Annotated in this window: 43 protein-coding genes and 1 pseudogene; 19 read left to right on the forward strand and 25 right to left on the reverse strand. The window is 70.6% G+C overall.

Features of this window, described 5'->3' with window-relative positions; all coding sequences use genetic code 11:
• Window positions 1-57 precede the first annotated feature (57 nt).
• The 5 genes from ACWDEW_RS17565 to ACWDEW_RS17585 all read right to left on the reverse strand — a co-directional run bounded on the left by ACWDEW_RS17565 (window position 58) and on the right by ACWDEW_RS17585 (window position 4,358).
• Complete coding sequence (locus ACWDEW_RS17565) at window positions 58-1,200, reverse strand: LLM class flavin-dependent oxidoreductase (RefSeq protein ID WP_450513812.1); 1,143 nt, start codon at window positions 1,198-1,200, stop codon at window positions 58-60.
• 35 nt (window positions 1,201-1,235) lie between these two features.
• Window positions 1,236-2,444: an SfnB family sulfur acquisition oxidoreductase gene (locus ACWDEW_RS17570; protein WP_450513814.1), complete on the reverse strand. Its 1,209-nt coding sequence runs from the start codon at window positions 2,442-2,444 to the stop codon at window positions 1,236-1,238.
• A 5-nt stretch (window positions 2,445-2,449) separates the two neighbouring features.
• Entirely contained in the window at window positions 2,450-3,004 is a 555-nt protein-coding gene (ssuE, locus tag ACWDEW_RS17575) for an NADPH-dependent FMN reductase (protein ID WP_450513816.1), read from the reverse strand.
• A 31-nt stretch (window positions 3,005-3,035) separates the two neighbouring features.
• On the reverse strand, window positions 3,036-4,157 hold the full coding sequence (sfnG, locus tag ACWDEW_RS17580) for a dimethylsulfone monooxygenase SfnG (protein WP_450513817.1): 1,122 nt from the start codon (window positions 4,155-4,157) through the stop codon (window positions 3,036-3,038).
• A gap of 117 nt (window positions 4,158-4,274) precedes the next feature.
• Window positions 4,275-4,358 carry a putative leader peptide gene (locus ACWDEW_RS17585; RefSeq protein WP_350966533.1) on the reverse strand — a complete coding sequence of 28 codons (84 nt, stop codon included), beginning with the start codon at window positions 4,356-4,358 and terminating at the stop codon, window positions 4,275-4,277.
• A gap of 137 nt (window positions 4,359-4,495) precedes the next feature.
• On the opposite strand from ACWDEW_RS17585, the gene ACWDEW_RS17590 reads away from it, so the two are divergent.
• Window positions 4,496-5,407 (forward strand): LysR family transcriptional regulator, encoded by a 912-nt coding sequence (locus ACWDEW_RS17590; protein WP_450513819.1) that lies wholly within the window; start codon window positions 4,496-4,498, stop codon window positions 5,405-5,407.
• Between the two features lie 18 nt (window positions 5,408-5,425).
• Here ACWDEW_RS17590 and ACWDEW_RS17595 read toward each other — a convergent pair whose 3' ends face one another.
• A complete protein-coding gene (locus ACWDEW_RS17595) occupies window positions 5,426-5,614 on the reverse strand; it encodes a hypothetical protein (RefSeq protein ID WP_026178612.1) in 189 nt (62 codons plus the stop codon).
• A 272-nt stretch (window positions 5,615-5,886) separates the two neighbouring features.
• On the opposite strand from ACWDEW_RS17595, the gene ACWDEW_RS17600 reads away from it, so the two are divergent.
• On the forward strand, window positions 5,887-7,416 hold the full coding sequence (locus ACWDEW_RS17600) for an SDR family oxidoreductase (protein WP_450513821.1): 1,530 nt from the start codon (window positions 5,887-5,889) through the stop codon (window positions 7,414-7,416).
• Between the two features lie 74 nt (window positions 7,417-7,490).
• Window positions 7,491-8,864: a cryptochrome/photolyase family protein gene (locus ACWDEW_RS17605; protein WP_450513823.1), complete on the forward strand. Its 1,374-nt coding sequence runs from the start codon at window positions 7,491-7,493 to the stop codon at window positions 8,862-8,864.
• Between the two features lie 24 nt (window positions 8,865-8,888).
• On the opposite strand, the gene ACWDEW_RS17610 is transcribed toward ACWDEW_RS17605, so the two are convergent.
• Window positions 8,889-9,932 carry a MerR family transcriptional regulator gene (locus ACWDEW_RS17610; RefSeq protein WP_450513825.1) on the reverse strand — a complete coding sequence of 348 codons (1,044 nt, stop codon included), beginning with the start codon at window positions 9,930-9,932 and terminating at the stop codon, window positions 8,889-8,891.
• Window positions 9,933-10,105: 173 nt separating this feature from the next.
• On the opposite strand from ACWDEW_RS17610, the gene ACWDEW_RS17615 reads away from it, so the two are divergent.
• Both ACWDEW_RS17615 and ACWDEW_RS17620 read left to right on the forward strand, forming a co-directional pair.
• The gene (locus tag ACWDEW_RS17615) at window positions 10,106-10,672 is read left to right on the forward strand and encodes a sigma-70 family RNA polymerase sigma factor (RefSeq protein WP_450513827.1); all 567 of its coding nucleotides are present in this window, start codon (window positions 10,106-10,108) and stop codon (window positions 10,670-10,672) included.
• Between the two features lie 181 nt (window positions 10,673-10,853).
• Window positions 10,854-11,294, forward strand: a complete 441-nt coding sequence (locus ACWDEW_RS17620) for an SPW repeat protein (protein ID WP_450513828.1) — start codon at window positions 10,854-10,856, stop codon at window positions 11,292-11,294.
• A 42-nt stretch (window positions 11,295-11,336) separates the two neighbouring features.
• On the opposite strand, the gene ACWDEW_RS17625 is transcribed toward ACWDEW_RS17620, so the two are convergent.
• Window positions 11,337-12,107, reverse strand: coding sequence for an ArsR/SmtB family transcription factor (locus tag ACWDEW_RS17625; RefSeq protein ID WP_450513830.1), 771 nt, complete (start codon window positions 12,105-12,107; stop codon window positions 11,337-11,339).
• A gap of 93 nt (window positions 12,108-12,200) precedes the next feature.
• Complete coding sequence (locus ACWDEW_RS17630) at window positions 12,201-13,013, reverse strand: phosphotransferase (protein ID WP_450513832.1); 813 nt, start codon at window positions 13,011-13,013, stop codon at window positions 12,201-12,203.
• Between ACWDEW_RS17630 and ACWDEW_RS17635 the strand changes: the two are divergent.
• Window positions 12,988-13,421 (forward strand): annotated as a pseudogene (locus ACWDEW_RS17635) (hypothetical protein); the annotation flags it as partial. The gene ACWDEW_RS17630 and the pseudogene ACWDEW_RS17635 overlap by 26 nt on opposite strands.
• Window positions 13,422-13,429: 8 nt before the next feature.
• Here the strand turns inward: ACWDEW_RS17635 and ACWDEW_RS17640 are convergent.
• Entirely contained in the window at window positions 13,430-14,878 is a 1,449-nt protein-coding gene (locus ACWDEW_RS17640; RefSeq protein ID WP_450513834.1) for an APC family permease, read from the reverse strand.
• Between the two features lie 141 nt (window positions 14,879-15,019).
• Between ACWDEW_RS17640 and ACWDEW_RS17645 the strand changes: the two genes are divergently transcribed.
• On the forward strand, window positions 15,020-16,204 hold the full coding sequence (locus tag ACWDEW_RS17645; protein WP_450513835.1) for an ROK family protein: 1,185 nt from the start codon (window positions 15,020-15,022) through the stop codon (window positions 16,202-16,204).
• A 137-nt stretch (window positions 16,205-16,341) separates the two neighbouring features.
• Complete coding sequence (locus tag ACWDEW_RS17650; protein ID WP_450514101.1) at window positions 16,342-19,062, forward strand: glycoside hydrolase family 2 protein; 2,721 nt, start codon at window positions 16,342-16,344, stop codon at window positions 19,060-19,062.
• 51 nt (window positions 19,063-19,113) lie between these two features.
• On the opposite strand, the gene ACWDEW_RS17655 is transcribed toward ACWDEW_RS17650, so the two are convergent.
• Entirely contained in the window at window positions 19,114-20,541 is a 1,428-nt protein-coding gene (locus ACWDEW_RS17655) for a hydrolase (protein ID WP_450513837.1), read from the reverse strand.
• 228 nt (window positions 20,542-20,769) lie between these two features.
• On the opposite strand from ACWDEW_RS17655, the gene ACWDEW_RS17660 reads away from it, so the two are divergent.
• A complete protein-coding gene (locus tag ACWDEW_RS17660) occupies window positions 20,770-21,033 on the forward strand; it encodes a GlsB/YeaQ/YmgE family stress response membrane protein (RefSeq protein WP_262060379.1) in 264 nt (87 codons plus the stop codon).
• Window positions 21,034-21,134: 101 nt separating this feature from the next.
• A complete protein-coding gene (locus ACWDEW_RS17665; RefSeq protein WP_450513839.1) occupies window positions 21,135-22,016 on the forward strand; it encodes a GNAT family N-acetyltransferase in 882 nt (293 codons plus the stop codon).
• A gap of 181 nt (window positions 22,017-22,197) precedes the next feature.
• On the opposite strand, the gene ACWDEW_RS17670 is transcribed toward ACWDEW_RS17665, so the two are convergent.
• A complete protein-coding gene (locus tag ACWDEW_RS17670) occupies window positions 22,198-22,974 on the reverse strand; it encodes a GNAT family N-acetyltransferase (RefSeq protein WP_450513842.1) in 777 nt (258 codons plus the stop codon).
• 121 nt (window positions 22,975-23,095) lie between these two features.
• Window positions 23,096-23,995: an SDR family oxidoreductase gene (locus ACWDEW_RS17675; protein ID WP_450513844.1), complete on the reverse strand. Its 900-nt coding sequence runs from the start codon at window positions 23,993-23,995 to the stop codon at window positions 23,096-23,098.
• Between the two features lie 177 nt (window positions 23,996-24,172).
• Between ACWDEW_RS17675 and ACWDEW_RS17680 the strand changes: the two genes are divergently transcribed.
• Window positions 24,173-25,102: a LysR family transcriptional regulator gene (locus ACWDEW_RS17680; RefSeq protein ID WP_450513846.1), complete on the forward strand. Its 930-nt coding sequence runs from the start codon at window positions 24,173-24,175 to the stop codon at window positions 25,100-25,102.
• A 25-nt stretch (window positions 25,103-25,127) separates the two neighbouring features.
• Window positions 25,128-25,646, forward strand: a complete 519-nt coding sequence (locus ACWDEW_RS17685; RefSeq protein ID WP_450513848.1) for a GNAT family N-acetyltransferase — start codon at window positions 25,128-25,130, stop codon at window positions 25,644-25,646.
• 81 nt (window positions 25,647-25,727) lie between these two features.
• Here ACWDEW_RS17685 and ACWDEW_RS17690 read toward each other — a convergent pair whose 3' ends face one another.
• The gene (locus ACWDEW_RS17690) at window positions 25,728-26,378 is read right to left on the reverse strand and encodes a chaplin (RefSeq protein WP_450513850.1); all 651 of its coding nucleotides are present in this window, start codon (window positions 26,376-26,378) and stop codon (window positions 25,728-25,730) included.
• Between the two features lie 332 nt (window positions 26,379-26,710).
• Between ACWDEW_RS17690 and ACWDEW_RS17695 the strand changes: the two genes are divergently transcribed.
• On the forward strand, window positions 26,711-28,321 hold the full coding sequence (locus ACWDEW_RS17695) for an alpha/beta hydrolase (RefSeq protein ID WP_450513852.1): 1,611 nt from the start codon (window positions 26,711-26,713) through the stop codon (window positions 28,319-28,321).
• Here the strand turns inward: ACWDEW_RS17695 and asnB are convergent.
• From asnB to ACWDEW_RS17710, 3 genes are all read right to left on the reverse strand, one after another.
• On the reverse strand, window positions 28,310-30,151 hold the full coding sequence (gene asnB / locus ACWDEW_RS17700) for an asparagine synthase (glutamine-hydrolyzing) (protein WP_450513854.1): 1,842 nt from the start codon (window positions 30,149-30,151) through the stop codon (window positions 28,310-28,312). The genes ACWDEW_RS17695 and asnB overlap by 12 nt on opposite strands.
• Before the next feature lie 288 nt (window positions 30,152-30,439).
• Window positions 30,440-31,702: an arginine deiminase gene (locus ACWDEW_RS17705; RefSeq protein WP_450513856.1), complete on the reverse strand. Its 1,263-nt coding sequence runs from the start codon at window positions 31,700-31,702 to the stop codon at window positions 30,440-30,442.
• A 33-nt stretch (window positions 31,703-31,735) separates the two neighbouring features.
• Entirely contained in the window at window positions 31,736-33,163 is a 1,428-nt protein-coding gene (locus ACWDEW_RS17710; RefSeq protein ID WP_450513858.1) for a basic amino acid/polyamine antiporter, read from the reverse strand.
• Between the two features lie 87 nt (window positions 33,164-33,250).
• Between ACWDEW_RS17710 and ACWDEW_RS17715 the strand changes: the two genes are divergently transcribed.
• Window positions 33,251-34,351 (forward strand): baeRF3 domain-containing protein, encoded by a 1,101-nt coding sequence (locus tag ACWDEW_RS17715; RefSeq protein WP_450513860.1) that lies wholly within the window; start codon window positions 33,251-33,253, stop codon window positions 34,349-34,351.
• Window positions 34,352-34,445: 94 nt separating this feature from the next.
• Window positions 34,446-35,471: a Gfo/Idh/MocA family protein gene (locus ACWDEW_RS17720; protein WP_450513862.1), complete on the forward strand. Its 1,026-nt coding sequence runs from the start codon at window positions 34,446-34,448 to the stop codon at window positions 35,469-35,471.
• Here the strand turns inward: ACWDEW_RS17720 and ACWDEW_RS17725 are convergent.
• From ACWDEW_RS17725 to ACWDEW_RS17735, 3 genes are all read right to left on the reverse strand, one after another.
• The gene (locus ACWDEW_RS17725; RefSeq protein ID WP_450513864.1) at window positions 35,461-37,485 is read right to left on the reverse strand and encodes a phosphocholine-specific phospholipase C; all 2,025 of its coding nucleotides are present in this window, start codon (window positions 37,483-37,485) and stop codon (window positions 35,461-35,463) included. The two genes, ACWDEW_RS17720 and ACWDEW_RS17725, sit on opposite strands and share 11 nt — an antisense overlap.
• 161 nt (window positions 37,486-37,646) lie before the next feature.
• Complete coding sequence (locus tag ACWDEW_RS17730) at window positions 37,647-38,060, reverse strand: SsgA family sporulation/cell division regulator (protein ID WP_450513865.1); 414 nt, start codon at window positions 38,058-38,060, stop codon at window positions 37,647-37,649.
• Between the two features lie 110 nt (window positions 38,061-38,170).
• Window positions 38,171-39,121, reverse strand: coding sequence for a LysR family transcriptional regulator (locus tag ACWDEW_RS17735; RefSeq protein ID WP_450513867.1), 951 nt, complete (start codon window positions 39,119-39,121; stop codon window positions 38,171-38,173).
• Window positions 39,122-39,192: 71 nt separating this feature from the next.
• On the opposite strand from ACWDEW_RS17735, the gene ACWDEW_RS17740 reads away from it, so the two are divergent.
• On the forward strand, window positions 39,193-40,080 hold the full coding sequence (locus ACWDEW_RS17740; RefSeq protein WP_450513869.1) for an SDR family NAD(P)-dependent oxidoreductase: 888 nt from the start codon (window positions 39,193-39,195) through the stop codon (window positions 40,078-40,080).
• 83 nt (window positions 40,081-40,163) lie between these two features.
• Here ACWDEW_RS17740 and murJ read toward each other — a convergent pair whose 3' ends face one another.
• The gene (murJ, locus tag ACWDEW_RS17745; protein WP_450513871.1) at window positions 40,164-41,843 is read right to left on the reverse strand and encodes a murein biosynthesis integral membrane protein MurJ; all 1,680 of its coding nucleotides are present in this window, start codon (window positions 41,841-41,843) and stop codon (window positions 40,164-40,166) included.
• Between the two features lie 112 nt (window positions 41,844-41,955).
• Window positions 41,956-44,235 carry a M4 family metallopeptidase gene (locus ACWDEW_RS17750; protein WP_450513873.1) on the reverse strand — a complete coding sequence of 760 codons (2,280 nt, stop codon included), beginning with the start codon at window positions 44,233-44,235 and terminating at the stop codon, window positions 41,956-41,958.
• A 538-nt stretch (window positions 44,236-44,773) separates the two neighbouring features.
• On the opposite strand from ACWDEW_RS17750, the gene ACWDEW_RS17755 reads away from it, so the two are divergent.
• A complete protein-coding gene (locus tag ACWDEW_RS17755) occupies window positions 44,774-46,201 on the forward strand; it encodes a PP2C family protein-serine/threonine phosphatase (RefSeq protein ID WP_450513874.1) in 1,428 nt (475 codons plus the stop codon).
• 24 nt (window positions 46,202-46,225) lie between these two features.
• Here ACWDEW_RS17755 and ACWDEW_RS17760 read toward each other — a convergent pair whose 3' ends face one another.
• Window positions 46,226-47,734: a DNA-binding protein NsdB gene (locus ACWDEW_RS17760; RefSeq protein ID WP_381239624.1), complete on the reverse strand. Its 1,509-nt coding sequence runs from the start codon at window positions 47,732-47,734 to the stop codon at window positions 46,226-46,228.
• A gap of 243 nt (window positions 47,735-47,977) precedes the next feature.
• On the opposite strand from ACWDEW_RS17760, the gene ACWDEW_RS17765 reads away from it, so the two are divergent.
• Together ACWDEW_RS17765 and ACWDEW_RS17770 are read left to right on the forward strand one after the other, a co-directional pair.
• Window positions 47,978-49,120, forward strand: a complete 1,143-nt coding sequence (locus ACWDEW_RS17765) for an aminoglycoside phosphotransferase family protein (RefSeq protein WP_450513877.1) — start codon at window positions 47,978-47,980, stop codon at window positions 49,118-49,120.
• Window positions 49,121-49,398: 278 nt separating this feature from the next.
• Window positions 49,399-51,369: an N-acetylmuramoyl-L-alanine amidase gene (locus tag ACWDEW_RS17770; protein ID WP_450513879.1), complete on the forward strand. Its 1,971-nt coding sequence runs from the start codon at window positions 49,399-49,401 to the stop codon at window positions 51,367-51,369.
• A gap of 7 nt (window positions 51,370-51,376) precedes the next feature.
• On the opposite strand, the gene ACWDEW_RS17775 is transcribed toward ACWDEW_RS17770, so the two are convergent.
• Together ACWDEW_RS17775 and ACWDEW_RS17780 are read right to left on the reverse strand one after the other, a co-directional pair.
• Window positions 51,377-51,874, reverse strand: coding sequence for a hypothetical protein (locus ACWDEW_RS17775; protein ID WP_362978298.1), 498 nt, complete (start codon window positions 51,872-51,874; stop codon window positions 51,377-51,379).
• A 104-nt stretch (window positions 51,875-51,978) separates the two neighbouring features.
• The gene (locus ACWDEW_RS17780) at window positions 51,979-54,891 is read right to left on the reverse strand and encodes an ATP-binding protein (protein ID WP_450513881.1); all 2,913 of its coding nucleotides are present in this window, start codon (window positions 54,889-54,891) and stop codon (window positions 51,979-51,981) included.
• Between the last annotated feature and the right edge of the window lie 213 nt (window positions 54,892-55,104).

Here is a 55,104-nt window from a genome sequence, read left to right on the forward strand (position 1 = left end):
GGCTCACCCGGCTCACCCGGCTCACCCGGCTCACCCGGCTCACCCGGCTCACCCGGCTCACCCGGCGAACGGTACCTGTGCCCCGGCGGGCTGCCGGCCGCCGACCGGGTGTCGCCAGATTCCCTCCGCCGCCAGCCTCGGCAGCACGCCTTCGCCGAACCAGTACGCCTCCTCCAGATGCGGATACCCGGACAGCACGAACTCCTCGATCCCCAGCGCGGCGTACTCCTTGATCCGCTCGGCGACCTCCTCGTGGCTGCCGACCAACGCCGTCCCGGCCCCGCCCCGGACCAGCCCGATCCCGGCCCACAGGTTGGGATGGATCTCCAGCCCGGCCCGACTGCCCCCGTGCAGCGCCAGCATCCGCTGCTGCCCCTCGGACTCGCTCCGGGCCAGCCCGGCCTGTACGGACTTCACAGTCTCGGAGTCGAACCCGTCGAGCAGCCGGTTCGCCTCGGCCCAGGCCTCCGCCGAGGTGTCACGGGTGATCACGTGCAGCCGGATACCGAAGCGCAGCGTCCGCCCCTCCTTCGCCGCCAGCCCCCTGATCCACGCGATCTTCTCGGCGACCTGGGCCGGCGGCTCGCCCCAAGTGAGGTACACGTCCACGTACTTGGCCGCGATCTCGCCCGCGATCGGCGACGATCCCCCGAAGTACACCTCGGGCACCGGCTCCGGCAAACGCGCCAGCTTCGCGTCCTCGACGCGCAGGTGCTCCCCGGCCAGATCGACGGACTTGCCGTCCCACAACTCCCTTACGATCTTGAGGAATTCGCCGGTACGGCGGTAGCGGTCGTCCTTGTCGAGGAAGTCCCCGTAGGCCCGCTGCTCGTGGCTCTCGCCGCCGGTGACGACGTTGAGCAACAGCCGTCCGCCGGTCTGCCGTTGGAACGTGGACGCCATCTGCGCGGCGAGCGTCGGGGAGACGAAGCCGGGCCGGAAGGCGACCAGGAACTTCAAGCGTTCGGTGTGCTGGCTGACCATGGCGGTGGTCAGCCACGCGTCCTCGCACCAGGCACCGGTGGGCGTGAGGGCGCCCACGAATCCCAGGTCCTCGGCCGCGCGGGCGATCTGGCTCAGATAGGCGACCGTCGGCGGCCGGTCCCGTCCGGAGGAGGTGGCGGGGGTGCCGTGACCGCCGCCGACGACATGGCGGCTGTCCCCGTTGGTGGGGAGGAACCAGTGGAAGGTGAGGGACACGTGGGGTTCTCCGATCCGGACTGTCCTGAAGGGGGTTAGAGGAGGCCGTGGCGGGGTGGCCTGGTGCCGTTGAGCACGTACCTGCCGATGTGCTGGATCTTCCAGCGCGCCGGGTCGTGCAGCGTGTGGGTGCGGGCGTCCCGCCAATGGCGGTGCAGGTTCAGCGAGTTGAGGGCCGAGCGGGTGCCCGACACCTCGAAGAGGGCGCCCGCCACCTCCACGGCCGTCCGTGCCGCGTGCACCTTGGCCGCCGCCACCGCGACGGAGGCCTCCGCCGCCGAGTCGTCTGTCAGGTTGGCGCGCGCCGCGTCCACGGCCCGGGCCGCCTGGATCAGCAGGGCCTCGGACGCCCTTACCTGGATGGCGAGTTCACCGAACCGCTGGATCAGCAGCGGGTCCTCGGCGGCGGTCTCCAGCCCGCTCTCGAACCACGGGCGGCTCTTCGTCCGGACGAACTCGGCCGCTTCCGCCAGCGCTCCGCCGGCGATTCCGGTGTCGATGGCCGCGTGCAGCAACTGGGCGACGGCGCCGTGGAGTTGGGGGCCTTCGAAGGTGAGGTGGTGGGGCAGGACCCGGTCCGCCGGGACGGAGACCGCCTCCAGGCGGACCGTGCCGCTGGCCGTCGTGCGCTGTCCCATGCCGTCCCAGTCGTCGACGACCGTGACGCCCTCGGCGTCCCTCGGGACGTAGGCGACATGCAGGTTGTCGTCCGCGGTGCGGGCCAGGACGGGGATCCAGTCGGCGAAGAGGGCGCCGGTGGAGTAGTGCTTGACGCCGGTCAGCTCGTACGAACCGTCGGGCCGGAGTGTCAGCCGGGTGCGGATGTCCTGGACGTGTTTGGTGCCGGCCTCCGACTGGGCGTTGCCGAAGCGGCGGCCGGCGAGCAGTTCGGCGAAGAAGAACTTCCGCTGGTCCGGGGTGCCCTGACGGCGGATCACATTGACGTAGGCGAAGTGGCTCTGCGGGATCTGGGCGAGGCTGCCGTCGGCGGAGCCGAGCAGCCGGAAGATCTCGGCGAGGGTTTCCGAGCTCACGTCGGCGCCGCCGTACTCCGTAGGCACGGTGACGGCGAGCAGCCCGGAGTCGGAGAGCCGGTCCAACTCGGCGCGCGGGAGCCTGCGTTCGCTGTCGCGGGCGGAGGCTCCGGCGCGGAACTCGTCGGCGAGCGCGGCGGCGAGGACGAGGGCCTCGGCGTCGTCGGCAATCACGTGAGCGGTCCCGCGCGTGCTCTCGGGGTCGGTCATGGTGGTCAGCTCGCCGCCGCCAGGAGCGGGGTGCGGCCGAGGGCCGCCGAGAACTGGTCCACCACCTGGGTGAGGGCCTCGGTGGTCGCCGGGGCGACGGTCAGCGAGCCGTCCTCGTGGGCGGTGATGTCCTTGTCGAGGGTGAACCAGCCCTGGACTATGTGGGCCGCGCCCATGGAGTTCAGTACCGGGCGGAGCGCGTAGTCGATGGCCAGCACATGTGCGGTGGACCCGCCCGTGGCGAGCGGCAGCACGGTCTTGCCGGTGAGGGCGTACTGCGGGAGCAGGTCGAGCAGCGCCTTGAGGACTCCGGAGTAGGAGGCCTTGTAGACGGGCGTGCCGACGACCACTCCGTCGGCGAGGGCGAAGAGTTCGGTCGCCTCGACGATCGCCGGGTGGCGGAAGTCCGCGCCGAGCAGGGCCTCGGCGGGGATGGTGCGCACATCGAGCGGGATCACCTCGTGCCCCTGGGCGATCAGCCGCTGGTCCAGGTGGCGCAGGAGCCGGTTGGTGCGGGAGGAGACGGAGGGGCTGCCGGAGACGGACAGGACGGTGGCCATGGGTCCTCTTTCTGGTCTGCTGCGGGGGCGATCAGGCGTGCGCGGAGACGGACTCGGCCTCGGTGGCGGGGAGTTGGGCCTCCAGTTCGCGCACGAGGGGCAACACCCGCTTGCCGAAGTACTCGACCTCCTCGTGGTAGTGCACGAAGCCCAGCAGGAGAAGGTCGACGCCCAGCTTCCGGTAGGCGACGATCCGTTCGGCGATCTGCTCCGGCGTGCCGATGAGCCCCGTACGGAAGCCGTCGTTGTACTGCACCAGGTCCTCGAAGGTGGAGTCCTGCCACATGCCCTTGCCGTCGGCCGAGGACTGTCCGGCCTGCTTCACCGCGGCGCCGAACCCTTCCACGGCCTCGCGGTCGGCCTTGGCGACGATCTCGCGGAGCGTGTCACGGGCCTCGGCCTCGGTGTCACGGGCGACGAGGAAGCCGTTGAGGCCGAACTTCGGTGCGGTCCGGCCGACTTGGGCCGCCGAGTGGCGTACGTCGGCGATCTGCTCGGAGACGTCGTCGAAGTCCTTGCCGTTGGAGAAGTACCAGTCGGAGACCCGGCCGGCCATCGCGCGGGCCGCGGTGGAGTTGCCGCCCTGGAAGATCTCGGGGTGCGGTCGTTCGGGGGTGTTGAGGGGCTTGGGCTTGAGGGAGAAGTCGCGCAACCGGTAGAAGTCTCCGGCGAGTTCGGTGTGGTCCTCGGTCCAGATCTGGCGCAGCGCCCGGATGAACTCCTCGGAGCGGCGGTAGCGCTCGTCGTGCTCCAGCCAGGGTTCGCCGAGCGCGGTGAACTCGCCCTTGAACCAGCCGGAGACGACGTTGACGGCGAAGCGGCCGTTGGACAAGTGGTCGGCGGTGGCGCCGAGTTTGGCGAGGACGCCCGGGTGCCAGAGGCCGGGGTGAACAGCGGCGATGACCTTCAGGCGCTGGGTGGCGAGAAGGAGGGCGAGACTGAAGCTGGTCGACTCGTGCTGGAACTCGGCGCCGTAGCTGGCCATGTAGCGGACCTGGCTGAGCGCGTACTCGAAGCCGTTGTTCTCGGCGAGGACGGCGAGTTCGCGGTTGTACTCGTAACCCCAGTCGGTGCGTTGCTCGATCTTGCTGGTGACGAGTCCCCCGCTGACATTGGGGACCCAATAGGCGAATTTCACGGGCTCTGCGGGCATGGCGAACTCCTGTTGCGGAATGCGATTCCGGGCACGCCTGATCCGGCCGGAGCGATATCCGGCGAATGTCGGGCGGAGGCGGAAAGAGGGCGGCGGATCGGGAGGAGAAGAGGGAGATCAGGCCGCGGTGCAACAGGAGGCGCTGGAGACGCGCGCGAGGTCGACGTGGCGTCGCCGCGTGAGGTCCAGTCGCATCTTCATGCCGTCGATCGTGGCAGCCGTGCGCGAGGAGCGTCAAGGAAAACCCGACCGGTCTCGTATCGCGGACCATTGAATTTCACGAAGGTGTGACAGGGAAACCCTTGAACGGGCCGGGAAATGGGCCGCATTCTGCGGGCATGCGGACCGAACAGCTGGAATACATCGCGGCCGTGACCCGGCTCGGCTCGCTGCGCCGGGCCGCCGAGGAACTCCGCCTGTCGCAGCCCGCGTTGAGCGAGACCGTGCGGAATCTCGAACGCGAACTCGGGGTCGACCTCCTGGAGCGCAAACGGACGGGCGCGACGATGAGCGCGGAGGGACGCGAACTGCTGCCGAGGATCGTCGACGTGCTGGACGCGGTGGACCGGTTGCGGGCGGCGGCGGGAGAGCAGCACCGGATCAGCCGCATGGTGCGGGTGGGCACGGTGAACGCGGCGACCGTGCCGCTGCTGCTCCCCGTCGTCCGCGAGTTCCGTGCCTCGCATCCGCTCACCCAGGTCGAGGTGGTCGGCGCGCAGCAGACGGACATTCACCGGGCGCTGGCGGAGGGCGGTTTCGATCTGGGGCTGGTCAATCACCTCGACGGTGACGACATGCCGGCCGACTTCGAGTCCACCGAGCTGCTGTCCGGGCTGCCGGTGGTGTGTGCGCGTCCCGACAGCCCGCTGACGGCCCGGCCGACCGTCACGGTGGAGGACCTGCTCACCGAGCCGCTGATCGGTATGCGCTCCGGCTATGTGATGCACCGCTATGTCCACCGGCTGCTCAATGGGCGGGGACCGGCCTTCGCCTACTCGACCGATGGCGCCGAGATGGGCAAGCTCATGGTCGCGGAAGGACTGGGGGTGACGGTCCTGCCCGACTTCAGCGTGATCGGGGATCCGCTGGAGCGGCTCGGCGCCATCACCTACCGGCCGATCGCCGGCGACACCGCCCGGGTGCTGCTGATGCTGCGCCGACGCCGCGCGGAGTCCGTGCCGCAGGCGGCCGGGGATCTGTACGAGGCGTTCGTGCGCCGGGCGCGCGAGCTGGGCGGAACACGGCCCTGAGGCCGGTGTGCCTTGTGGTCAGTCCTCGTCGCCCACTGGGACCACCACGAGAAACGCGTCGGACTTCAGGTCCATGACGACCCTGGCGGGCTGACCCTCGGCGCGGCGCCGGGCCGCGAACTCCTCGGCGGGCCATGATCCGCGCGGGGCTCCCGCCGGAAACCGCTCCAACACCTTCGCGCCCATGTCCGCAGACACCTCCAGCATCGACCCTCGGTTCCCCACGGGGACCGTCGTACCTGTTCGCCTGCCCGCGATCGACGCTGACATGCCCACTTACTCCGTAGGACCTGACAGGTCTCGGGTCCGGGGGCATGAGGAGCCCTTGACAGCACGCACCCCTTGGAACGGGCGCGTGTTCCGGCCTCGGCGCCATGTGCGCGGCGAACGCGTGATCGTCCGTCGAACCGTGCATCCGCTTCGGCCCCGCACGGGGAAGTGATCACAGGGGGTACACCGACACGAAGGGCCGTGGACCGATGCACGCTGACGAGGCCGTACCGGGTCTGCGCTGTCTGGTGACCGGAGCGACGGGCTACGTGGGCGGCCGGCTGGTTCCGGAACTGCTCGCGGAGGGCCACCGGGTGCGCTGTCTGGCCCGGACGCCCGCCAAGCTGCGCGACCACCCGTGGGCGGCCGACGTGGAGGTGGTGAGCGGCGACGTCACGGATGCCGCGTCGGTCGCCGCCGCCCTGCGGGACGTCGACGTCGCCTACTACCTCGTGCACGCGCTGGACACGGGTGACCGCTTCGAGGAGACCGACCGGAAGGCGGCACGGATCTTCGGCGAGCAGGCCAGGGCCGCAGGAGTGCGGCGCCTCGTCTACCTGGGCGGTCTGACCCCGTCGGGCGTACCGGAACGGGAGCTCTCGCCGCACCTGCGGTCGAGAAGCGAAGTCGGCCGGATCCTCCTCGACTCGGGCGTGCCCACCACGGTCCTGCGCGCGGCCGTGGTCATCGGCTCGGGCTCGGCCTCCTTCGAGATGCTGCGCTACCTCACCGAGCGGCTGCCGGTGATGATCACCCCGAACTGGGTGCGCACGCGGATCCAGCCGGTGGCGGTGCGGGACGTGCTGCGCGCGCTCGTCGGCAGCGCGCGCATGCCGGCCGACGTCAGCCGCGCCTTCGACATCGGCGGTCCGGACGTGCTCACCTACCGCGACATGATGACCAGGTACGCGGCCGTCGCGGGCCTCCCCCGCAGGCTGATCCTCCCCGTCCCCGTGCTCACCCCCCGTCTGTCCAGTCACTGGGTCGGCCTGGTGACGCCCGTACCGGCGTCCATCGCACGGCCGTTGACCGAGTCGCTGCGCCACGAGGTCGTCTGCCGCGAGCACGACATCGCACGGTACGTGCCCGACCTGCCCGGGCATCCGCTCGGTTTCGACGAGGCGGTACGGCTGGCGCTGCAACGTATCCGCGAGGCCAAGGTCACCACCCGCTGGTCGTCGGCCTCGGTGCCCGGCGCGCCCAGCGATCCCCTGCCCACCGACCCCGACTGGGCCGGCGGCAGCCTCTACACGGACCTGCGGGAGCTGCCTGTGGACGCCTCGCGCGAGGCCCTGTGGCGGGTGATCGAGGGGATCGGCGGCGTGAACGGCTGGTACTCGTTCCCGCTGGCCTGGGCGGTACGAGGTCAACTGGACCGGCTGGTGGGCGGTGTCGGTCTGCGGCGGGGCCGACGGGACGCGGCGCGGCTGCGCGTCGGTGACTCGCTGGACTTCTGGCGCGTCGAGGAGATCCGCCCCGGGCGCCTCCTGCGGTTGCGGGCCGAGATGCGGCTGCCGGGCCTGGCCTGGCTGGAGATGTGCGCGGAGACCGACGACGCCGGCCGCACCCGCTACCGGCAGCGGGCCCTGTTCCATCCGCACGGGCTGGCGGGCCACGCCTACTGGTGGAGCGTCTCGCCCTTCCACGCCGTCGTGTTCGGCGGCATGGCACGCAACATCGCGGCGGCCGCGGCCCGGACGCCGACGAGACCGGCGGGGGAACCCACTCCGATCGGTTGACGACCGCATCCGCCGGGTCCTCCGCGCCGGAAACACCTCACCGGCCACTCTTCCCGTCTCCCGGAGTCCGCATCATGAACGTCTCGGTCGTCCTGTTCACCTCCGACCTGCGTCTGCACGACCATCCCGCGCTGCGGGCCGCCACCGAGGCCCGCCAGGTGGTCCCCCTGTTCGTCCGCGACCGCGGTGTGGCGGACGCCGGGTTCGCGGCACCCAACCGGCTGGCCTTCCTCGCCGACTGCCTGCGCGACCTCGACGCCGGTCTGCGCGAGCGGGGCGGCCGGCTGGTGGTCCGCTCCGGCGACGTCGTCGACGAGGTGTGCAAGGTGGCCGCCGAGACGGACGCCGACGAGGTCCACCTGGCGGCCGACGTCAGCGGCTACGCCCGGCTGCGCGAGCGGCGGCTGCGCCACGCCCTGGAGGCGGAGGGTCGCAGGCTGCACGTCCACGAGACGGTGACCACGGCCGTCGCTCCCGGCGCGGTGACCCCGGCGTCCTCGGACCACTTCGCCGTCTTCACCCCGTACTTCCGCCACTGGTCCGGGCTGTCGCTGCGCGATCCACTCGCCGCCCCGCGTACGGTGCGGGTCCCGGACGGCGTCGGCTCCGAGGAACTCCCCACCCGCGCCGGTGTTCCGGGCCTGTCGCCGGACCTGGCGACCGGCGGGGAGAACACCGGCCGCAAGCAGCTCGCCCGCTGGCTGCGCGACGGTGTCGCCGCCTACGAGGACCGCCACGACGACCTGGCCGGGGACGCCACCTCACGCCTCTCGCCCCACCTGCACTTCGGCACCCTGTCCCCCGTGGAACTCGTCCACCGGGCACGGCGAGCGGGCGGACCGGGCGCCGAGGCCTTCGTACGGCAGCTCGCCTGGCGGGACTTCCACCGCCAGGTGCTGGCGGACCGGCCCGCGGCCGCCACCGCCGACTACCGCACGAAACACGACCGTTGGCGCTCCGAGCGCACGGCCAAGGAGGACATCGCGGCCTGGAAGGAAGGCCGTACCGGCTATCCGCTGATCGACGCGGCGATGCGTCAACTGCGCCAGGAGGGCTGGATGCACAACCGGGGACGGCTGCTGACGGCGAGCTTCCTCACCAAGACGCTGTACGTCGACTGGCGTGTCGGCGCCCGGCACTTCCTCGACCTGCTGGTCGACGGCGACGTGGCCAACAACCAGCTGAACTGGCAGTGGATGGCGGGCACCGGCACCGACACCCGCCCCAACCGGGTCCTCAACCCCGTCACGCAGGCCAAGCGGCACGATCCCGACGGCGCGTACGTCCGCCGCTGGGTTCCCGAACTCGCCGGGCTGGAAGGGCCGGCGGTGCACGAGCCGTGGAAACTGCGCGGGCTGGACCGGGCCGTGCTCGACGACTACCCGGACCCGATCGTCGACCTCGCCGAGGGCCTCGCGCGTTTCAGGAAGGGCCGTGCGGGCGAGTGAGGTGTGCTCCGCGGGGCCGGGAGGTCAGGGCCGTTCCCCGGACGCCTCGGCCCCGTACACACCGGACAGGATCTCGACGGCTTCGTCGAGGGTCGCCGGCCGGGGCATGCCCCGCGCCGAGGAACCGGACCAGCCGGGTCCGCCCAGCACCACCAGGGGCTGCCGGCGTGCGCCCTTCACACCCCACCGGGTGCCGGCGACATGCCGGGCCAGCACCAGGCTCGCCGTGGAGCGCGCCTGCGCCCACAGGACGACGGCCGACGGCCCCAGCCGCCGTACCGCGGCGGTCAGCGCCTCGGCGGGCACGGCGGCACCGAACATCCTTGTGGGCAGGCCGACTTCGGCCAGTCCGGCGTTGAGTGCCTCGATCGGCAGGGTGTGCTGCTCACCCGGTACGCAGGCCAGGACGACGGGCCCGGCGGGCGAGACGTCCGTCCGCCGATCCGGAGGCGGGGTGTACCGGCGCAGGGTGGTGGAGACGTGCCAGGAGAGCAGGTGCTCCACCTCGACGTAGCGGTCCCCGGACGACTCCCACTTGCGTCCCACCGCGTGCAGGGTCGGCACCATCACCTCCTGCCAGGCGACGGCGACGCCGTACCGCTCGACGGACAGGGCCAGTTGCTCCGCCACGGCCGGCGCGTCCAGCCGTACGGCGGCGCGGGCCAGGCCGCGGCACTCCTGCCGCACGTCTCCCAGCGGGAGCGGGCCGGCCGCCCGTGAACCGCCGCGCGCCCGCGCTCCGTCCGACCGTACGGCCGCGCCAGCACTCCGCGCGGGTGACCCGGCGGTCTCCTTCGCGGCGCGGGCCGCCTCGGCGGGCGGTACTCCGGACGAGGTGAGCCGGCACATGGCCTCCAGCACGGCCACGTCCTCGGGGGTCCAGCGCCGGTGCCGTCCGTCGGCGCGGACCGCGGGTCCGATGCCGTAGCGGCGGTCCCAGGAGCGCAGGGTGGTGGGCGACACCCCCAGCCGACGGGCCAGCGCTCCGGTCGTCAGGGGCAGCGCGGTCGGCTCGGAGGGCCGGCCGGGCCGGTCGTCCGTGCCTCCGTCGGCGTACGGCTCACTCACACATCGACTATACGACGCAGAATCGACGCAAGTTGAGCCGCATGGCTCCCCGCTCCCACGATGGACACACCGGGGCACATCCCGGCAGACGCCCCGAACCGCCGTGGTGGCAGGTGCTCGCCCGGACCGCGTACGACCGGGGCGGACTCCGCCCGACGTGAGGAGCCGTCGTCATGAGCCCGCAGCACAGAGCCGCCCTGCCGAGCGACGAGGAGTTGGCCCGCGGGCTGGCCGACGGCGACGAGAGCTGTCTGACCGCCGCGTATCAGCGCTGGTCGGCCCTGGTGCACACCCTCGCCTGGCGCTCGCTGGGCGATGCCCGGGAGGCCGAGGACGTGACCCAGCAGGTGTTCCTCGGCGTGTGGCGCGGAGGGCACACCTTTCGGCCCGAGCGCGGCAGCGTCGGCGGCTGGATCGTCGGCATCACCAGGCGCAAGATCGCCGACGCGCTGTCCGCCCGGACCCGCCGGGTCGCTCTCGTGACCGCGGCGGGCTCGGCCCTGGCCCTCGCCGATCCGGCCGCCCGGCATCCCGAGGCGGTCCTCGACCGGGTCCTTGTCGGACGCGAGCTGGCCCGGCTTCCCGGCCCCCAACAGCGGGTACTGCGGCTGGCGTTCTACGAGGACCTCACCCAGACCCAGATCGCGGAGCACACCGGCTGGCCGCTGGGCACGGTCAAGAGCCACTCCCGCCGCGGCCTTCACCAGTTGCGGCGCGGCCTGCGGCAGCAGGACGTCTGAGGGCGCGCGGGTCTCCCGCGCGACACGCGCGCCCGTCAGCCACACGGGGGGCGGTCACCTCGTCGCACCCATGGCCTGACCTCTACACATAAAGCAAAAATAAGAGCAGAATGGACGAAAGCGGCTCTTACCGCACACCGCACCAGACGCGGTCAGGCCAGCAAGTCAAAGGAGACGAGTCATGGCCAACGTCTCGCACACCAGAGGTGACATGGCGAGCCACCCTGATGTCTCCGAAATGCAGGCGCGTTACGCCCGCATGCTCGGTGGACGCGATGTGGCGCTCGTGGACGGACCGGTGTTCCTGCTCGGTCTGTACTGCGCCGTATCCCCGTGGATACTCCACTACACGACGAGCCAGCCCGCGCTCGTGCCGCACAACCTGATCATCGGCATCGCGATCGGCCTGCTGGCCCTCGGGTTCACCAGGGCACCGGAGCGCATGTACGGCCTCAGCTGGGCGATGTGCGCCCTGGGTGTCTGGATGATCGTCTCGCCGTGGATCGTCGGCGACAACCCCGACAAGGGCGTCATCCTGAACAACGTCATCATCGGCGGACTGGCCGTGCTCCTGGGCATCGTGTGTGCCGCGACGGCGGCGCGGAGCACTCCCAAGCCGTAGGAATCCCCGTCATCGAGGCCCCGAAAGGAAGCCACGCCCCCTTCAGTGGTCGCCCGGCACCAGCCACGGCGACTGCGGGAGGGGGCTGCCGGTTTCGAGGACCGACTTCAGGTTGGACAGCACGGCCGGCCAGCCGCCGGACACGTCGGAGAGCTCGCCCTCGTCGGCGAGGTCCTCGTGCGTCACGGTGAGCCGCACGATGTCCTCGTGCCGCCGGATGTCGTAGGTGACGCGGGAGTACGTGTCCTCCTCGCCCTCGTTGTCCGGTGAGGTCCACGTGGTGACCAGGCGGTTGGGGCGGTCGCTCTCGACGACGGTCCCGACGACGTCGGCGATGCCGGAACCGTCGATGCGCACGTGCTCCCAGCGCGAACCCTGCCGCCAGTCGGACACATTGCTGTGCCCCCAGTAGGCAGCGGTCAGGTCGGCGTCGGTGAGGGCGTCCCAGACCTTCTCGGGAGTGCTCGCGATGTAGGTGACATAGACGAATGTCGGTTTGTCGGTCATGGCTTCCTCGGCTCGTCGCTTGAGTGCCCCGAGCGCGCGCAGACGCGGGCGCTCGAACTTGTCGATCCAGCGCTGCTGTATCTCGTGCAGCGGGACCGGATTGAGGTAGTGCAGCTTCTCCCGCCCGCGCCGCACCGTGCTGACCAGGTTGGCGGCCTCCAGGACGGCCAGATGCTGGGTCACCGACTGGCGGGTCATCTCGATCCGCCCGCACAGCTCGCCGAGCGTCTGCCCGTTGTGCTCGTGCAGCCGGTCCAGCAGTCGCCTTCGGGTCTCGTCGGCCAGCGCCTTGAAGACCGCGTCCATTCCTGGGTCGTGTTCGGATCGCACACCCAAAGTTATGCAGGCATTTACCTGCATGTCAAGGCGGGTGTTACGACGGCTCGGCACGTGCTCGTCTCAGGCCAGGAAGACGCCCAGCTCACGGCGGTGCGCGGCCACCCATTCGTACGCGGCCCGGATCTCGTCCACGACCCCGCTCGCCCGCAGGCCGACCATGGCCCGCTCACCGCGCTCGGCACCGGCCTCGATGCCTCGCGCGCACCGGTCCTGCCACCACAGGACCGTGTCGACGAGCCGTCCACTGTCGTCGAGGCCGTACGCCTCGCGGATCAGCGCGATCCGGCGGGCCGCCTCGGGTACGTCGGTGACGGCCGGCCCGAGGTCCAGGTACTGCCAGCAGACGTGGGCGACGTCGTGGACGCGCTCCCCCGGGGCGGCGAGATCCCAGTCGACGAAGGCCAGCGGACGCCACGCGGTGTCGTAGACGGTGTTCTTGGGGGCCAGGTCGTTGTGGCAGACGACGTCGTGGCCGCCCGCCTCCGGTGTGCCATGGGTCAAGTCGTGGAAGGCGCGGACGAGTTGTGCGACCCGGACCAGGCTGTCGTCGCTACGGGCGGCGGACCGTTCGTCGGGGGTGACAGCAGCCCGGCCCTCGATGTACTGGAACACCTCCCGCCCCCGCTCGTCCGTACCGAGGAAGCGCGGCGCCCCCGCCCACCCCCGCCGCTCGAACAGCGCGAGCAACTCCCTTACGTACTGCGACCGTTCGGAGGGTGTACGGCGCACGGTCGCCCCGACCCGCACGACCTCGTTGACCGCGCCTCCGCCGAGCGCCGACTCCTGCACGCGGTCCGCCTCCCCGAATCCGTTCGACCGCACGAGTATCGCCGGGGACGCTGATCCCGTGGATCGCGCGGAGGTACCGCTCATCGGGGGACGCGCCGGGGTCGGGAAGACGACCGTGGGCTGGGAGGTGTCGGCGCGGCTGCGGGCGTCGGGGATCGCCCATGCGGTGATCGACGGCGACTTCATGGGGCAGGTGCATCCGGCGCCGGACGGCGATCCGCACCGGACAGCGATCGGTGAGGCCAACTTGACCGCGGCGTGGGGGAATTACGCCGCGCTCGGGCGTGCTGCTCACCGCCTCCGGACGCCACCGCGGCGGAGCGGCTCAACGGGCGTGAGATCGGTGGCGAGTTGGAGCACGAGTTGGCCAACAGTGCACGTAGGGCGCGGATGTTGGACGAGCGGGCGCCCGCGGACACCGTGCGGGTGGTGACCGACGAGCGCTCCGTCGTGGACATCGCGGGTGAGGTGCCGGCCGCGTCAGGATGGGCCAACAGCCGTCAGGTGCCGGCGGGTTCCGGCACCGTCTCCGTGAGGTACTCCTCCGCGATCTCCTTCGGGCCGAACGGCCACACCTTCTCGAAGCGGGCCCAGACGAGGAACGCGACACAGCCCAGGGCGAGCCAGGCGAGGGACCACTCGATGGGGTGGCGGCCCGGGGAGTTCTTGTCGGCGTAGCCGTAGATCACGCACCAGCCGACGAAGGCGACGATGCTCGGCACCGGGTAGAGCCACATGCGGTAGGGGCGGCGGAGGGTCGGCTGGCGTTTGCGCAGGACCGTGAGGGCGATGATCTGGGCCAGCGCCTGGACGATGACCATGACCGTGGTGAGGAGTTGGATCAGGGTGGCGAGGTCGGTGTGGCGGCCGATCAGGAAGCCGATCGCGGTGATCACGCCCATGGTGGCCAGGCCGAGCATCGGGAAGCGGTGTTTGGGGTGGAGCTTGGCGTAGGGGCGGAAGAAGACGCGTTCGCGGGCCGCGTCGTAGGGCACCCGGGAGCCGCCGAGGAGGCCGGTGAAGACCGAGGCGAAAGCCGTGATCAGGATCAGGACGGTGACCGTGTCGGCGGCGCCCTTGCCCCAGGTCTTCTCCAGGACCGCCGAGGCGACGGAGGAGGAGGCGATGTCGTTCGGGTTGGTCATCCGGTGCCAGTCGATGACGCCGAGGGTGCCGATCTGGAGCAGCAGGTAGATCGCCATGATGCCGACGATCGAGAAGAGGATGGAGCGCGGCAGGGTGCGGCCGGGGTCCTTGATCTCGGCGCCCATGTAGGCGGTGGTGTTGTAGCCGAGGTAGTCGTAGATGCCGATGGTGAGGCCGCCGGCGAAGCCGAGCCAGAAGTGGTTGCTGCCCAGGTCGAAGGCGTGCGCGGGGTAGGTGAAGGCGAGGTGGCCGCTGAAGTGGGTGGCGGCGGCCAGGATCACCATGAACACCGCCGCGATCATCACGGTCCACATCACGGCGGTGATGCGGGCGATGTTCTCGATGCCGCGCCAGAGGAGGAGGACCACCAGGGCGATCACGCCGAGGCCGATGAGGTCGCCGGAGGTCTTGCCCAGGTCCGGTGCCAGATAGCCGAGGTACTGCACGAAGCCGACCACGCCGGTCGACATGATCAGCGGGATGAAGAGCATCGCCGTCCAGACGAACAGGAACGGCATCAGCCGCCCGGTGCGGTACTGGAAGGCCTGGCGGAGATAGACGTAGCTGCCGCCGGAGCCGGGCATCGCGGCGCCCATCTCGGCCCAGACGAGGCCGTCGGCGAGGGCGAGGATCGCGCCCGCGACGAAGCCGATGACCGCCTGCGGGCCGCCGAACGCGGCGACCATGAGCGGGATGGTCACGAACGGCCCGATGCCGCACATCTGGCTCATGTTGATGGCGGTGGCCTGGAAGAGGCCGACGCGACGGACGAAGCCGCCTTCTGGGGGCGGACTACCGGACATGGAGGCTCCTGAGGGGGTGCGTGACTCGGGGGAAGCGGGGTGCGGCGTGCGGGCCGGTATCCGGTGGCTGACTGGGCGATAAAGTTAAGGAGCCTTACTAGACTCGTCAAGAGGGTGTCCCCGATGAGTGAGAATGGTGCGATGCCCGCCAGCGACGCCGTAGAGCAGCAGGAACAGCCCTGGAGCCGGCAGCGGCTGCGGAGCACGAACGAGCGGCTGCTGCTCGACCGGCTGCGCACCGCCGGTGCCGCCTCGCGCGCCCAACTCGCCCGCGACACAGGCCTGTCGAAGCCGACGGTCTCCAGCGCGCTGGCGGCTCTGGCAGAGGCGGGACTGGTCCACGAGGTCGGCACCCGGGCACCCGAGCGCGGCCGGACCGCCGTGCTCTACGCCCCCGATCCCGCCGCCGGCTACGCGCTCGGAATCGATGTCGGGCGCAGCTGGCTGCGGGTCGCGGTGGCCAATCTGGACGGCGAGGTGGTGGCCCGGGCGGACGTCCGCAACCGGGCCCGCAGCTCGGGCACCATGGCCGAACTGGTGGTCGCCACCGCGCATCAGGTCGTGGCGAACTCCGAGGTCGCACCGGCCGCGGTGGTGCACGCCGTGGTGGGCACTCCGGGTGTGTACGACGAGCAGCGGCGGCGGGTGCGGTACGCGATGCATCTGCCGGGATGGGGGCGGGCCGGGCTGTTCGACCGGATGCGGGAGGAGCTGCGCGTTCCGCTGGAGGTGCACAACGACGCGAATCTCGCGGCGCTGGGCGAGTACACGTACGGCGTGGGCGCGGGCAGCCGACTGTTCGCGTACATCATGATCGGCACCGGTCTCGGCATGGGTGTGGTCAGCGAGGGGCGGCTGTTCACGGGGGCGCACGGCGGGGCCGGGGAGATCGGGTTCCTGCCGTGGCCCGGGCAGCAGAAGCCGGAGACGCTGGAGGACGCCGTCTCCGGGGTGGCCGTCGTCGAGGCGGCCCGGATGTTCGGCATGAGCGGGCAGCAGCTCACCGCGAAGGCCGTGTTCGACGCGGCCAGGCAGGGAGATCCCGCCGCGGTCAAGGCGGTCGAGCTGGAGGGCGAGCGGATCGCACACACGGTGGCCGCCGCCGCGGCCGTGCTCGATCCGGACCTGGTCGTCCTGGGCGGCGGGGTCGGGCACAGCGTGGATCTGCTGCTGCGTCCGGTGCGGGAGAACCTGCGCGCGCTCACCCCGCTGCGGCCGAAGATCGTGCCGAGCGCGCTGGGCGAGGACGCGGTGCTGCTGGGCGCGGTGGCCACCGCCTTGGGTACGGCCCGGGATCTCGTCTTCGAGCGTCACTCGGCGTCGTGAACACCTTCACCCACCGGCACGGCCCGGTGCCCTGAGCAACTCACCCACGCGCAACGGTGATTGACACACCCCATCGTCCGGCCTACCTTCTGTCGCAGTTAGTAAAGTTTCCTAACTTGACGAGGCTGGAGTCCCCCGTGTTCCACCGCCCCGCCGTCCACCCCCTCCTCAGAGGCCGTCTCACCACGGCCGCGATCGCCCTCGGCCTGCTGGGCGCCCTCACCACCAGCGCCTGGGCGGGAGCCCGGGAGCCGTCCCCGCAGCGGCGCGCGCAGGCCCCGGTGACCGCCGTACGCCCGACGGCCGGGGCCGCCACCCCGCTGTCGGGCTACGCGATCCAGTCGTCCGCCAAGGTCACCGACTCCCCCGCGGCCGTCTCCTCCCCGAGCTATCGGGCGAGGGGCTGGTACCCGGCGGGCGCGCGCTCGACGGTCCTGGCGGCCCTGATCGCCGACGGCGTGTACGCCGACCCCTTCTACTCGACCAACCAGCAGAAGATCCCGAAGGCCGACTTCAAGGTGCCGTGGTGGTACCGCAGCGACTTCACGGTCACGGACACCTCGCAGCGCACCTACCTCGACTTCAGCGGAGTGATCTCGGCGGCCGACGTCTACGTCAACGGCAAGCAGATCGCCAAGGCCGCCGACGTCAACGGCGCCTACACACACCACGAGTTGGACGTCACCTCGCTCGTCCGCTCCGGCACGAACACGGTCGCTTTCCGCATCCGGCCGAACGACCCGAACAAGAACCTCACCATGGGCTGGATCGACTGGCTCCAGCCGCCGCCCGACCAGAACATGGGCATCGTCCGTGACGTCCTCGTCCGCCGCGGCGGCCCGGTCGCCCTGCGCGACGCACATGTGGTGACCAAACTGGCCGTCCCGTCGCTCGCCACCGCCGACCTGACGGTCAAGGCGCAGGCCCGCAACGACACGAACACGCCCGTCACCGCACAGGTCGGCGGCAGCATCGACGGCCGGACCTTCACCACGACCGTCTCCCTCGCCGCACACCAGGCGAAGACCGTCACCTTCGCCGTCCACCTGAACTCCCCGAAGGTGTGGTGGCCGGCCGGCATGGGCGGCCAGCCGCTCTACGGCCTCGACCTCACCGCCTCCGTGAACGGCACCCCCTCCGACTCCTCGCACCAGACCTTCGGCATCCGCGACGTCCGGGCCCCGCTGAACTCGGACGGCGCCCGCCAGTACCGGATCAACGGCCGCAAGTTGCTGATCAAGGGCGGCGGTTGGTCGCCGGACGAGTTCCTCCGTTGGGACCGGACCTACGTCGAGGACCGCCTGAAGTACGCCCTCGACCTGGGCCTGAACACCATCCGGCTGGAAGGACACATCGAGCCGGACGAGTTCTTCGACCTGGCCGACCGCTACGGCATCCTGACCCTCCCCGGCTGGGAGTGCTGCGACAAGTGGGAGGGCCAGGTCAACGGCGACGAGACCGGCGACAAGTGGACCGCCGCCGACTATCCGGTCGCCAAGGCGTCGATGGCCGCCGAGGCCGCCCGGCTGCGCGACCACCCCAGCGTGATCTCGTTCCTCATCGGCAGCGACTTCGCCCCCGACGCGAAAATCGAGAAGACCTACCTCGACGCGCTGAAGGCGGCCGACTGGAAGACCCCGGTGGTCGCCGCCGCCTCCGACAACTCCTCGCCGGTCAGCGGCAGTTCGGGCATGAAGATGACCGGCCCGTACGACTGGATCCCGCCGAACTACTGGTACGCCAAGCGCGAGGGCGGCGCCACCGGCTTCAATTCCGAGACCAGCGCGGGCCCCGACATCCCCACCCTCGACACCCTGCGCCGCATGATGACCCCGGCCGAACTGGCCACCCTCTGGAAGGATCCGGCCGCCAAGCAGTACCACCGCTCCCCGTCACCGGTCTTCAACACCCTCAAGCTCTACGACAACGCGCTCACCGGCCGCTACGGACCGCCTACGAGCCTCACCGACTACGTCCGCAAGGCCCAGCTCGCGCAGTACGAGAACGTCCGCGCCCAGTTCGAGGCCTACGAACGCAACGCCACCGACGCCACGAAGCCGGCGACCGGAGTCGTCTACTGGATGTTCAACAGCGGATGGACCTCGCTGCACTGGCAGTTGATGGACCGATACCTCGACCAGGGCGGTGCCTACTTCGGCGCGAAGAAGGCGAACGAACCGCTGCACATCCAGTACTCCTACGACAACCGCTCGATCGTCGTGGTGAACAACCGGAACGCGTCCGCACACCAACTCACCGTGCGAGCAACGCTGTTCAACACCGACGGCATGCAGAAGTACGACAGGCAGGTGGCCGGGGTGACGGTCTCCGGCGGCGGCGCGCACAGCACCGCGCTCACCCTGCCCTCGTCGGTGGCCGGGCTGTCGACGACGTACCTGGTGCGGCTGACGCTCACGGACGCGTCCGGCAAGGAGGTGAGCCGGAACGTGTACTGGCTCTCCGCGAGGCCCGACACGCTCGACTGGGCGCACACCGACTGGTACTACACGCCGACGACGAGCTATGCCGATCTCAAGGGGCTCAACTCGATGGCGCAGGTGCCGGTTTCGGCGACCGCGTCGACCTCGGTGGGCACGGACGGCACCTCGACCACGACCGTCACGGTGCGCAACTCCGGGAAGGCGAAGACTCCTTCGCTTCTCACCGACGTCCACCTCGTGGACTCGGCGGGCCGGCCGGTGCTGCCGGTGACGTGGTCCGACAACGAAGTGAGCCTGTGGCCCGGGGAGTCGAAGACGCTGACGGTGACCTACCGGACGTCCGAACTGCACGGGTCGGCGCCTCGGGTGCGGGTCTCCGGCTGGAACACACCGGAGCGGACGGTCCCGGCGGCGTGAACACCTGAGAACCCGTGGGGCCCGGCCGCCGCCGGGCCCCACCGGCCGTCATCAGCTCACATTGAGCGCGGTGTCGTCGATGACGAAGGACGTCTGGAGGGTGGACCCTTCGACGCCGCTGAAACTGATCGTGGCGGTCGTTCCGGCCAGCGAGGACACGTCGAAGGACTTCAGGACGTATCCGGAGGCCGCGTTCAGGTTCGAGTACGTGGCCAGGGTGGTGGATCCGGCGGTGACCGTCAGTTTGTCGTAGGCGGTGCTGGTGGTGGTCTCCGCGGTGTCCACGTGCAGATAGAAGCTGAGCGTCGCGGAGCAGCCGGACGGGATGGTCACCGACTGGGACAGGGTGTCGGTGTGGGCCGATCCGTAGCCGTCCAGCCAGGCCTTGTAGGAGCCGGTGCGGGCGGCCTCGCTGCTGGAGCTGGTGATGACGCCGCTGCTGGCGGTCCAGGTGGTGTTGCCGGACTCGAAGCCCGGGTTGCCGAGCAACTGGGCGGCGGTGCAGGTGCCGCCACCCCCTCCGCCACCGCCGCCGGTGCTGCCGTCGCCGGCCAGCCACGCGGTGGCGTTGAGGGCGAGGGCGGCGTTGGTGGCGCCGGTGTCGTTCCAGCCGTCGTAGAGCGTGTTGCCCGACTGGCCGGTGCCGTCGTCGATCGGCGAGCTGTCGCCCCAGAAGGCCACGCGACCGCTGCCGAAGGTGCTGGTCGCGAAGAACGCGCCGGAGTTGCCGGAGTAACCGCTGCGGTACACAAGGCCCTTGACGTTCGCGTTGTCGGCGGGCTTGAGAGTGGCCGTGGTGCCGTCGGCGATCAGGCTCTTGGTGACCGTGCCGAAGGCGCCGTTCAGGACCGCGTTGCTGCTGTCGCTGATCGCCGCGGGATAGCCGGAGCTGATGTCGAGGGTGTCGATGGAGAAACCGAACGGGTCGGTCGAGTCGACGCTGTTGTTCGTCATCAGGTCGTTGAGGATCTCGACCGCGTCGTAGCCGTCGCTGTTGCGGTCGGCGCCGGTGTGGTCGGAGATCATGAACAGGCCGCCGCCGTTCTTGACGAACGTCATGATCGCGGTCTTCTCGGCCGTCGTGAACAGCGTGTTGGGCTCGGGCAGGACCAGCGTGTCGAAGTTCGACAGGTCGGTCGTCGAGGAACCGCCGTACGTGAGCGCGCTGGTGGCGGTCTTCAGGCTGTAACTACCGGTCTTCTGCAGGGCGACGCCCCACGAGGAGAGCGCTCCGGTCCAGTCCGTCTCGGCGGACGGGGAGGAGTCCTGGGCCAGCGGGTCGGGCTTGCTGGTGGAGATGATCCAGTCCGCGTTGCCCGCCTCCTCGGCGTGGCCGTCGTCGAACAGGACACGGTGCGTGGTGGCCGCGTGCGCGGGCGTGGCCGTGGTGGTGACCTGGAGGGCCGCCCCCGTGACGAAAAGTCCCAGGCCGGCGAGGGCGGTGGTGAGTCTGCGGCGGGATCTTCTGGATCCAAGCATCCGGCGAACCTCCGTGAGGGATGGGAAAGGTGCGGTGCGGGCGCCTGATCTGCGCGCGTAGAACGGTAGGTGGGGACTTCTACACGCGTTGAACGATTGAAAGGTACATGGCATGAAGGGGTAGTGAACAGAAAGTCGCGGCAATAACAGTCGGCAGAACTCGGCGGAGTGGCTCAGCCCGCAACGGGCACAAGATGAGAGCGAGGACAACGACAAAGAGGGGCGGAGATGGAGATCTCGGGCATCATCAGTGCCATCATCATCGGCATCATCATTGGCGTGCTGGGGCGGCTCGTCGTCCCCGGCCGCCAGCACGTCGGCGTTCTGCTGACGATCGTGGTCGGCATCGTGGCCGCGCTGCTCGGCGCGGCGATCGCTTCGGGCCTGGGGGTCGCCGACACCAAGGGCATCGACTGGATCGAGTGGCTCATCCAGATCGGCCTGGCGGCCGTCGGCATCGCCGCGCTGGACCGGACAAGGGTGCGCCGCTGAGCGGGGGCCGGGAATTGCGTTGCGGGTGAGACCGGGCGGCGGCAAGCTACTGCGAGCCCGCCGCCAGGTCCCGTGCTTCGCGCATCCCTCCCGGAGAACCCTTGTCACCACGCGTCATCCCGCTCGTCGATCCGGACTCCGGCCCGTCGAGCCGTCGTCTTGTCTGGCTCGCCCAGGACGGTGACGGCGTGCCCGTCGGGTCGGCTTCGCTGCGCCTGTTCCTCAAGGAGGGGCAGGCGCATCTCGGTGAACTGGAGCTCTCGGTGCACGCCGCCGAGCGCCGACTGGGCATCGGCACCCGGCTGTTGGAGGCCGCGACGACAGCCGCCCGCGCGGAGGGCCGGCGCTCCATCGTCACCCAGGCCCAACAGGGTTCACCCGCCGACGAGTTCCTGCCCGCCCGCGGCTTCCGTCCGGTACTGACCCTGACGTACGCCCGGCTGTCACTGACCGACGCGGATCTCACGGCGATCGGCGAACAAGCCCAACGCCCGCACCCCGGCTACGAGTTGACGGAATGGCACGGCACGGTTCCGGCCGGACTCGCCCACTCCTACGCCGAGTCGCGCAGCGCGATGGACGACATGCCGATGCAGGACACCGACTACGGCACCGTCGCATGGGATGTGGAACGACTGGTCGCGGCGGCCGAGGCGGTCGCGCGCCGCGGGGAGCTCCTGCACACCGTCGCCGCGGTGGACACCACCGACGGAAGCGTCGTCGGTTTCTCCGAACTGGTCGTGCCGGGCGACGGACGCGGCGACGCGCAGCACTACGGTACGGCCGTACTGCCCGCCCATCGTGGCCGCGGTCTCGCCCACTGGATGAAGGCCGCCTCGATCCACCGGGCGCACCAACTCCACCCACTGCTCGCGGGGTTGCTCACGGACACGGCGGACGGCAACGCGCCGATGCGGGCGGTGAACGACGCGCTCGGCTACGTGCCGACACATCGGGCGGTGAAGTACCAACTCGACCTGTAGGCACGGCCATTGCCCGTACTGATCAGCGCACGGCTCGCAACGCGGCGAGGCCGTCCCGACTGGACTGATGTTGTACGCCTGCGCCGGGCACCCGTGTTCGACAGCGGCGGCCTCGATGAGGTGTGGTGCCGTGCAGGCCGACGGGGTCGTCTTCGGCGAGCGGGCGGGTGCCGCTGCCGTTCTACGGCTCGTACAGGTACGGCGTGGTCGTGGTGAGCGGGGCGAGGCCGAGGCGTTCGAGGATGGGGCGGCTCTGGTCGGAGGCGTCGACCTGGATGTAGTGGTAGCCGCGGTCGGCCGCGATGCGGGTGCGGTGGGCGACCAGGGCGCGGTAGATGCCGCGGCCCCGCCAGCTCTCCACCGTGCCGCCGCCCCACAGGCCGGCGAACCGGGTGCCGGGGACGAGTTCCATTCGTGCAGCGCTCACCGGTTCGTCCCCGGCGAGGGCGACGACGGCGACGACCGTGTCCGGGTCCGCGGCGAGCTGGGCGAGCAGGCTGGAGCGCAGCCGGGAGCTGTCCGAGCCGAAGGCCTTCTCGTGGACATCCGCCACGAGGTCGACGCCGGCGCGGTCGGTGGCGGGCAACAGGCGGATGCCGTCCGGCAGTTCGGCGTCGAGGGCGAGTGCCGCGATCTCGCCGATCATCAGGGTCTCCTGCGGTTCGGGGGTGAACCCGGCCGCCGTCAGCCGCTGCCCGAGGTCGGTCGGCAGATCGTGGCCGTAGAGCTTCCACTCGAAGTCACGGCCGAGTCCCGTGAAGTACGCGATCTGTTCGGCGATCGCCGCGTCGGCGTCGGTCTCGTCCAGGTCCGTCCACAGGACGCCGTTCCAGCCGTCCGCGCCGGCGACCTGGCGCACCACTCCCCCGGACCGCTCCACCCGGGCACCCGGCTCGCTGGGTCGGGCGCGTTCGCGCAGGTCGCGGTCGTGGAGGGCGAGCACCTCGGCATGATCCATGGGTCCACTTGAACATCCGAGGGGCAAGCCCGGCAACGGGATTACGTGCCCGGGGCGTGGCGCCGCGGCCGGGAGCCCTTCTTTCCTACTGCACGTCGGTGTACCACTGCGCGTCGAAGTACTACTCCACGTCGAAATAGTGGCCCGCTTCGAGGTCGGCCAGCAGGCCCACCTCCACCGGCTGCCACCCCGTCTGCTTCTGCGTGAGCGTGCTCGACGCCGGGCAGTCCAGCGAGGCGACGAGGCCCAGGAATCCGAAGTGCGCGACCGCTTCCTCGGGCGTCACGCTGCCCGTCGGGACGTCGAGACGGGCGGCGACGACCTCCGCGATCTCCCGGAGCGGCAGCCCCTCGTCGCCGACCGCGTGGTACTGCGCGCCCGCCGGGGCCGACTCCAGGGCCCACAGGTACAGGCGGGCCGCGTCCAGGCGATGCACGGCGGGCCACCGGTTGGTGCCGTCGCCGACGTACGCCGACAGTCCCTTCTGGCGAGCGACGGCGATCAGCCCCGCGACGAATCCCTTGTCGCCCTCGCCGTGCACGGACCGGGGCAGCCGGACGACGGACGACCGCACCCCGCGCTCCGCCAGCGCGACCGCCGCGATCTCGGAGGGCTGCCGTATCGCCGAGAAGGACTCCGGGTCGACCCTGTCCTCCTCCGTCGCCACCCGCCCCTTGTCGAGCGCGGGGGTGCCCGAGGTCACCACGAAGGGTTTGCCGGTACCCGCGAGCGCCTCGCCGATCGCCTCGATCGCCCGCAGGTCGGTGGCGCAGTTGGCGGCGAAGTCCGTGAAGTCGTGGATGAAGGCCAGATGGCAGACCCCGTCCGCCGCCTCGGCGCCGCGGCGCAGGCTGTCGAGGTCGTCGAGCGAACCCCGGTGCACGGCGGCGCCCGCGGCCGTCAGCGCCTCGGCGGACGCGTCGGAGCGGGCCAGACCGGTGACCGTGTGTCCTGCGTCGAGCAGTTCACGGACCACGGCGGAGCCGATGAATCCGGTCGCGCCGGTGACGAATACACGCATGCTGCGTTCCTTCGATGGGTGGGTGTCGAACTGGGTCGTGCTGTGCTTCCATCGTGGTCAGGACACCGACTCCGGGTCCAAAGCCTGTTTCGCATCACGCAATGCGGATGAGGCATCACAGCTGATGAGAAGTCCTTTCCGTGCGATGTCCGGTGCGTCGCGCAGTACGCTTGGGGCATGACGGACCTCACTTCCGCGCCTGATCTCGAACTGCGTCTCGTGCGGTACTTCATCGCCGTCGCCGAGCAGCGTCACTTCGGTCGCGCCGCCGAGGCGCTGCACATCACCCAGCCGTCCCTGAGCCGTCAAGTCCGGCGGCTGGAGGAGCAGTTGGGTGCCCGGCTGCTGGACCGCACCCCTCAGGGCACTCGGCTCACGGAGGCCGGGGAGGTCTTTCTGCCGCGCGCAAAGGGGCTGTTGCGTGCCACCGCCCAGGCCGCCGCCGAGACCCGCGCCGCCGCGGAACCCAGCCGTCTCACCGTCGGATACATGGCGAACCTGTTCGTGACCCCGGCGGTGCGCGAGGTACGGCGCCGGCACCCGGACGCCGACGTGCACGTCGTACATCTGGCCTACGACGACGTACGCGCCGCGCTGTTCGAGCGTCGGGTGGACGCGGTGGTGGCCCGACTGCCCTTCTCCACAGACGAGTTGGAGGTCACGATCCTCTACGACGAGCCGCGCGTCCTGCTCGTGCCGCTCGACCACCGGCTGGCCGGCAAGGAGTCCGTGACCGTGGACGACATCGCCGACGAACCCGTGCCGCAAGTCCCCGGCGCGGACCCGGCGTGGGCCGCCTTCTGGCGTATCGATCCCCGGCCCGACGGCCGGCCGGCGCCCGGGGGTCCAGTGATCCGGGCCCTGGAGGACAAGTTCGAGTTCGTCGCCGACGGACGGGCCGTGGCCATCGTGGCCGGCATCCGCCCCGGGCAGACGATCCGCCCCGACATCCTCGCGATCCCCCTGCACGGCGTCGAGCCGAGTCATGTCGCCCTCGCGACCCGGGCCGGCGAGCACAACCGGCTGCTGTCCGCGTTCCGGAAGGCGGCCCACGCACTCCTCAGGGCTCCGGCCGATTCCGGGGAACACCCTCACACGGCCCACTAGTTGGGGTCCCCGACGCTTGTCCGGCATGACCGCGGACAACATCGCACTGCGACCGGTGGACGAAGTCGGCCTGGTCGTCATGGAGCGCTTCCTCGGTGACCCGGAGGCCGCGTCGGAGTTCCAGTGGTACGGCTGGAGCGACGTCCGGCGCTGGCGGCGGCAGTGGTCCGAGGACCGCCTGCTCGGCGGTGACCGTTCCTGCCTGATGGCGATCCGGGGTGACGAGCCGGTGGGGTTCGTCGCCTGGCGGAAGGTCGCCCCGACCCCGACCTGCCACTACCGGAACATGGGCATCACCCTGCTGCCCGAGGCGCGCGGACAGGGTGTCGGGACCGAGGCGCAACGGCAGTTGGCGCGCTATCTGTTCGCGCACACCCTGGTGATGCGCGTCGAGGCGGACACGGAGTCGGAGAACATCGCCGAGCAACGCGCCCTGGAGAAGGCCGGGTTCACCCGGGAGGGCGTCCTGCGCAGCGTCGCCTACCGGGACGGGCGCTGGCGGGACGGGGTGCGGTACAGCGTCCTGCGCGGCGAACTCCCCTGATCCATCAAGGCGGTTCGAACGGCGGAGGCCCCACCGGTCGCCTGCCCGGTGGGGCCTTCCGTCCTGGCGCGGGTGCTCGTCTCAGCGGTCCGCCCCGGGGCGGAAACGCCGGTACAGGGCGGCGCCGCCCAGGACGAGGGCCGCGCTCGCGGCGGCGGCCGGGATCGTGTCGTCCGTACCCGTGTGGGCCAGTGAGGCCGCGGCGGCCGGCGGGGCGAGGTGCCCCCGGACCTCCGTGGCGGGTGCCGGGTGCGGCTTCGGTGGTGCCGGAGTCGGTGCCGGCGGCTCGGGTGACGGCCGCGCCGGGTGGTGGGGGTGGTCACCGGAGGTGTTCTCCGAGCGGTTGCCCACGACGGGATTGCCGACACCTACGACATTCACGGAATTTCCGGTGACATTCACCGGGAGATGGATCGGGAGCTGCACTCCGTTTCCGGTCAGCACACCGGGTGAATCCTTTGCACCGCCGTGCGCCGAGACCCCTCCGCGTGGCGCGGCGGGGCTCTTCGCGCCGTCGCCTTGATTGACGCAACTGTTGCCCGCGGCCGGATTGAGCAGCCCCACCACGTTCACGGTGTTCCCGCACACGTTCACCGGCACATGCACCGGAAGCTGGATCGTGTTGCCGGAGACCACTCCCGGCGAACCGGCCGCCGAGCCGTCCGCGGCGGAGTCGGCGAACGCCGGCAGCGCGGTGGCCATCGCACCGGACGCGGCGGCGACGACGATCATCCCGTTTCGGGTAACCCGTTTCATAGGCTCCCTGCCTTCCAGACTTGGTCGCGGGCAGTCACCCGCACCGAATAAAACGTGGGCGCACCATCCGAGTTATGGCTTATCGGCCTTTCACTCCATCGAGCGTCACGGTTATCGAACTACTCGCAACAACACCTCGCCAACACCCTCGACCAATCGGAAAACCATTAGTCGGAAAACCTCTTATGCCTATTGAAGGGGCGCAGAATACGGCACCGATCACCGTTCCGCTCGCCGGGAGGCGAGCCCCGTACGGCCCGCTTATCGTGATCGAGGGCGCCGGTCACAGCGCGTCCTTGGAGGCATTGATGCTGGCCAGGCTGTCATCGCGGCCCGCGTTCCGGCGCTGCGCGTTCACCGGGATCCTCACGCTGGCACTGCTCGGCGCGGGGCTGCCCACGCTCGCCACGGCCGACGTCGGGCCGCGGCCCGACCTGTCCCGGTTCTACCGGCAGAAGGTGAAGTGGGCCGCGTGCAAGGACGCGGACGCGCCCAAGGATCTGCAGTGCGGGAAGGTCACCGTCCCGCTCGACTACGCGAAGCCCGGCGCGGCGACACTCGATCTCGCGCTGGCCCGATATCGGGCGACCGGGAAGTCGAGGGGTTCGGTGCTGCTGAACTTCGGTGGTCCCGGCGGTGCGGGCGTCAGTGAACTCGCCTCGGACGGCAAGGAGTTCATGGATCTGACGAACGGCTACGACGTCGTCACCTTCGATCCGCGAGGTGTCGGCCAGTCCTCGCCCGTGAGTTGTGGTGCGGGCGCCGACCAGGGCTCGGCCGCGACGGACGAGGATCCGGCGAACCTCGACAGCAGCGATCCGAAGGTCGTCCTCAGGCAGCTGCGGAAGGCGGCGGCCGTCTGCGCCAAGTACTCCGGCCCGGTCCTGCCCCACATAGGCACGGTCAACGCCTCGCGGGACCTGGACGTGATGCGCCAGGCCCTCGGCGACAAGAAGCTCAACTACCTCGGCTTCTCCTACGGAACGCGGCTCGGCGCGGTCTACGCGGCCCAATTCCCCAAGAAGGTCGGCCGGTTGGTGCTCGACGGTGTCGACACCCTCACCGAGCCGCTGTCCGAGCAGGGCATGGCGGGCGCCGAGGGACAGCAGACCGCGCTGGAGGACTTCCTCAACTGGTGTGTGCAGGACATCGCCTGTCCGTTCGGCACGGACGCGCGGTCGGCGCCGGACCAGGTCGTGGGGCTCGTCGACTCGCTCGACCGGGATCCGGTGCAGACGGACTTCGGCGACACCTTCTCCGGCCAGGACCTGGTGGGTGCCATCGGCCAGGCGCTGTACAGCAAGCAGTTGTGGCCGACGCTGGAGCGCGCCATCGCCTCCCTGGTGGAGGACGGTGACACACGCGCCGTGATGGCGTTCTCGTCCGGCGGGTCCGGGCTGCCCGGCCTGCGGAGCGGCGGGGAGGAGTCGGGCGGCGGGCTCGTCGACGCGCAGAACGTCCCCCTCGACAACCTTCCGGCCGCGCTGATGGCCATCAACTGCGCCGACGACCCCGACCGCCCCACCGCCGAGCGGATCACCAAGGACCTGGCCGGGCTGCGCGCCGAGTACCAGACCGCGTCACCGGTCTTCGGCCGCTACCGGCTCACCGAGGTGCTGATGTGCTATGGCCGCCCCAAGGGCACCGACTACATCCGCGACGACGTCAAGAACGTGGACACGTCGAAGATGCTGCTCATCGGCACCCGGGGCGACCCGGCCACGCCGTACCGCTGGACCGTGGAGACGGCGCACAGGCTCGGCTCCTCGGCCGTGGTGCTCGACAACAAGGGTGAGGGCCACACCGGTTACGCGTCGTCCAAGTGCGTGCACACCAAGGTCAACGACTTCCTGCTGTACGGCTCGCTGCCCCCGAGCGGGAGTTCCTGCCAGCCGGACACCCCGGCCTCAGGCGAGTGAGATCTCGGGCTTGTAGAGGTCGAGCCAGAGCGCCAGGTCGAGGGCACGTTCCAGGCCGCGCCGGCCCGCCTGGGTGCTGATCGGGGCGTCACTGTGGGCGACCCGGCGGAGCCGCTCGCGGTCCACGAGGTCGAAGACCGGGTGGGAGGGGCGGGCGAGCAGGTCCTTGGCGTGGTCCTGGAGGGCGACCGCGTACTTGGGGTCCTGGGTGGACGGGTAGGGGCTCTTGACCCGGTCGTACACGGACTTCGGGAGGACGTCCGCGGTGGCCTCCCTGAGCAGGGTCTTCTCCCGGCCGTCGTAGGACTTGAGGGACCAGGGCGTGTTGTAGACGTACTCGACGAGCCGGTGGTCGCAGAACGGCACCCGGACCTCCAGGCCGACGGCCATGCTCGCGCGGTCCTTGCGGTCCAGCAGGATGCGGACGAAGCGGGTGAGGTGGAGGTGGCAGATGCGCCGCATGCCGTACTCGAAGTCACTTTCGCCGTCGAGCCGTTGGACGCCGGCGACGGCGGTGCGGTAGCCGTCGGCGATGTACGAGGGCGTGTCCAGTGCCTCGGTGAGGTCCGTACGCAGTACGTCGGTGTCGTCCCCGAAGTCCCGGCCGAAGCGCACCAGCCAGGGGAAGGTGGCGGCGCGCCGGGCCTCCTCGTCGAAGAACTGCTGGTAGCCGCCGAACACCTCGTCGGCGGACTCGCCGGACAGGGCGACGGTGGACTGGTCGCGAATGGCGCGGAACAACAGGTACAGCGAGGAGTCCATGTCGCCGAAGCCCGTGGGGAGATCGCGGGCCCGGATCATCTTCGCCCGGACATCGAGATCGGCCAGGGCGTGCGCGTCGAGCACGATGTCCTGGTGGTCGGTGCCCGAGGCGCGGGCCACGTCGTGGACGTACGGCGTGTCGGGGGTGCCGCGGAGCTGGTCGGCGACGAAGTTCTCGCTCTGGCCGACGAAGTCGACGGCGAAACTGCGCACCTTCTCGCCGTGCTCGCCGAGTTGGCGGGCGGCGATGGCGGTCATGGCGGAGGAGTCGAGACCCCCGGAGAGCAGGGTGCAGCGGGGCACGTCGGCGACGAGCTGGCGGCGCACGATGTCGTCGAGGAGGGTGCGGACGGTGGCAACGGTCGTCTCGCGGTCGTCGGTGTGCGGGCGGGTCTCCAACTGCCAGTAGGTACGGCGGCGCGGGCCCGCGCGGTCGACGGTGACGACGGTGCCGGGTTCGACCTCGAACATGCCGTCCCAGATGGCGTGTCGAGGTGTCTTGATCATGGTGAAGAGTTCCCGCAGGCCGTCCAGAGTGACCCTGGCGGGGGCCAGCGGGTTGGCGAGGATCGCCTTGGGTTCGGAGCCGAAGAGGACGCCGTCGGAGGTGGGGTGGTAGTAGAAGGGCTTGATGCCCATGCGGTCCCGGATCATGACGAGTTGATCGCGGCGGCCGTCCCAGATCGCGAAGGCGTACATGCCGTTGAGGCGTTCGGCGACGGCGTCGCCCCATTCGAGATAGCCGCGCAGGACGACCTCGGTGTCGGAGTCGGTGGTGAACCGGTGGCCGCGGTCGGCCAGTTGGCGGCGCAGTTCGGTGAAGTTGTAGGTCTCCCCCGAGTAGACGAGGGCGACCGTGCCGTCCGCCGTGTCGGCGCTCATCGGCTGGTGCCCGCCGGGCAGGTCGATGATCGCGAGCCGGCGATGTCCGAGCGCGGCGGGGCCCTGTATCCAGACGCCGCGGTCGTCCGGGCCGCGGCAGGACATCGTCTCGGTCATTGCATCCAATGTCGCGCCCTCGGTCCGCAGATCGCGGTCGAAGGAGACCCATCCGGTGATGCCACACATGCGCTACCTCCTGCGTCCGGTCGGTCGGCCAACCTCGTTCCACCTGGAACTTTCCTCAGGTGGAGGTTGCCTGAACGAACCAGTTGTATCTAGCACCTACAGATCGAGAGTGAGTCACCGCAGCGAGGTCGGTCAACATGTCCGTAACCTGAACGGCCGCGCCGACCCACCGCTTTCGGCCGTGCTTTGCGTCCGCGAGATCCGCCGACCGGCGTCCCACCGGGCGGTGCTCGTCAGGAACCGGCCATGGGCAAAGAGTTCACCAACATCCCCGGTTGGCCCGGCAGTTCAGAACTCCACCGGGTCCCGCACGATCGGGCAGGTCATGCAGTGCCCGCCACCCCGGCCGCGCCCCAACTCGGCGCCGACGATCGTGATGACCTCGACGCCGGCCTTGCGCAGCAGCGTGTTGGTCTGGGTGTTGCGGTCGTAGGTGAAGACCACGCCCGGCTCCAGCGCGACCGCGTTGTTGCCGCTGTCCCACTGCTGGCGTTCGGAGGCGTAGACGTCGCCGCCCGTCTCCACGACCCTCAGCTCGGGCAGTCCGAGCGCCTTGGCGACGACGTCGGTGAACGGGGTCGGGCCCTCGTCGACGATGTCGATGCCGGGGCCCTTGTCGCCGGGGCGCAGGGAGAAGGTGTGGACGGCGTCCATGATCGCCGGGTACAGGGTCACCAGGTCGCGGTCGGCGAAGGTGAAGACGGTGTCGAGATGCATCGCGGAACGCAGCTTCGGCAGACCGGCCACGACGACGTGTTCGGCGGCGCCCAGGTCGAAGAGCGCCTTGGCGACCTGGGTGATGGCCTGGCGCGAGGTGCGCTCACTCATGCCCATGAGAACCACGCCATTGCCTACGGGCATGATGTCGCCGCCCTCGAACGTGGCCTGCCCCCAGTCGAGTTCGGGGTCGCCCCACCAGACGAGGGAGCCCGCGAAGTCCGGGTGGAAGGTGTAGATCGCCTTCATCAGCAGGGTCTCGTCGTGCCGGGCGGGCCAGTAGAGCGGGTTGAGGGTGAGGCCGCCGTAGAGCCAGCAGGTCGTGTCGCGGGTGTAGAGGGTGTTGGGCAGCGGTGGCATCAGGTACTCGCGGACGCCGGTGGACTCGCGGGCCAGGGCGACGTAGTCGGAGCGGTAGTCGTCCGGGAGGTCGGTGGTGGCGAGGCCGCCGATCAAGTACTTGGCCAGTTCGGCCGGTTCGAGGCTCTCCAGGTAGGCGCGGGTCGCGTCGATGAGGCCCAGGCCGACCTCGTTGGCGACGATCTTCCGGTCCAGGAGCCAGTCCTTGGCGGCGGGAATCGTCATGGTCTGGGCGAGCAGTTCGTGCAACTCGACGACGTCGACGCCGCGTTCGCGGAGTTTGTTGACGAAGTCCGCGTGGTCGCGCTGGGCGTTCTCGACCCACATCACGTCGTCGAAGAGCAGGTCGTCCGAGTTGGTCGGGGTGAGCCTGCGATGGGCCAGGCCAGGTGCGCAGACCAGCACCTTGCGCAGTCGGCCGACCTCGGAGTGGACGCCGTACTCATGTCGGTCCACGGTGTCTGGGTTGGTCACGGTGCACACACCTTTCCGGAGGTCACAGGCGGGTCAGAGACTGATCCGGCCCGCCGCCAGGGCGACGACGCCGACGACGGCGCCCGCGACCGAGACGGCGAGGATCACCAGTTCGCGGGCCGCGAAGGGCGAACGCCCCTGTTCCCTGCGGGCCTTGACGAACAGGAAGGTGGCGGGCGCGTAGATGATGAACGAGACGAGGAGGTACTTGAAGCCGGCCGCGTAGATGAGGAACGCGGTGTAGACGGTGGCGAGCACGGCGACCGTCAACTCGCGTTGCCCTGAGCGGGTTTGCGCGAGGGCGATCCGTACGGCGAATCCCGCCGCCAGCAGGAACGGGATCAGTGTCAGCGAACTGGTCAGGTCCAGAGCGAAGTTGAAGGCGTCGTCGGAGAAGTAGGTGACGACCAGGACGACTTGGCTCAGCAGGGTGGTCATGACCAGGGCGGGCACGGGCACGTCGGCCGGCGTGGACTTCTTCAGGAAGCGCGGCATGTCGTCGTCCTTGGCGGCGACGAACAGCACCTCGGCGGCCATCAGCGTCCAGGCGAGATAGGCGCCCAGCACGGAGACGATCAGTCCGACACTGACGAAGACCTTCCCCCAGGTGCCCACCGCGTGTTCCAGCACGCCCGCCATGGACGGCTGCCGCAGTTCGGCGATCTCGCCCATCGGCATCACGCCGTACGACACGATCGTGACGGACGCGAAGACGGCGAAGACGCTGAGGAAGCCGAGGACGGTGGCGCGGCCGACGTCCTCGCGGCGGCGGGCGTGCCGGGAGTACACGCTCGCGCCCTCGACGCCCAGGAACACGAAGACGGTGGCCAGCATGGTGCCCTTGACCTGCTGGAACAGGGAGCCGGCATAGTCGGCGCCGCCGAAGTTCTCCGCGAAGACATGGGGTTTGAGGTAGAAGAGCGCGAGGACCACGAAGACGAGGATCGGTACGACCTTGGCGACGGTGACGATCCGGTTGATGGCCGCCGCCTCCTTCACCCCGCGGCTGATGAGCAGGAAGAAGAGCCACAGTCCGGCCGAGGAGAGGACCACCGCGAGGACGGTGTCGCCTTCACCGAGGGAGGGGGCGATGGTGCCGATCGTCGACATGATCAGCACCCAGTACGTCACGTTGCCGACGCAGGCGCTGGCCCAGTAGCCGAACGCGGCGAAGAAGCCGAGGTATTCGCCGAAACCGGCCTTCGCGTAGGCGTAGACACCGGCGTCGAGGTCGGGTCTGCGGACGGCGAGGGTCTGGAAGACGAAGGCCAGCATCAGCATCCCGGTACCGGCGACGGCCCAGGCGATCAGGGCGCCGGCCACGCCCGTCTCCTGCGCGAACCTGCGCGGGAGCGAGAACACCCCGGCCCCGACCATGGAGCCGACCACCATGGTGGTCAGCGTCGGCAGGCTCAGCTTGGCGGCCGTGGTCCGGGAGTCGGTGGTGGCGGCTTGCGTCACTCGTGGGACGTTAGCAACCATTTGCCCCAATTGCCTGGCAGGCTTCCCCCATATGCCCCATCCGTCAATCGGCCCTATCGTGCTGTTATGGAGCACGCACTGAGTCCCGCCACCCTGACCGAACTGCGGCGCCCGCGCCCCTACCCCGCGGTCTCCGTGCTCACGCCGACACATCGTCGCGAGCCCGACAACGCCCAGGATCCGGTCCGGCTGCGCAATGTGCTGGCCGAGGCCAAGAAGCAGCTGGAGGCCGATCCCGCGGTCCCCCGGGACCGGCGCATCGACGTGGTCCGCCAGCTCGACCAGGCCCTCGCCGAGATCGATCTCGCGCACGCCGAGGACGGTCTGGTGATCTTCGCCGCGCCGGGCGAGCACCAGGTGTGGTCCCTCGCCAGGTCCGTGCCCGAACGTGTGGTGCTCTCCGACACGTTCCTCACCCGCAATCTCGTCTCCGCGCAGGCCTCCGAGCGGCCGTTCTGGGTGCTCTCCGTCTCCGCCGACCGCGTCACGCTGTGGAACGGCGGGGTCGACCGGGTCACCGAGGACCACACCGGCGGCTTCCCGCTGACCCGCGACCACCGGGACAACTTCGACGCCGAGCGCCAGGAGCGCATCGGCGACATCCCTAGCACCTTCCGCGACGAGGACACCCGGCACTTCCTGCGCGAGGCCGACACCGCGATGGGCCGGATCCTGCGCGAGCACCGGCGCCCGCTCTACATCACCGGCGACCAGGCGGCCCTGTCCGCACTGGACGAGGTCGGCAGCGCCACCAAGGGCGCGGTCCACATCCCCCACGGCGGTCTCGCACACGGCACACCCGACGCGGTGTGGCAGGCCGTACGGCCGCTCGTCGACGCGGAGGCGCGCAAGAGCACGGTCACGGTGACCCGGGAGCTCGAATCGGCGCGCGGCCGCAAGGAGTTCGCGGCCGGCGTCGACGAGGTCTGGCAGAACGCCCGCGAGGGCCGGGTCCGGCTGCTGGCCGTCGAGGAGAACTACCGCGTCACGGTCCGCGACGACCACGGCGACCACCTGGTCCCGGCCGACAGCGGCGACCTCGACGCCCGCGAGGACATAGTGGACGAGATCGTCGAACAGTGCCTGGAGACGGGTGCCGAGGTCCGCTTCGTCCCCGACGGCAGCCTGACCGACGCGGACGGCATCGCGGGCGTACTGCGGTACTGAACCCACCGCGCTGCCGGTCCCCGCGCATTCCGGAGGCCGCCTCCCCTACGGGCGTACGCTACGGCGTGATCGTCGACGTAGAGGGAGAGCACACGTGGGTGACCTGCTGGGCGTGGCCGTGCTGGGTGCGGGACACATGGGAGCCGACCACATACGACGCCTCGACCAGGTGGTGAGCGGTGCCAGGGTGGCCGCGGTGGCCGACCCGGACATCGAGCGCGCCAAGGAGGCGGCGGCGGGTCTGGACGCGGTCGCGGTGCACGAGGACGGGGTGGCCGCGCTGGACGCCCCCGGGGTCGAGGCGGTGCTCGTCGCCTCGCCGGGTCCCGCGCACGAGGAGGCGCTGCTCGCGGCCTTCGCACGCGGACTGCCGGTGCTGTGCGAGAAACCCATGGTGCCCGACGCCACAGGGGCGCTCCGGGTGGTGGAGGCGGAGGCACGGCTCGGGCGGCGGCTGGCGCAGATCGGGTTCATGCGGCGCTACGACGCGGAGTACCAGCGCCTCAAGTCCCTCCTGGACAGCGGGCAGTTGGGGCGTCCGCTGATGCTGCACTGCACGCACCGCAATGTGTCGTCGCCGCCCTACTTCACCTCCGCGATGCTCATCGACAGCTCGGTCTCGCACGAGATCGACGCGGCCCGCTGGCTGCTCGGGCAGGAACTCACGGCGGTGACGGTGCTCAGCCCGCGCTCGTCGGCGAGCGCCCCGGAGGGGCTGGTCGACCCGCAGCTCGTGCTCTTCGAGACCGAGGGCGGCGCTCTGGTCGACGTCGAGGTCTTCGTCAACTCCGGCTTCGGCTACCAGGTGCGCTGCGAGGCCGTGTGCGAGGCGGGCAGTGCCCGGATCGGCGAGGACCACACGATGGTCGTCACCACGCACGGCAGCGCGCACGAGGACGTGCCGCTCGACTACCTCGTCCGCTTCGCCGATGCCTACGACCGCGAGGTGCAGTCCTGGGTCGACGCCACCCGGCAGGGCCGCGTCACCGGCCCGAGCGTCTGGGACGGCTACGCGTCCTCCGTGGTCGCCGAGGCCGGGGTCCGGGCGCTGGAGAGCGGCGGCCGGGTGGCCGTGGAGCTCGCCCCGCGCCCGGACCTGTACGCCGACGTCAGCCGCTGATGCTGGCCGCGCCCGACTCCAGGTGTCCGGTGAACCGGCGCAACCAGGTCGCGTCGGAGTCGACGGTCACCGTGAAGTCGTACCAACCGCCTTGGTACGCCACGGCGTTGAAGAAGTCCTCCGTCGACGCGCCCGCTGCGACCGTGTAGGTCCACGGCCCGTCCGTGCGGTAGTGGTTGGAGGCGATCGTGAACTTCACTGTCGCGGAGCCCGAGTTGGTCATCCTGAAGTAGATCGCGAGCTTGCCGGTACCCGACTCGACCGCGTAACGGGTGCTCACCTCAACGGACTTGCCCGCCTTCGTGGCGTCGCCCTGGAAGCGGCGCAGGAAGCGGTTGGGCCCGACCATGGAGAGGTCGTACTTGCCGCTGCCGTAGCCCGTACCGATGTTGAAGAAGTCGGAGGCGGTGCCACCGGGGTCGATCGTGTACTGCCAGGGCGTGGTGTCGCGGTAGGCGTTGGGGTGGATGGACAGATGGGCGGCGCTCTTGGCGGCGCCGCCCTGGTTGGCCATGGCGAACCAGGCGAGGATCTTGCCGCTCGACCCGAACTCCAGGTGATCCAGGTACCCGTTGGGCTGGTACGGCAGCGCGCGGGCGGGCCGGGTGCCGGTCTCCTGCGTCGGCAGGGCGTTGTCCGTCGGCACCGGGTTGGGCAGCGGGCCGCAGGTGGAGATGCCGATGACGCTGGTCGCGGGAAGCGCGACGGAACCGTAGACCGGGTTCGCGAAGTCGAAGACGCCGGTCAGGTCGCCGCTGACCTTGCGGCGCCAGGTGCTGATGTTGGAGCAGGTGGCCGGCTTGCCGAGGGCCGTGGTCCACGTCTCCAGGAAGCGCAGGACCGAGGTGTGCTCGAAGACCTCGGAGGAGACCCAACCGCCGCGTGTCCAGGGAGAGATGACGATCATCGGAACGCGGAAACCGAAGCCGTACGGGACGCCGTTGAGGAACTCGCCGTCGGTGCCGGCGGGCGGGACGGGTGGCGGGACGTGGTCGAAGTAGCCGTCGTTCTCGTCGTAGTTGAGGAACAGGACGGTCGAGTCGAAGACGTCCGGGTCGGCGGCGAGGGCCTGGTAGACGAGGCCGATGAAGTGGGCGCCGTCGCCGGGCGGGGCGTAGGGGTGCTCGGAGAAGCCCTGGTTGGGGACGACCCAGGAGACCTGCGGGAGGGTGCCCGCGAGGACGTCGGCCTTGATGGCAGCGGCGATGTCGTCGGGGGTCGAGCCGGTGGTGGCCGGGACGGAGGCCATGCCTCGGTCGTAAAGCGGGCTGCCCGCCTTGGAGTTGGCGAAGTTCTTGAAGTAGGCGCAGCCGTTGTCGCCGAAGTTGTCGGCCGCGTTCTGGTAGACCTTCCAGGTCACTCCGGCGTTCTGCAGCGCCTCGGCGTAGGTCCCCCAGGTCAGGCCGGACTCGTCACCGCCGTCGTAGCTGGCGGAGTCGACCTTGCCGCTCCACAGATAGGTGCGGTTGGGGCCGGTCGCGCTGAGGGTGGAGCAGAAGTACGCGTCGCACACGGTGTAGTTGTCGGCGAGCGCGTAGTGGAAGGGGATGTCTGCGCGGTCGAGGTAGCCGAGCGAGCGGACATTGCCCACGCCCGAGACCCAGTTGTCGAGGCGGCCCTTGTTCCACGCGGAGTGCTGCGAGGACCAGGAGTGCGGCAGGTCGCCGTTGCACTGCGCGAGAGTCTCGCCGTCCTTGCCGCCCGCGGCCGGGGTGGCGCTCAGCTTCCACGGGTACTGACGGCCACCGCCATTGGGCTGGTTGAAGACCGGGTAGCCGCCGCCGAGGGTGATGCCGCTGCGGTCGTCGAAGCCGCGGACGCCCTTGAGGCGCCCGAAGTAGTGGTCGAAGCTGCGGTTCTCCTGCATGAGGATCACCACGTGTTTCACGTCCGAGATCGTGCCGGTCGCGGCCTGCTGGGCCGCGATCGCGGGTCGTACTCCGGTGCCCGTCACCATGCCCGCCGCCACGGTGGCACCGAGCCCCACGAAGCCTCTTCGGCTGATCGGTGTCATGCGCTCCACCCTCGTCACAGGCGTGCCCGAGCGGCACACCGCGCGCAAGGGTGCACGGGGTGATCGCCAAGGTCCATACCTGAACGGTGAGATGGAGGTGAACAAAAGTCAAAGTCGCTGCCCTGACGCCGAGTTCGCCGAAACCTGACGTCGAATGCGCCTCAGACGCTTCCGAACAGCGCGCTGAGCCCCCGCTCGACGACCGCGTCCATGTCCTCGTTCCCGGTGGCCACCACGTCGTACGTCCGCAGCAGGAAGCGGCGCAGCGCCGGGGTGTGGAAATGGAGCAGGGCGAGCCCGAACGGCGAGTGGAACTCCAGCACCGTACGGGTCAGGCCGCACGGCCACAGGTGCACGTCCCCGCTCCCGGCCGGCCGTCGCAGCCCCTCCTCCAGCAGCGTCCGGGCGAAGGTCCAGGTGACACCCTCGCCGTCGAGGGACACCTCGGGCGGGAAGTCGAGGTGCACCGCCAGCGGGTCCGAGGCGAGGTAGCGAAGCGTGGCCGACACGGGAATCTCGGTGTCGTCCGCCGTGATCAGCCTTGCTCGGGTGGGCTGTTCGAGGGTGATGTCCATGCTCGGTCTCCGCTACGGGTGAGAGGTCGGCCGGATTGCCGTGTGCCTGTACGACCTCGCAGGTGCCGTTTGCATTACGCGGAACCCCGAACGAGTTAGTGTGACGTGCATCACACTGCTGGAATATCGCCCCCTCCGGGGCTCGTGTCCCCGCCGTCGAGTGCGGCGGCACGCAGAGCGGCCGCCACCCGGGTGACCGCCTCCGCGGGTGCCCCCGGAAGCCGGGCCAGCAACAGCCGCCGCTGTTCCTGGGGCCCGCCGCGTACCGGCAGGACGCGTACACCGGGCGGGACGGCCGCAGCGAGGGAGGCGGACACGGTCGTCAACCCGCAGCCCGCCGCGACGAGTTGGAGTTTGGCCAGCCAGTCGCGGGCGGTGTGGGCGATCTCGGGGCGTTCGTCGAGACCGGGCCACACACCCATGAGGCGGTCCTCGCCGGAGGAGGAACCGGCGATCCAGCGCCGGCCGCGCAGGTCGGCCACGTCGACGAAGTCGGCGCGGGCCAGCGGATGGGTGGCGGGCACCGCGAGGTACAGCGGGCGCTCGACGAGGGTGTGCAGCACCAGCGGGGGCGATTCCGCGTCAGGCGGACGGAACGGCGGCGCCGACGCCAGCAGGGCCAGGTCGAGGCTGCCGGCCCGCAGGGCGCGTACCAGTGCCGGTGTGCCGCCCTCCCGGCTGACGACGTTCAGGTCCGGGTCGCTGCGGCGCAGGGCGAGCAGGGCGCGGGGCAGCAGGACCGCTCCGGCGCTGGGCAGCCAGCCCAGGCGGACCGTCGCGGCCTCGGTGGGCAGCCCGGAGAGTTCGCGGGCGGTGGCGTCGATCTCGTCGAGTACGACCGTCGCCCTGCGCATGACGACGCGGCCGGCCGGGGTCAGCCGTACGCCGTCGCGGCGCCGTTCCAGGAGTTCCGCGCCCGCGGCCCGCTCGATCGCGGCGATCTGCCGGGACACCGCCGACTGGGTGTAGCCCAGCGACACGGCGGCGGCCGTGAAGGTCCCCTGTTCGGCGACCGCGCGGAAGACGCGCAGAGCGGTGAGTGACACATCCGTGAATTCCATGATGATTACGCATACTAGCGGTGCGTAATTCTCGTTGGACGCATGGATGGGGTCGTTCCTACCGTGGAGGCATGAACGCTTCACGCATCGCCCTCGTCACGGGCGCCAACCAGGGACTCGGCCGCGCCCTCGTCGAGGGGCTGGCGGCCCGTATGGGTCCCGACGACACTGTTCTGCTCACCGGCCGCGACGAGCGGCGGGTCACCGACGCGGCCCGTGAGGTGGCCGGCCTGCCCGGCACGCGCAGCCGGGTGGAGGGCCGGGTCCTCGACGTCACCGACACGGACGCCATCGCCCACCTCGCCGACGAACTCCGGCAACGCCACGGCGGCGTCGACATCGTGATCTCCAACGCCGTGACCCGCATGCTTCCCGGGGAGTCGCAGTCCGAGCGTGCCGACGAGTTCATCGACGTCTCCAACACCGCCACCCACGCGATGCTGCGCTCCTTCGGGCCGATCCTGCGCCCGGGCGGCCGGTTCCTCGTCGTGGCCAGCAGCCTCGGCACCCTCGGCCATCTCGACCCCGCGCTGCACGAGCTGTTCGACGGCGCGAGCCTGGACCAGGTCGAATACGCCGTCGAGTCCTGGCGCAGTGCCGTCCACCACCGGACCACCGCCGAGGCGGGCTGGCCGCTCTGGCTGAACGTGCCCTCGAAGGTGGCCCAGGTCGCCGCCGTCCGCGCGGTCGCCGCGGAGCGCCGTGAGGAAGACCTCGCGTCGGACACCCTGATCGCCTCGGTGTGCCCCGGCATGGTCGACACGGCCACCTCCCGCCCCTGGTTCGACGACTTCAGCCAGGCCAAGTCACCGGCCGAGGCCGCGGTCGCCGTGCTCGACCTCGTCTTCGCCGAGCACGTCGATCCCGGGCTCTACGGCGAACTGGTCCGCTTCGGCGCCGCTCTGGACTGGCACTCCGGCAAACCGCTGGTCGAGCAGGACCCGAAGCTCACCCCCTGACTGTCCCGCCAACTCCTGCGCCTGCGCGACGAGTCGGCACCGGGGACGCCCCGCCCTGGACCGCGCGGGCCGGGGCCCGAGGCTCACCCCAGTCCGGGCAGGCTCCGCAACTCCCCTGTCCGCAGCAGCCGCGCCAGAAGCAGGAACAGCACGGCCATCGCCGTACCGCCCGCCGCCAAGGAGAGCGCCGGAGTCCAACTACCCACCGCCAGGCCCTGGTTGCAGATGCGGGCGAGGAGCCACCCGGCACCGCCGGCGGCGGTGGCGGCCACGGTCAGCTTCCCGTAGGTGCGACAGATCCGCCGTCCGTCGAGCAGTCCCTCGGTACGGCGCCGCAGGCGCAGCGCGGTCAGCAGCAGACCGATCCCGTACGACAGGGCGTAGGCGCCGGCCATCCCGGTGACCGCCCAGCGCGGGGGCAGCAGGAAGTGGCAGGCCACGGCCAGCGCGATGTTGACCGCCGAGATCAGTACCGCCATCCGGAACGGCGTGCGCGTGTCCTCGAAGGCGTAGAAGCCGCGCAGCAGCAGGTACTGGGCGGAGAAGGGGATCAGGCCGAGGCCGAAGGCCTGCAGCATGTGGCCCAGAGGGGCGGTGGACGCGGCGTCGGCGGAGCCGTGGGCGAAAAGGAGTTGAGCCGTCTGCGGACCGAAGGCGAGGAAGAAGAAGGCGGCCGGGACGATGACGACACCGCTGACCCGCAGCGCGCGCGACAGGTCCGCGCGCAGGTCGTCGAGGCGGTGCTCGGTCGCCGCCCGGCTCATGCGCGGGAGCAGCGCGGTCACCAGGGACACGGTCACGATCGACTGCGGCAGCATCCAGATCTGCTGGGCGTAGCTGTATGCGGTGTAGCCGACGCCGTCGCGGGGCCGGGCCGCGTCGGCGGCGGAGGCCAGCCGGGTCACCACCGTGCTCGCCGCCAGGTTGGTCAGCACGAACAGCAGTGTCCAGCGGGCCGCGTTGACGCTCTTGCGGAGCCCGGTTCCGCGCCAGTCGAAGCGCGGCCGGAACCGGAACCCGGCCGCCAGCGCGTAGGGGATCAGGGCGAGTGCCTGCACGGCGAGGGCGAGTGTGGTCCCGATGCCGAGGAGCCTGACCTGGGCGCCGGTGATGTCCGACACCTGTTCAGGCGCGGTCAGCAGGCCGAGGTAGAGGCCGAACATGGTGATCAGGACGACGTTGTTGAGGACCGGGGTCCACATCATCGCGCCGAACCGGTCCCGGGCGTTGAGGACCTGGCCGAAGATGCTGAAGACGCCGTAGAGGAAGATCTGCGGCAGCAGGAACCGGGCGAAGACGACGGTCAGTCGGAACGCGTCATGGGTTGCGGGCGTGTCGTGCTGGTAGACGCTGATGATCTCGGGGGCAGCCCAGGTGGCCAGCGCGGTGCCCACGCCGAGGACACACAGCACGAGTGTGACCAGTCGCTGCTCGAACGCGGCCCCGCCGTCGGGGTGTTCGGTCCTGGCCCGGACCAACTGGGGTACCAGGACGGAGTTCAGGGCGCCGCCGATGAGCAGGAAGTACAGGCTCGTCGGCACGGTGTTGGCCTGGTTGTACGTGGTGGCCAGCAGTCCGGTGCCCAGGGCCGCGGCCTGAAGTACCTGGCGTATCAGGCCGGTTGCGCGCGAGACCAGGGTTCCCGCCGCCATCAGCGCGGACGAACGCAGCAGTCCGCCCCCGCCTTCGGTCTTCCTTGGCGCGCCATGCCTGCGTCGGGTGCTCGACCGCTGTAACCGCTCGGGCGACGTCTCCTCGATCATGGACACAATCTACGACCCCGGGCAACGGCTCCGGCCGCGCCGCCCTCCGGTATGAGCCGGAGTGCGGGCGCGGCCGGGACCGTCAGGGACGGTCAGTCACGCGGGCTGCGGGTCAGGGGGTCAGCTGCCACTGCTCGATGTAGCCGACGTCGATCGCCGCGTGGTCCTGCACCCGCAACGTCCAGGTGCCGTTGACCGGTTGGGCGGAGGCGTCGACGGTGAAGGTCTGGTCGATGTTGTCGGCGGAGCCGCCCGCACGGTTCGACAGGGAGTAGACGGTGCCGTTCGGACCGACGAGGTCTACGGTCAGGTCGCCCCGGTAGGTGTGGACGATCTTGACGTAGACCTGGGTGGTGGCCGAGGCGTTGCCGTCGCGGCCGGTGACCGTGATCGGGGACTCCACGGCGGCGGCGTTGTCGGGGATGTCCACCCGGGTGCCGTTGGCGTAGATGTTCGCGACCCGCCAGGTGAAGGAGACGGTGGCGGTCGCGCCCGTGTCGTCGGTGACGGTCACCGTGACGTCACTGCTGCCGAGGGTGGTCGGGATGCCGGAGATCAGTCCGGTGCTGTCGATGGAGAGTCCGTCGGGCAGCCCCGTGGCCGAATAGGTCAGCCCCGCACCGGAGTTGGTGGTGTAGGCGCTCGTCTGGAGGGACACGGACTGTCCGACTCCGCTGATCTGTGCGGAGATCGGGGCCACGTTGACGCCGAGCGCGATCCGGCTGCCGACGTTGATCGCCGCCCACGCGTCGGCCACGGCGAGGTACGTCGGGCTGTACGCGCCGAAGAGGTCCGCCGCCGCCTGGAGGGTCGCGGTGCGGGCACCGGCGTAGTTGGTGGACGAGGTCATGTACGTGGTGAGCGCCCGGTACCAGACCTTCTGGGCGTTGTCGATGCCGATGCCGGCGACGGGCACGCCGTCGTAGGTGGGGCTGTCGTAGGAGACGCCGTTGACGGTCTTCGCGCCGCTGCCCTCGGACAGCAGGTAGAAGAGGTGGTTGGCCGGCCCCGAGGAGTAGTGGACGTCGACGCTGCCGAGCGTCGAGCTCCAGTAGTCGCGGGACGCGCCGTCCTTGGAGGGCTTGTCCATGTACCGCAGCGGTGTGCCGTTGCCGTTGATGTCGATCTTCTCGCCGACGAGGTAGTCGGGGACGTCGGCGGGCAGGTTCTCGTGGAACTCCACCGCGGCGGCGAAGATGTCCGAGGTGGCCTCGTTCAGGCCGCCCGACTCACCGGAGTAGGTGAGGCCGGCGGTCGCGGCGGTGACGCCGTGGGTCATCTCGTGCGCGGCCACGTCCAGCGCCGTCAGGGGGTGGGTGTTGCCCGAGCCGTCGCCGTAGGTCATGCAGAAGCAGGTGTCGGACCAGAAGGCGTTGACGTAGTTGCTGCCGTAGTGGGCCCGGCTGTAGGCGGCCACGCCGTCGTTGCGTATGCCGTTGCGGCCGAAAACGTCCTTGTAGTAGTCCCAGGTGGCCGCGGCGCCGAACGCGACGTCCACGCCCGCGGTCTGACGGTTGGTCGCGGTCCCGTCGCCCCAGACATCGTTGTCATCCGTAAACAGGGTGCCCGTACCCGAGGTGCCCTGGTTCAGGTCGTAGGTCTTGTGTCCGGCGCGGTCGCCGTCGACGAGCTGGTACGTCGAGGTGGCCGGGTCGAGCGTGGTGCTGAGCGGGACCGTTCCGTTGAACTGGCCGGTGCCGGTGCCGGTTTCGATGCCCTGGTACTGGAAGACGGGCTTGCCCGAGTCGGCGTCGGTGATCACGTGGAGTTCGCTGGGGGTGCCGTCGTCCTGGAAGCCGCCGACCACCGCCTCCCAGGCGAGGACGGGCTTGGCTCCGGCGGCCCAGACGACCAGGCGCGGTGCGCCGTCGAGCTTGGCGTCCTCGCCGCCCTTCTTGGCCGCGGCCACGAGCGCCTTGGCCTTCACCGTCGCCGATGTCACGTTCGGGGTGGTGTCCGCCAGCTTCAGGTCCGCCTTCGCGGCCTTCGTCACCGTGAGGCGGCCACTCTTGGCGTGGACGACCAGGTCGCCGCCGAGGACGGGCAGTCCGGCGTACGTCCGCTCGTAGCGGGTGTGGGTGGTGCCGTCGGCGTCCTGGGTGACGTCCTTGACGACGAGCTTCTCCTTGGCCCCGAGGCCGAGGTTCTTCGCCGTGCTCCTGACGGCCGCGCCCGCGCTCTTGAGGAGGGCGGCGTGCTTCGTCGGTGTCAGCGTGGCCGGGGCCGCTCCGGCCCGGGGGGTGGCCAGGATCTTCGCCGGGGCGTGGCCGCCGCCGGGAACCGCGGAGGCGGCGCCGGTCTGCATTCCGGCGGCCAGCAGGGTGCCGACTGCGGTGAGCACCAGAGCGGCGGTGTATCTGGGGTGGTGCGGATAACGGTCATGCCGGGTCAAGGCGTTCTCCTTATGTGGGGTGGTCGGACTCGGTGGAGTCCTGGAGAGCGGGTCGGGCCGGGGTACGGCCGTCCGGCGGCGCGCGGGTACGAGGAGGAAGGGTGAGGAGGAAGTGAACGCTCGGTGAGCGTGATGCACAGCAGAGTGGCATCGACCCCGCAGAATTGTCATGGCTATAACAAAGCAACGGCTCAAAATGACTGTTGCGTACTGCGGATCACTCACCCGGGCAACACTTTTCGGCCTCCCGTCGGACAGGTGCGCCACGCGGGAACACAAAGTGGTCGAACAGGTGGTTGAATGTCGACTCCGGCGGGTGATCCATACCCCAACTCGCGTACGGCGTATACGACTTGCCCCACCGCGGCAGCTACGCCACCAACACGGCACCATCCGTCCGTGAAGACGCTGGCATATGCCAGAAGCACCACCGGATCGGGTGTTGCCAAATCCCTTACAGGGCGTCGCGGGCTGTGCGACAGTCGTAACTGGTCCCTCCATCCGCCTTGGTCGAACCGTTCCCGCATCGGAGTGCGTCATGCCGTCCCATCTCTCTGCGGACCGCCCAGCCGCCCAGCCGCCCGCGCGCGGCTCGGTCGACGCGCTGATATCGCAGGCGCGGCAGCTCATGGGCGACGTGGACGCCGTACGGCGGGACGCGCAGCGGGACGGTTCGGATCCCCGCGAGCGGTGGCAGCGGGCGCTGTGCGATCTGGCGCTGCATCAACTCAACGACGTCGACGAGCACTTGGCCCAGCTGCGGGACGGCCCGCCGCCCGTGCCGGCGACCGTCGGGACACCACAAGCACCGGCTGCTCTACCGGAAGCGCCCCGAGCCGACTCGCTGCTCAGCCGGGTCGGCAGTGCCGAGTGGAATCTGCTGACGGACGCGGTGAGTTGGTCCGGGGAGCTGTACCAGATCCTCGGCCGCGATCCGGCCGCTCCCCCGCTCACCCTCGACGAACTGCCGTCCCTGGTCCTCGACGAGGACCGGCCCGGCCTGACGGCGATGGTCACGGACTGCCTGGTCGACGCCAAGCCGATCGACGGCGAGTTCCGCGTCGTACGGCCCGACGGCGCCGTACGGACCGTGCACATGATGGGCGAGCCCGTGCTCGACGCCGACGGTGGCACCGCCTCGATGTGGGCCGTGCTGCGGGACGTCAGCGAACTGCGCCGCAGCCAGCGGACGGTGAGCGAGACCCGTGACTCGCTGCAGCGCCACCGGCACCACGCGCAGACCGAGCGCCGGCTCGCGGTCGAGCTGCAGGAGGCCGTGCTGCCGCCGTGGCGCGGTTCTCTGCGGCTCCCGCACCAGGGGCCGGAGACACTGGACCTGGCCGCCCGCTATCTGCCCTCCTCGACCAACGCGCTGATCGGCGGCGATTGGTACGACGCGCTCCAACTCTCCGACGGCGCCACCCTGTTGAGCGTCGGCGACCTCACCGGACACGGGGTCGCCGTCACCTCGGGCATGGCGATGCTGCTCGGCGCCCTGCGCGGCATGGCGATGGCGGGCACCGAGCCCGGCCAACTGATGTCCTGGCTCAACCAGTTACTGGACGCCACCGTCCAACCGGCCCTGGGCAGCGCGGTGTGCTGCCGGTACCGGCCCGAGACCCGCACCCTGACCTGGGCGCAGGCAGGACACCCCGCCCCGCTGCTGTTCCGCGACGGGACGGGGCGCATGCTGAGCGCACCGGACGGCGTCCTGCTCGGCGCCACCTCGGGAGCGTCCTACGGACAGGCCGAGGAGATCCTCGAAGCGGGCGACGTACTCCTGCTGCACACGGACGGACTGGTGACCGGGCACGACAGGCCGGAGGCCGTGGACCGGCTCCTCGACCTGGCCCCGCGGTTCGGCGAGGCCCGCACCGCACAGGACTGCGTACGCATGGTCGTCGAGGAGTTCGGCGACTCCGCGCGCGAGGACGACGCCTGCGTGCTGGTCGCCAGGACCACCTGACAGGAAAGCGGCGGCACAACCTCCTTATGCCTGGGCGCTGTTGGCGTTCCTGGTCCGCGCGCTCCTGGACTGTGGCCTGGGCAGGGCGAGTTTGATCTCCTCCCGGAGCTCGTGGATCCTCGGGTAGTTGGAGTACTGGGCGGTGAGCCGGTACATCTCGCGCAGCCGGTCCCAGGTGCGGTGGGAGGAGTTCGATCCCATCGACGCCAGGGCCAACCGCGCGTACCTGTCGGCCTGTTCGGGGTCGTCCGCGATGAAGCAGGCGGAGGCCATCGACAGGAAGTCGAAGATCTTCGACCGCTGCCGTCCGTCGACCCGCAGCGCCAGCGCCTTCTCCGCGAAGTACTGGGCGTGCACGGCCGCTCCCGGCTCGTGCTCGGCCAGGGTGCGGTAGGCCAGGGCCTGCATGCCGTAGAGGTCCTCCTCCTTGAACGTCTGCATCCAGCTGGGGGACGGTACGTCGCCGCGGTCGGAGACGAAGAGGTCCTCCGCCTGGCCGAGGGTGCGGCGCATGGCCTGGCCCTTGCCCATCGACGCCTGTGCCCAGGCCTCGACGGTGTAGAGCATCGCCCGGGTACGCGGCAGCACCTCGTCGCCGGAACCGGTCTTGGCGAGTTTCATGAGATCGAGCGCGTCGTCGGGCCGGCCGAGGTGCACCATCTGACGGGCCGCCCGGGAGAGCGCCTCCCCGGCGCGGGGCCGGTCGCCGCCCTCACGGGCCGCGTGGGCGGCGATGACGAAGTACTTCTGGGCCGTGGGCTCCAGGCCGACGTCGTGCGACATCCAGCCCGCGAGTACGGCGAGATTGGCGGCGACGCCCCACAGGCGCCGCTGCAGATCGGCGGGGTGCCGGTAGGCCAGCATGCCGCCCACCTCGTTGAGCTGTCCCACCACGGCCTTGCGTTGCAGCCCGCCGCCGCGGGCCGCGTCCCAGGCTCGGAACACCTGGACGGACTCCTCCAGTTCCTCGATCTCCTGCGACCCGATGGGGGCGGCCTCATAGCGGTCGAACCCAGCGGGGTCGGCGTGCAGGGGATCGTCGAACCGGGGAGCGTCGGCGGAGAGAGTCGGATCGGAGTGCAGCCATGCGTACATGGCGCTGCTGAGTGCGGAGCCTGCGGCGAGCGCGGCGCCCGCGCCCACCAAGCCGCGTCGGTTGAGCATGAGGTCCATTCCCGTGAATTCGGTGAGGACCGCAGCTGTCCGTTCGGGCGCCCACGGCACACCGTCGGGATGTTCCACACTCCCGTCGTCGGGCCGTTTCCCCACACGCCCGTGCCGGACCAGACCGAGGTCCTCGATGGTCACGACACGGCCGAGACGCTCGGTGAACAGGGCCGCCAGCACCCGCGGCACCGGATCGCGCGGGATCTCTCCCGTGTCGATCCAACGCCGTACCCGCGAGGTGTCGGTCGAGAGCTGGGGGTGGCCCATGGCCGCCGCCTGCCGGTTGACCAGCCGCGCGAGTTCGCCCTTGGACCAGCCGGCCAGGCCGAACAGGTCCGAGAGACGGGAGTTGGGTTGTCCGTTCACGTCAAGCCCCCAGGTTCTCGGCTGACTTGAACATAGCCCGGTGCGCTGTGCCGGGCGACTATTCGCCAGGGTTCGCCAGGGTGCGCCAGATGGTGTGCCACTGCGCATCTGGTGTCAGGTAGGAACGCGCCACCCCGACCCGGTCACCGAGGGACATTCCCCAGGATGCACCTGCGGGACCGGGCCGGGTAGCGCGCTTGCTTGGACAGGCACTGCAGGCACACGAAGGGATCTGTCTCTCCCATGTACACAGCATCGTCCTCCGTGTCCGCCCCGCCCCGGTCGCTGCACCCCCGCCCGGGCGCCGGCGGCCCCTACCTCGACCCGGCGCGCCCGGCGGCCGGCCCCGTGCTCGGTGCGGGCAGGCCGCGGCGCGTTCCGGGGCTCGGCACCCAACCGCTCAGCGGGAGACTCGACTTGTCCGGCCCTCAGGGCGCCCAGCTGCGTACGGCGATCGCGTCGGTGCACCGGATCTGTCCGGAGTTCGCTCCGGTGCAGGTGCTACGCCGCAACGGGCGCTCCGTGCTCCTGGTCGGAACGACCGGACGCAGCACGGCCGTAGCGAAGTGTTTACTGGACCACTCCCCCGCGTGGGCCGAGCGGATCCGGCATGAAATAGCGGCGTACCGCTCGTTCGTCCGGCACCGCCCCCCGGTGCGGGTGCCGCGACTGATCGCGGCGGACCCCGACAACTGCACGCTCGTCATCGAGCGGATGCCGGGCCGGGTGGCGGCGCTGCACCGGCACCCGGCGGAGGCCCCGCCGCGGGCGGACATCAGGGCGGCGCTCGGCGCGATCTGCCGGCTCAACGCCTGGCGGCCGCCGGCGGGCACCTTCGACGCCCCGCTGGACTACGCGGCCCGGATCTCCCGCTATCACGAGCTGGGGCTGCTCACCGACCGGGACATGGGAGACCTGCAGAAGCTGCTGCACGGCATCGCGCACTCGGCGGGCCGCGGGGGCATGGGCCAGTTCTGCCACGGCGACGCCCTGCTGTCCAACATCCTCCTCTCACCGGCCGGTCCAGTGCTGGTGGACTGGGAGCACGCGGGCTGGTACCTGCCGGGCTACGACCTCGCCACGCTGTGGGCGGTCCTCGGGGACGCTCCGGTGGCCCGGCGGCAGATCAGCCAGATCGCGCAGTCGGCGGGACCGGCGTCGCGTGACGCCTTCCTGGTGAACCTGATGCTGGTGCTGACCCGGGAGATCCGCACCTACGAGATGGCCGTGCAGCGTTCGATGCACGACACGACCCCGGCGGCACCGGGAGCAGCCCACCCGGGTGCTGCGCCGTCCGGCGAGGAACAACGGCTGCTGCTGAGGCGGCTGCACGACGACTGCCAGTTGGCCCGACGGGCCGTGCGTGCGGCGGTCGGCACTCGCTGACGGGGACGGGGTCCGCAGTGCGCCCTTCAGCGGCGCACCGCGGACCCTCGTGTGTCTCGGCCACCTGTGCGTCCCCCGCGCACGACTCGCCCATTGGTGTAGTCCACTGACGCCCCGCAGGCCCGAAAGCCTCCGCCACGAAACTCCTCCCATCCCCTGTTGACAAGGGAAATCGCCTCCCTCTGGGCATGATTGACGGATCGTCGGCCAGCCGGTACCACTGACGCACGCCCGGCCCCGAACGGATCGTCACACCCCCACCGTCCCAGGAGGCTGCATTGCGAGGATCCCCGACCGACCCCACCCGCGCTCCCGGGCACAGACGCGCGCGCAGAACCGCAGGCGCGCTCGCCGGCGCCGCCCTGCTGCTGCCCCTGCTGGGCGCGGCCCCCGCCGAGAACACCACCGGCTCCGCAGCCTCCACCCTCCAGCGGGCGTTCGCCTCGGCGTCCGCCGAGTACCACGTGCCTCAGACCGTGCTGCTGGCCGTCTCCTACCTCCAGTCCCGCTGGGACACGCACGGCGGAGCACCGAGCGTGACCGGCGGCTACGGCCCGATGCACCTCACGGACGCACGCACCGCGATCGCCACGACGGAGCACCTGAGCGAAGGCACCGAGGACCCGCGCGGTGACAGCGCCCGCGCGGCCCTGCACCCCACCGCGCAGCTCCCGGCGAACTCCCAACTCCCGGCCCGGCTGCGGACGTTGACGAAGGCGGCCGAGCTGACCGGACTTCCGGCCGCCGACCTCCGTAGCGACGAGGTCGCGAATGTGGCGGGCGGCGCCGCGCTGCTCGCCGACGCGCAGAAGGGCCTGGGCGAGCCGCTGAGCGCGGACCCCGCCGAGTGGTACGGCGCGATCGCGCGCTTCTCCGGCGCCGACGACACCGCGACGGCCGCCGCCTATGCCAACGATGTCTACGACGTCATCCACACCGGCGAGCAGCGCACCACGGACGCCGGGCAGCGGGTCGCTCTGGCCGCGCAGCCCGAACTCGCCCCCGACACCGCACAGTTGGCGGAATCCGGACTGCGCACGGTCTCCGCCGACGGCACGGAGTGCCCGAAGAAGGTGTCCTGCGAGTGGATCCCGGCGCCGTACGCCCAGTTCGGGGACAACGACTACGGCAACCACGACCTGGGCGACCGGCCCGCGTCGCAGAGCATCAAGTACATCGTCGTCCATGACACGGAAGGCCAGTGGGAGGGTGTCCTGAACCTGGTCCAGGACCCCACCTATGTGTCGTGGAACTACACGATCCGCTCCAGTGACGGTCTGATCGCCCAGCATGTGAAGGCCAAGGACGTGGCCTGGCACGCGGGCAACTGGTACATCAACGCCAAGTCGATCGGCATCGAGCACGAGGGCTTCCTCGCCGCGCCGGACGCCTGGTACACGGAGGCGATGTACCGCTCGTCGGCCCGGCTGGTGAAGTACCTGACGAAGAAGTACGGCATCCCGCTGGACCGGCAGCACATCCTCGGCCACGACAACGTGCCCGGGCCGACCACCTCCACCGTCCCCGGGATGCACACGGACCCGGGCCCGTACTGGGACTGGGCGCACTACTTCGCCCTGCTGGGCCACCCCTTCGAGCAGACCGGCAAGAAGAGCGGCGGCATGGTGACGATCCGTCCCGACTACACCGCCAACCAGCCGGTGTACACGGGCTGCGTCACCGCCGGCCAGCCGTGCGCGGTGCACGGTTCCAGCGAGGTGCGGCTGTACTCCGGGCCCGGCGAGACCTACCCGCTGATCAAGGACATCGGCCTCGGGACGACTCCGACGACCGGCGTCAACGACCTCTCCTCGCGGGTGTCCACCGGACAGCAGTACGCGGTGGCGGATCGTTCCGGCGACTGGACCGCGATCTGGTACCTGGGCCAGGAGGCCTGGTTCAAGAACCCGAAGAAGCATCCGACGGCGGTCGGGGCGGCCGGCTGGGTGATCACGCCGAAGGACGGTCTGGACAGCGTCCCCGTGTACGGCCGCGCCTACCCGGAGGCCTCGGCCTATCCGACGGGAGTGCCCGTCCAGGCGGTGTCCCCGCTGCCGTACACCCTGCCCAAGGGCCAGAAGTACGTGGTCGGCGGCAAGGTGCCCGGCGAGTACTACTACGCGGTCACCTTCACCACCGACTCGCACAAGGTCGTCGTAGGAAACGATCTCTACTACGAGATCCAGTACGGCCACCGGGTCGAGTTCGTCCGGGCCGCCGATGTGACGCTGGAGCGGTCGGGCCGGTAGCCGGGCCTCAGCCCTGCTGGAACAGTTCCGCCGGGAGCGGCTTCAGCAGGGCGTAGAGGTCGTCCGTGATGGGGCGGTCCCAGGCGGCGATGGTGACCAGCACGTTGTCGCTGCGGTCGAACTGGACGCAGGAGATCCGGCTCTCGGAGAGCTTGAGGCGGCGCACGATCAGCAGGTTGTCGCCCTGCATCACCGGCATGTCCTCGGTGTCCACGACGGTCACCTCCTCGTCGTTCTCCAGCGCGAGCAGCAGCTGCGCGACCTCGAAGGGGACCTCGTCCTCGGCGACGTCACGGGCCGGAGAGCCCTCGGGGAGGTTGCCGATGACCATCGCGGGGCCCCGGCCGCCGAACAGGTCGTACCGCAGGAACACGCCCTGGCAGGTGCCGTCGGGGGCGGGCAGCAGACCGGCGCCGAGGTTGCCGGGCCAGTCGCCCGGGTCCATGGCCAGCACATCGAATTCGGGGCCGGCGGGGGTGGCGCTGCGGCGGCGGAGGAACGACATGGAGACATGGTACGGGGTGCCGTTCGGCGATGGGCACGTGGTTTGGTGCCGGTTCCTTGTCGGGTGCGGGCTCGTCGTGGCTTGTCGCGCCGTTCCCCGCGCCCCTAGGGGGTTCGGCCTTCCGTTGGTTTGATCAGTGCCGTTTCCAGGCCTGTCCTGTCTGTGCCCAGTTTTTGGTAGGCCGCTGAGAGCAGGCGTACCGCCGACTGTTCGTCCGTGTCCAGTTCTACGGCGATCTCGTGGTCGGTGCTGCCGTGCGCGGCCAGGGTTGCCGCTGTGCGTTCGTCGGTGGTGAGGGTGTCCGTCTCGGTGCTGTGGAGGCGGCGGGGGCGCAGGCCGGCGGCGGCGAGTTCGGCTCGGGTGGTGTCGGCGAGGCCGTCGGCGCCGCACTGGACGGCGGTGTCGAGGCCTCGGTAGAGGTAGTCGGCGGCTTCCCTGGAGCGGCCGGTGCGGCGGAGTTCGGTGCCGAGGGCGACCAGTGCGCACGCCAACTCGTAGGCGGCCGGGGAGCGTTCGAGGTGGGAGACGGACTCCTCCAGGAGCTTGGCGCGGTCCGAGCCGGAGGAGACCTCGGCGGCGACGCGCAGGGCCTGGCCGATGGCGGACGGGGTGCCGAACTGGCGGGCGCGGGCGACCGCTTCGTGGGCGGTGGCGACGGCGCGCTCGGGGGTCTCGTGGCGTTCGGCGCGGGCGAGGTGGAGCTGCCAGGGGCACCAGGCGGGGTTGCGGATGCCGCGCGGGTCGAGGCGGCGGCCGGCGGCGGACAGTTCCTCGGCCGCTTCCTTGGTGAGGCCGCGGGCCAGCAGCAGCTCGCCGTACACGGTCTGGGCGTCGGGGAAGACGACGGCCGCGGGGAAGGGTTCCGCGAAGTCGTGGTCCTCGGCGAGCTGGGCGGCCTCCGCGACCCGGCCGCGGGCGAGCAGGACCTCGATGAGGATGCCGGTGCCGTACCAGTAGACGGGGGTGCCGGGGCCGACCCGCTCGGCGAGCCGGAGGCCCGCGCGGGCGAAGTCCTCGGCCTCGGCGAGCCGACCGCGCCGGTAGCGGAGGTAGCCGAGGAGGGTGTAGCCGAAGGCCAGGTGGGCGCCGCGCCAGCCCTGTTGCTCGAAGTCGGCGATGCCGGTGGCGAAGAGTTCCTCCGCGCGGCCCGGCCGGTCGCAGTACATGTGGGCGAGCGCGACCAGCACCGGTACTTCGAAGCCGCGGTCGGCCTCCGCCCAGCCGAGGCCGCCGTCCAGAGCGCGCTCGGCGTGGTGGAGGGCCACATGTGCGGGTTCACCACGGAGGACTGCGTCCCAGGTGCGCAGGCCGATGATGTACCGCTCGGTGAGGTCGCGGCCCTTGAGGCGGTCGGCGAGTTTGGTCAGGCGGCGGGAGCGCGAGGGGTGGTCGGGTTCGTCGGCGCGGAAGGCGTCCCACATGAACTGCTCGGAGAGCATGCGGAGTTTGACCCGGGCGTCGTCGGTGACGCGGATCTCGCGGGCGAGGGTGTCGGAGGCCTCGGCGAGGCGGTCGCTGTGCGCGAGGACCTGGGAGAGGCGGTAGACGATGTTCTGCCGCAGGCCCGCGTCGCTGATCGGTTCTTCGAGGGCGGCCCGGAGATGGTTGACGGTGGTCGCCGGTTCGGTGAGCAGGGAGGCGCTGCCCAGTTCGTAGAGGACGGCGGCCCGGTCGTCGAAGGGCGGGGGTTCGCGCAGGGCGCGGGCGAGGTAGCTGCGGGCCGTGTCGGGGGCGCCGGCGCGCAGGGTTTCGCCCGCTGCGGCGCGGAGTTGCTGGACCACCCAGTTGTCGCCGTCGGGGTGGGTCTCCATGAGGTGGCGGGCGGCGGCGGAGGGGCCCTGGCCGTCGTTGATGACGCACCAGGCGGCCTGGCCGTGCAGGGCCACGCGGACGCCGGAGGGGATGGCCCGGTAGACGGCGGTGGCGATGAGCGGGTGGACGAATTCGAGGGTGCCCGCGGCGGTCGGCGTACTGGTGAGGATGCGGGCGCCGCGCAGCGCCTCGGCGGCGTCGGCGGCTTCCTCGTGGCCGAGTCCGGCGACGGCGGCGGCGAGCGCCGGGCGGGTCTCGGTGCCGAGGACCGCGCAGGCCCAGGCGAAGCGGACGGTCGAGGTGCCGAGGCGTTCGAGGCGGGTGAGGAGGCCGCTGCCCTTGACGGCGGCGGCGAGATCCCGCAGCAGATAGGCGCCCGACTCGGTGGGGGGCAGGCCGCGGTCGTGGATCTTGGCGGTGAGTTCCACGGTCTCGAACGGGTTCCCGGCGGTGACCGCCCAGCACTCCCGGCAGAACGCGTCGTCGGCGTGCTCGCCCAGCGACTCGCGCACCAGGCCGGCGACGGCGTCGACGCTGAGCGGTTCGAGGTCGAGGGGACGGCCGCCGGCCCGGCCGGGCAGTCCCCTGAACGACTCTGCGTGGGCGGGGAGTTCGTCTGGGCGGTAGGCGACGACGACCAGCAGCGGGAGTTGTTCGGCGCGGGGCGCGAACGCGGCCAGCCAGCCCAGGGATTCGGGGTCGGCCCAGTGCGCGTCGTCGAGGACGAGCACCATCGGGGCGCGTTTCACCGCGAGGTGGGTGAGCACCCAGTCGAGGCCGTCGCGCAGGCCCTGCTGGTCGGGCGGGGAGCCTGCGGTGGGGGCGCACAGGCCGAGGGCCGGGCCGACGATGTCGTACCAACTCCCCAGCGCGGTACGGAGATCGGCGTCCGCGGAACCGGCGAACTGCGGTTGCAGCAGCTGGCGGGCGACATGGAAGGCGACGCGCTGTTCCTGGTCGCCGCCTCGCGCGGACAGCACGGTGCAGCCCTGTGCGGCGGCGCGGCGGCGCACCTCGGTGAGGAGGGTCGTCTTGCCGATGCCGGCCCGTCCCGCGAAGGCGAGCAGGGCGCCACGGGGCCGGTGTCCCGGCTCGGCGCCGTCCGTGCGCAGGCCGGTGAGCTCGCCCAACGCGTCGTCCACGGCGAGGAGTTCACCCTCCCGTTCGAAGAGCGTCCTGTTGCCGCGCGCACTCCGCTGTCCCATCCCATACCCCCTGCCACGGCGGGTGCGTCCGCGCGGGGAGCGAACGCATACCGTGAGCTACAGGGACCTCAGCGTACGCTTTCCGAGGGTGCGGTGGCCTGTTAGTCGACAAAGGCGTACTGGCCAGTTTCCTCGGGGGCGCGGTCCGGTTTTCCCGGGGGCGCGGTCCGGTTTTCCCGGGGGCGCGGTCCGGTTTTCCCGGGGGCGCGGTCC

It is taken from the genome of Streptomyces sp. NPDC001100, from assembly GCF_053598575.1.

What these genes read in the sequence shown, in the direction of transcription:
- ACWDEW_RS17670 (WP_450513842.1), bottom strand. Translation starts at nt 22,974, where the DNA reads ATGGATCATGCCGAGGTGCTCGCCCTCCACGACCGCGACCTGCGCGAA.
- ACWDEW_RS17640 (WP_450513834.1), bottom strand. Translation starts at nt 14,878, where the DNA reads ATGTCCGGTAGTCCGCCCCCAGAAGGCGGCTTCGTCCGTCGCGTCGGC.
- ACWDEW_RS17570 (WP_450513814.1), bottom strand. Translation starts at nt 2,444, where the DNA reads ATGACCGACCCCGAGAGCACGCGCGGGACCGCTCACGTGATTGCCGAC.
- ACWDEW_RS17585 (WP_350966533.1), bottom strand. Translation starts at nt 4,358, where the DNA reads ATGAAGATGCGACTGGACCTCACGCGGCGACGCCACGTCGACCTCGCG.
- ACWDEW_RS17630 (WP_450513832.1), bottom strand. Translation starts at nt 13,013, where the DNA reads ATGAGCGGTACCTCCGCGCGATCCACGGGATCAGCGTCCCCGGCGATA.
- ACWDEW_RS17605 (WP_450513823.1), top strand. Translation starts at nt 7,491, where the DNA reads ATGAACGTCTCGGTCGTCCTGTTCACCTCCGACCTGCGTCTGCACGAC.
- ACWDEW_RS17615 (WP_450513827.1), top strand. Translation starts at nt 10,106, where the DNA reads ATGAGCCCGCAGCACAGAGCCGCCCTGCCGAGCGACGAGGAGTTGGCC.
- ACWDEW_RS17715 (WP_450513860.1), top strand. Translation starts at nt 33,251, where the DNA reads ATGGAGCACGCACTGAGTCCCGCCACCCTGACCGAACTGCGGCGCCCG.
- sfnG (WP_450513817.1), bottom strand. Translation starts at nt 4,157, where the DNA reads ATGCCCGCAGAGCCCGTGAAATTCGCCTATTGGGTCCCCAATGTCAGC.
- ACWDEW_RS17675 (WP_450513844.1), bottom strand. Translation starts at nt 23,995, where the DNA reads ATGCGTGTATTCGTCACCGGCGCGACCGGATTCATCGGCTCCGCCGTG.
- ACWDEW_RS17755 (WP_450513874.1), top strand. Translation starts at nt 44,774, where the DNA reads ATGCCGTCCCATCTCTCTGCGGACCGCCCAGCCGCCCAGCCGCCCGCG.
- ACWDEW_RS17595 (WP_026178612.1), bottom strand. Translation starts at nt 5,614, where the DNA reads ATGCTGGAGGTGTCTGCGGACATGGGCGCGAAGGTGTTGGAGCGGTTT.
- ACWDEW_RS17775 (WP_362978298.1), bottom strand. Translation starts at nt 51,874, where the DNA reads ATGTCGTTCCTCCGCCGCCGCAGCGCCACCCCCGCCGGCCCCGAATTC.
- ACWDEW_RS17765 (WP_450513877.1), top strand. Translation starts at nt 47,978, where the DNA reads ATGTACACAGCATCGTCCTCCGTGTCCGCCCCGCCCCGGTCGCTGCAC.
- ACWDEW_RS17600 (WP_450513821.1), top strand. Translation starts at nt 5,887, where the DNA reads ATGCACGCTGACGAGGCCGTACCGGGTCTGCGCTGTCTGGTGACCGGA.
- ssuE (WP_450513816.1), bottom strand. Translation starts at nt 3,004, where the DNA reads ATGGCCACCGTCCTGTCCGTCTCCGGCAGCCCCTCCGTCTCCTCCCGC.
- ACWDEW_RS17690 (WP_450513850.1), bottom strand. Translation starts at nt 26,378, where the DNA reads ATGATCGTCGTCGCCGCCGCGTCCGGTGCGATGGCCACCGCGCTGCCG.
- ACWDEW_RS17620 (WP_450513828.1), top strand. Translation starts at nt 10,854, where the DNA reads ATGGCCAACGTCTCGCACACCAGAGGTGACATGGCGAGCCACCCTGAT.
- ACWDEW_RS17660 (WP_262060379.1), top strand. Translation starts at nt 20,770, where the DNA reads ATGGAGATCTCGGGCATCATCAGTGCCATCATCATCGGCATCATCATT.
- ACWDEW_RS17740 (WP_450513869.1), top strand. Translation starts at nt 39,193, where the DNA reads ATGAACGCTTCACGCATCGCCCTCGTCACGGGCGCCAACCAGGGACTC.
- ACWDEW_RS17735 (WP_450513867.1), bottom strand. Translation starts at nt 39,121, where the DNA reads ATGGAATTCACGGATGTGTCACTCACCGCTCTGCGCGTCTTCCGCGCG.
- murJ (WP_450513871.1), bottom strand. Translation starts at nt 41,843, where the DNA reads ATGATCGAGGAGACGTCGCCCGAGCGGTTACAGCGGTCGAGCACCCGA.
- ACWDEW_RS17730 (WP_450513865.1), bottom strand. Translation starts at nt 38,060, where the DNA reads ATGGACATCACCCTCGAACAGCCCACCCGAGCAAGGCTGATCACGGCG.
- ACWDEW_RS17590 (WP_450513819.1), top strand. Translation starts at nt 4,496, where the DNA reads ATGCGGACCGAACAGCTGGAATACATCGCGGCCGTGACCCGGCTCGGC.
- ACWDEW_RS17780 (WP_450513881.1), bottom strand. Translation starts at nt 54,891, where the DNA reads ATGGGACAGCGGAGTGCGCGCGGCAACAGGACGCTCTTCGAACGGGAG.
- asnB (WP_450513854.1), bottom strand. Translation starts at nt 30,151, where the DNA reads ATGTGTGGCATCACCGGATGGGTCTCCTTCGACCGCGATCTGCGGACC.
- ACWDEW_RS17680 (WP_450513846.1), top strand. Translation starts at nt 24,173, where the DNA reads ATGACGGACCTCACTTCCGCGCCTGATCTCGAACTGCGTCTCGTGCGG.
- ACWDEW_RS17655 (WP_450513837.1), bottom strand. Translation starts at nt 20,541, where the DNA reads ATGCTTGGATCCAGAAGATCCCGCCGCAGACTCACCACCGCCCTCGCC.
- ACWDEW_RS17685 (WP_450513848.1), top strand. Translation starts at nt 25,128, where the DNA reads ATGACCGCGGACAACATCGCACTGCGACCGGTGGACGAAGTCGGCCTG.
- ACWDEW_RS17725 (WP_450513864.1), bottom strand. Translation starts at nt 37,485, where the DNA reads ATGACACCGATCAGCCGAAGAGGCTTCGTGGGGCTCGGTGCCACCGTG.
- ACWDEW_RS17695 (WP_450513852.1), top strand. Translation starts at nt 26,711, where the DNA reads ATGCTGGCCAGGCTGTCATCGCGGCCCGCGTTCCGGCGCTGCGCGTTC.
- ACWDEW_RS17645 (WP_450513835.1), top strand. Translation starts at nt 15,020, where the DNA reads ATGCCCGCCAGCGACGCCGTAGAGCAGCAGGAACAGCCCTGGAGCCGG.
- ACWDEW_RS17625 (WP_450513830.1), bottom strand. Translation starts at nt 12,107, where the DNA reads ATGGACGCGGTCTTCAAGGCGCTGGCCGACGAGACCCGAAGGCGACTG.